At 40.2% G+C, this 57671-nt stretch carries 57 protein-coding genes and 1 other RNA gene (2 of these 58 cut by a window edge); 32 read left to right on the top strand and 26 right to left on the bottom strand.

All coding sequences use genetic code 11. From position 1 onward, the window contains the following. Positions 1–1133, top strand: the 3' portion of a protein-coding gene (gene gapS1, locus FAX86_RS02520; protein ID WP_144391758.1) for a GapS1 family protein. 391 nt of this gene lie to the left of the window's left edge; the window shows 1133 of its 1524 coding nt (coding positions 392–1524); the start codon falls outside the window, past its left edge; the stop codon is at positions 1131–1133. A gap of 360 nt (positions 1134–1493) precedes the next feature. Here gapS1 and FAX86_RS02515 read toward each other — a convergent pair whose 3' ends face one another. The 7 genes from FAX86_RS02515 to ssrA all read right to left on the bottom strand — a co-directional run bounded on the left by FAX86_RS02515 (position 1494) and on the right by ssrA (position 6580). Continuing rightward, positions 1494–2621, bottom strand: a complete 1128-nt coding sequence (locus FAX86_RS02515) for a site-specific integrase (RefSeq protein ID WP_144391757.1) — start codon at positions 2619–2621, stop codon at positions 1494–1496. Beyond that, a complete protein-coding gene (locus FAX86_RS02510) occupies positions 2597–2752 on the bottom strand; it encodes an excisionase (protein WP_205859089.1) in 156 nt (51 codons plus the stop codon). Before FAX86_RS02510 ends, FAX86_RS02515 begins: the two co-directional genes overlap by 25 nt. Positions 2753–2784: 32 nt before the next feature. Next, complete coding sequence (locus FAX86_RS02505) at positions 2785–3363, bottom strand: glyoxalase superfamily protein (protein ID WP_144391755.1); 579 nt, start codon at positions 3361–3363, stop codon at positions 2785–2787. 598 nt (positions 3364–3961) lie between these two features. Next, positions 3962–4240 (bottom strand): hypothetical protein, encoded by a 279-nt coding sequence (locus FAX86_RS02500; RefSeq protein ID WP_144391754.1) that lies wholly within the window; start codon positions 4238–4240, stop codon positions 3962–3964. 12 nt (positions 4241–4252) lie between these two features. Continuing rightward, complete coding sequence (locus tag FAX86_RS02495; protein ID WP_144391753.1) at positions 4253–4525, bottom strand: hypothetical protein; 273 nt, start codon at positions 4523–4525, stop codon at positions 4253–4255. A 45-nt stretch (positions 4526–4570) separates the two neighbouring features. Further along, positions 4571–5878 carry a replication endonuclease gene (locus FAX86_RS02490; RefSeq protein ID WP_246128544.1) on the bottom strand — a complete coding sequence of 436 codons (1308 nt, stop codon included), beginning with the start codon at positions 5876–5878 and terminating at the stop codon, positions 4571–4573. Between the two features lie 356 nt (positions 5879–6234). After that, positions 6235–6580, bottom strand: a transfer-messenger RNA (tmRNA) gene (ssrA, locus tag FAX86_RS02485). Positions 6581–6811: 231 nt separating this feature from the next. Here ssrA and FAX86_RS02480 point away from each other — a divergent pair. From FAX86_RS02480 to FAX86_RS02470, 3 genes are all read left to right on the top strand, one after another. Further along, positions 6812–7615, top strand: coding sequence for a PP2C family protein-serine/threonine phosphatase (locus tag FAX86_RS02480; protein WP_144391751.1), 804 nt, complete (start codon positions 6812–6814; stop codon positions 7613–7615). Positions 7616–7695: 80 nt separating this feature from the next. Beyond that, entirely contained in the window at positions 7696–8211 is a 516-nt protein-coding gene (locus FAX86_RS02475) for an FHA domain-containing protein (RefSeq protein WP_144391750.1), read from the top strand. Between the two features lie 82 nt (positions 8212–8293). Next, a complete protein-coding gene (locus FAX86_RS02470) occupies positions 8294–10123 on the top strand; it encodes a protein kinase domain-containing protein (RefSeq protein WP_164503430.1) in 1830 nt (609 codons plus the stop codon). A 72-nt stretch (positions 10124–10195) separates the two neighbouring features. On the opposite strand, the gene FAX86_RS02465 is transcribed toward FAX86_RS02470, so the two are convergent. Further along, complete coding sequence (locus FAX86_RS02465; RefSeq protein ID WP_144391748.1) at positions 10196–11479, bottom strand: Glu/Leu/Phe/Val family dehydrogenase; 1284 nt, start codon at positions 11477–11479, stop codon at positions 10196–10198. 197 nt (positions 11480–11676) lie between these two features. Between FAX86_RS02465 and FAX86_RS02460 the strand changes: the two genes are divergently transcribed. The 4 genes from FAX86_RS02460 (at position 11677) to FAX86_RS02445 (ending at position 16300) form a co-directional block, all read left to right on the top strand. Then, entirely contained in the window at positions 11677–12246 is a 570-nt protein-coding gene (locus FAX86_RS02460; RefSeq protein ID WP_144391747.1) for a hypothetical protein, read from the top strand. After that, positions 12243–15119, top strand: a complete 2877-nt coding sequence (locus FAX86_RS02455) for a prolyl oligopeptidase family serine peptidase (RefSeq protein WP_144391746.1) — start codon at positions 12243–12245, stop codon at positions 15117–15119. The genes FAX86_RS02460 and FAX86_RS02455 overlap by 4 nt, the downstream gene beginning before the upstream one ends. Before the next feature lie 73 nt (positions 15120–15192). Then, positions 15193–15615 carry a hypothetical protein gene (locus FAX86_RS02450; RefSeq protein WP_144391745.1) on the top strand — a complete coding sequence of 141 codons (423 nt, stop codon included), beginning with the start codon at positions 15193–15195 and terminating at the stop codon, positions 15613–15615. Between the two features lie 7 nt (positions 15616–15622). Beyond that, the gene (locus tag FAX86_RS02445) at positions 15623–16300 is read left to right on the top strand and encodes a tRNA-uridine aminocarboxypropyltransferase (protein ID WP_144391744.1); all 678 of its coding nucleotides are present in this window, start codon (positions 15623–15625) and stop codon (positions 16298–16300) included. Here the strand turns inward: FAX86_RS02445 and FAX86_RS02440 are convergent. From FAX86_RS02440 to ttcA, 3 genes are all read right to left on the bottom strand, one after another. Continuing rightward, positions 16273–16842, bottom strand: a complete 570-nt coding sequence (locus tag FAX86_RS02440; RefSeq protein WP_144391743.1) for a DNA-J related domain-containing protein — start codon at positions 16840–16842, stop codon at positions 16273–16275. The two genes, FAX86_RS02445 and FAX86_RS02440, sit on opposite strands and share 28 nt — an antisense overlap. An 8-nt stretch (positions 16843–16850) precedes the next feature. Further along, positions 16851–17228, bottom strand: coding sequence for a hypothetical protein (locus FAX86_RS02435; protein WP_144391742.1), 378 nt, complete (start codon positions 17226–17228; stop codon positions 16851–16853). Between the two features lie 470 nt (positions 17229–17698). Further along, positions 17699–18652, bottom strand: coding sequence for a tRNA 2-thiocytidine(32) synthetase TtcA (gene ttcA / locus FAX86_RS02430; protein ID WP_425467766.1), 954 nt, complete (start codon positions 18650–18652; stop codon positions 17699–17701). Between the two features lie 129 nt (positions 18653–18781). Here ttcA and FAX86_RS02425 point away from each other — a divergent pair, with 129 nt between their 5' ends. The 4 genes from FAX86_RS02425 to FAX86_RS02410 all read left to right on the top strand — a co-directional run bounded on the left by FAX86_RS02425 (position 18782) and on the right by FAX86_RS02410 (position 21507). Next, positions 18782–19603 carry a DUF6279 family lipoprotein gene (locus tag FAX86_RS02425; protein ID WP_144391741.1) on the top strand — a complete coding sequence of 274 codons (822 nt, stop codon included), beginning with the start codon at positions 18782–18784 and terminating at the stop codon, positions 19601–19603. 390 nt (positions 19604–19993) lie between these two features. Then, on the top strand, positions 19994–20203 hold the full coding sequence (locus tag FAX86_RS02420; protein ID WP_144391740.1) for a cold-shock protein: 210 nt from the start codon (positions 19994–19996) through the stop codon (positions 20201–20203). Between the two features lie 145 nt (positions 20204–20348). Beyond that, entirely contained in the window at positions 20349–20666 is a 318-nt protein-coding gene (locus FAX86_RS02415) for a putative signal transducing protein (RefSeq protein WP_144391739.1), read from the top strand. 91 nt (positions 20667–20757) lie between these two features. Continuing rightward, positions 20758–21507, top strand: a complete 750-nt coding sequence (locus FAX86_RS02410) for an EAL domain-containing protein (RefSeq protein WP_144391738.1) — start codon at positions 20758–20760, stop codon at positions 21505–21507. A 1-nt stretch (position 21508) separates the two neighbouring features. Here FAX86_RS02410 and FAX86_RS02405 read toward each other — a convergent pair whose 3' ends face one another. Both FAX86_RS02405 and FAX86_RS02400 read right to left on the bottom strand, forming a co-directional pair. Next, positions 21509–22117 (bottom strand): HAD family hydrolase, encoded by a 609-nt coding sequence (locus tag FAX86_RS02405; RefSeq protein ID WP_144391737.1) that lies wholly within the window; start codon positions 22115–22117, stop codon positions 21509–21511. Between the two features lie 76 nt (positions 22118–22193). Next, on the bottom strand, positions 22194–22937 hold the full coding sequence (locus FAX86_RS02400) for a glycerophosphodiester phosphodiesterase family protein (RefSeq protein WP_144391736.1): 744 nt from the start codon (positions 22935–22937) through the stop codon (positions 22194–22196). A 175-nt stretch (positions 22938–23112) separates the two neighbouring features. On the opposite strand from FAX86_RS02400, the gene FAX86_RS02395 reads away from it, so the two are divergent. Then, complete coding sequence (locus FAX86_RS02395) at positions 23113–24339, top strand: nucleoside recognition domain-containing protein (protein ID WP_246128485.1); 1227 nt, start codon at positions 23113–23115, stop codon at positions 24337–24339. A gap of 551 nt (positions 24340–24890) precedes the next feature. On the opposite strand, the gene FAX86_RS02390 is transcribed toward FAX86_RS02395, so the two are convergent. Continuing rightward, complete coding sequence (locus FAX86_RS02390) at positions 24891–25514, bottom strand: class I SAM-dependent methyltransferase (protein ID WP_246128484.1); 624 nt, start codon at positions 25512–25514, stop codon at positions 24891–24893. Positions 25515–25649: 135 nt separating this feature from the next. Here FAX86_RS02390 and FAX86_RS02385 point away from each other — a divergent pair, with 135 nt between their 5' ends. From FAX86_RS02385 to tilS, 6 genes are all read left to right on the top strand, one after another. Then, positions 25650–25985, top strand: coding sequence for a DUF1820 family protein (locus FAX86_RS02385; protein WP_144391734.1), 336 nt, complete (start codon positions 25650–25652; stop codon positions 25983–25985). Positions 25986–26011: 26 nt separating this feature from the next. Further along, entirely contained in the window at positions 26012–27124 is a 1113-nt protein-coding gene (gene rlmM, locus FAX86_RS02380) for a 23S rRNA (cytidine(2498)-2'-O)-methyltransferase RlmM (protein ID WP_144391733.1), read from the top strand. Positions 27125–27175: 51 nt separating this feature from the next. Continuing rightward, positions 27176–27991 (top strand): NADPH-dependent 7-cyano-7-deazaguanine reductase QueF, encoded by an 816-nt coding sequence (gene queF, locus FAX86_RS02375; protein WP_144391732.1) that lies wholly within the window; start codon positions 27176–27178, stop codon positions 27989–27991. Positions 27992–28136: 145 nt separating this feature from the next. After that, on the top strand, positions 28137–28508 hold the full coding sequence (locus FAX86_RS02370; protein WP_144391731.1) for an FHA domain-containing protein: 372 nt from the start codon (positions 28137–28139) through the stop codon (positions 28506–28508). A 146-nt stretch (positions 28509–28654) separates the two neighbouring features. Continuing rightward, the gene (accA, locus tag FAX86_RS02365; protein WP_144391730.1) at positions 28655–29614 is read left to right on the top strand and encodes an acetyl-CoA carboxylase carboxyl transferase subunit alpha; all 960 of its coding nucleotides are present in this window, start codon (positions 28655–28657) and stop codon (positions 29612–29614) included. 64 nt (positions 29615–29678) lie between these two features. Next, the gene (gene tilS, locus FAX86_RS02360; protein WP_144391729.1) at positions 29679–31019 is read left to right on the top strand and encodes a tRNA lysidine(34) synthetase TilS; all 1341 of its coding nucleotides are present in this window, start codon (positions 29679–29681) and stop codon (positions 31017–31019) included. Here tilS and FAX86_RS02355 read toward each other — a convergent pair. The 4 genes from FAX86_RS02355 to FAX86_RS02340 all read right to left on the bottom strand — a co-directional run bounded on the left by FAX86_RS02355 (position 31016) and on the right by FAX86_RS02340 (position 37189). Further along, the gene (locus FAX86_RS02355; protein WP_144391728.1) at positions 31016–33679 is read right to left on the bottom strand and encodes a bifunctional diguanylate cyclase/phosphodiesterase; all 2664 of its coding nucleotides are present in this window, start codon (positions 33677–33679) and stop codon (positions 31016–31018) included. The genes tilS and FAX86_RS02355 overlap by 4 nt on opposite strands. Before the next feature lie 69 nt (positions 33680–33748). Beyond that, a complete protein-coding gene (locus FAX86_RS02350) occupies positions 33749–34885 on the bottom strand; it encodes a patatin-like phospholipase family protein (protein ID WP_144391727.1) in 1137 nt (378 codons plus the stop codon). Position 34886: 1 nt separating this feature from the next. Continuing rightward, positions 34887–35411: a lytic transglycosylase domain-containing protein gene (locus tag FAX86_RS02345; RefSeq protein ID WP_246128483.1), complete on the bottom strand. Its 525-nt coding sequence runs from the start codon at positions 35409–35411 to the stop codon at positions 34887–34889. A 56-nt stretch (positions 35412–35467) separates the two neighbouring features. Further along, complete coding sequence (locus FAX86_RS02340) at positions 35468–37189, bottom strand: proline--tRNA ligase (RefSeq protein WP_144391725.1); 1722 nt, start codon at positions 37187–37189, stop codon at positions 35468–35470. 203 nt (positions 37190–37392) lie between these two features. On the opposite strand from FAX86_RS02340, the gene FAX86_RS02335 reads away from it, so the two are divergent. The 11 genes from FAX86_RS02335 to FAX86_RS02290 all read left to right on the top strand — a co-directional run bounded on the left by FAX86_RS02335 (position 37393) and on the right by FAX86_RS02290 (position 48469). Continuing rightward, the gene (locus tag FAX86_RS02335) at positions 37393–37653 is read left to right on the top strand and encodes an FmdB family zinc ribbon protein (protein ID WP_144391724.1); all 261 of its coding nucleotides are present in this window, start codon (positions 37393–37395) and stop codon (positions 37651–37653) included. A 168-nt stretch (positions 37654–37821) separates the two neighbouring features. Beyond that, the gene (locus FAX86_RS02330) at positions 37822–38988 is read left to right on the top strand and encodes an aminotransferase class V-fold PLP-dependent enzyme (protein WP_164503429.1); all 1167 of its coding nucleotides are present in this window, start codon (positions 37822–37824) and stop codon (positions 38986–38988) included. Between the two features lie 211 nt (positions 38989–39199). After that, positions 39200–40900: an NAD-dependent malic enzyme gene (locus tag FAX86_RS02325; RefSeq protein ID WP_144391722.1), complete on the top strand. Its 1701-nt coding sequence runs from the start codon at positions 39200–39202 to the stop codon at positions 40898–40900. Positions 40901–41223: 323 nt separating this feature from the next. Next, the gene (locus FAX86_RS02320; RefSeq protein WP_144391721.1) at positions 41224–41583 is read left to right on the top strand and encodes a hypothetical protein; all 360 of its coding nucleotides are present in this window, start codon (positions 41224–41226) and stop codon (positions 41581–41583) included. Positions 41584–41597: 14 nt separating this feature from the next. Then, on the top strand, positions 41598–43007 hold the full coding sequence (locus FAX86_RS02315) for a sodium:solute symporter family protein (protein ID WP_144391720.1): 1410 nt from the start codon (positions 41598–41600) through the stop codon (positions 43005–43007). 11 nt (positions 43008–43018) lie between these two features. After that, positions 43019–43141 (top strand): hypothetical protein, encoded by a 123-nt coding sequence (locus FAX86_RS22720; protein WP_281286377.1) that lies wholly within the window; start codon positions 43019–43021, stop codon positions 43139–43141. Then, entirely contained in the window at positions 43135–44214 is a 1080-nt protein-coding gene (locus FAX86_RS02310) for an aspartate/ornithine carbamoyltransferase family protein (RefSeq protein WP_144391719.1), read from the top strand. The genes FAX86_RS22720 and FAX86_RS02310 overlap by 7 nt, the downstream gene beginning before the upstream one ends. A gap of 55 nt (positions 44215–44269) precedes the next feature. Then, positions 44270–46279, top strand: coding sequence for an asparagine synthase (glutamine-hydrolyzing) (asnB, locus tag FAX86_RS02305; RefSeq protein WP_144391718.1), 2010 nt, complete (start codon positions 44270–44272; stop codon positions 46277–46279). A gap of 183 nt (positions 46280–46462) precedes the next feature. After that, positions 46463–46933, top strand: a complete 471-nt coding sequence (locus FAX86_RS02300; protein ID WP_144391717.1) for a chemotaxis protein CheW — start codon at positions 46463–46465, stop codon at positions 46931–46933. Between the two features lie 9 nt (positions 46934–46942). Continuing rightward, entirely contained in the window at positions 46943–47185 is a 243-nt protein-coding gene (locus FAX86_RS02295) for a cold shock domain-containing protein (RefSeq protein ID WP_144391716.1), read from the top strand. Between the two features lie 27 nt (positions 47186–47212). After that, a complete protein-coding gene (locus FAX86_RS02290; RefSeq protein WP_144391715.1) occupies positions 47213–48469 on the top strand; it encodes an allantoate amidohydrolase in 1257 nt (418 codons plus the stop codon). Position 48470: 1 nt separating this feature from the next. Here the strand turns inward: FAX86_RS02290 and FAX86_RS02285 are convergent, their stop codons facing one another. The 4 genes from FAX86_RS02285 to FAX86_RS02270 form a co-directional block, all read right to left on the bottom strand. Beyond that, a complete protein-coding gene (locus tag FAX86_RS02285) occupies positions 48471–48944 on the bottom strand; it encodes a MarR family winged helix-turn-helix transcriptional regulator (RefSeq protein WP_144391714.1) in 474 nt (157 codons plus the stop codon). 39 nt (positions 48945–48983) lie between these two features. Further along, positions 48984–49274 carry a DUF1244 domain-containing protein gene (locus tag FAX86_RS02280; protein WP_144391713.1) on the bottom strand — a complete coding sequence of 97 codons (291 nt, stop codon included), beginning with the start codon at positions 49272–49274 and terminating at the stop codon, positions 48984–48986. A gap of 96 nt (positions 49275–49370) precedes the next feature. After that, the gene (locus tag FAX86_RS02275) at positions 49371–49652 is read right to left on the bottom strand and encodes a peptidylprolyl isomerase (protein ID WP_144391712.1); all 282 of its coding nucleotides are present in this window, start codon (positions 49650–49652) and stop codon (positions 49371–49373) included. Between the two features lie 63 nt (positions 49653–49715). Next, complete coding sequence (locus tag FAX86_RS02270; protein ID WP_144391711.1) at positions 49716–51395, bottom strand: amidohydrolase; 1680 nt, start codon at positions 51393–51395, stop codon at positions 49716–49718. 147 nt (positions 51396–51542) lie between these two features. On the opposite strand from FAX86_RS02270, the gene FAX86_RS02265 reads away from it, so the two are divergent. Both FAX86_RS02265 and speD read left to right on the top strand, forming a co-directional pair. After that, complete coding sequence (locus tag FAX86_RS02265) at positions 51543–52391, top strand: fructosamine kinase family protein (RefSeq protein ID WP_144391710.1); 849 nt, start codon at positions 51543–51545, stop codon at positions 52389–52391. Between the two features lie 206 nt (positions 52392–52597). Next, positions 52598–53398, top strand: coding sequence for an adenosylmethionine decarboxylase (gene speD, locus FAX86_RS02260; protein ID WP_144391709.1), 801 nt, complete (start codon positions 52598–52600; stop codon positions 53396–53398). 86 nt (positions 53399–53484) lie between these two features. Here speD and FAX86_RS02255 read toward each other — a convergent pair whose 3' ends face one another. The 4 genes from FAX86_RS02255 to thrB form a co-directional block, all read right to left on the bottom strand. Beyond that, the gene (locus FAX86_RS02255) at positions 53485–54732 is read right to left on the bottom strand and encodes a 5-methylcytosine restriction system specificity protein McrC (protein ID WP_164503428.1); all 1248 of its coding nucleotides are present in this window, start codon (positions 54730–54732) and stop codon (positions 53485–53487) included. 1 nt (position 54733) lies between these two features. Then, complete coding sequence (locus FAX86_RS22715; RefSeq protein ID WP_281286376.1) at positions 54734–56071, bottom strand: McrB family protein; 1338 nt, start codon at positions 56069–56071, stop codon at positions 54734–54736. Between the two features lie 259 nt (positions 56072–56330). Then, positions 56331–56771 (bottom strand): hypothetical protein, encoded by a 441-nt coding sequence (locus tag FAX86_RS02245; RefSeq protein ID WP_144391706.1) that lies wholly within the window; start codon positions 56769–56771, stop codon positions 56331–56333. Positions 56772–56932: 161 nt separating this feature from the next. Then, on the bottom strand, positions 56933–57671 hold the 3' portion of the coding sequence (gene thrB, locus FAX86_RS02240) for a homoserine kinase (protein WP_144391705.1). It continues 203 nt past the right edge of the window; only the last 739 of its 942 coding nucleotides appear in the window; its start codon lies off the right edge, out of view; its stop codon occupies positions 56933–56935.

The raw sequence follows: 57671 nt of genomic DNA, 5'->3' as shown, positions 1-57671 counted from the left end.
AATATATTTTTTTTTGTGATAAACCTAAAAATCACTCAATAAATTGTATGTTTGAAGGTGAATATAAAATAGGCGTAAAAGAATTTACGATGCTGTCCTTATATTTAATGACCTTGATAAATGACAGTAAATCTATAGAAATTTCTAGAGCCCAATTTAAAGAATTTGATAGAAATTTTGGTGGAGAAAAAGTTGATATGTTTTTAGACGCAATAAGCGTACGAATAGAAGACGTGAAACGCAATATATTAAAATATGAAAATACTACGTCAAACAAGTTCTATTCCGAGTATTATGAGGAGTCTCCCTTTCATTATTTCCCGTTAATAAAAATTAGCTCTTATTATTATTGTATTCACAAGTCAATACTTGGGAAGTTATTGGAAAATTTTGTTTATGACTCTTTAACAAAAATATCCAGAGAGGAATTTAATCGGCACTTTACCAAAATATTTGAAAAGTATGTAGAAGATATCTTTGTTGATAATTTTCCTAGTGCATGGACTGAAAGAAAATTAAAAACAGTTGTTAATAACGACTCTAAAGTTGTTGATTTGTTATATTCAAACAAAGACGTGAATATTTTTATTGATGCTAAAGCAGTGGAAATGCCTCACAGAGGCAAGGTTTCCGATAGCTCAAATATTGTTTTAGGACGAGTAAAAAGTAGCGCTCTTAAAGCAATTAAACAAGCATGTGAACTTAACTCCTTTTTGAATTATAACTCGGATTCACAATTGCCTAAGTATAAAAGAGAGTCATATTTATTGGTAATAACTATGAAAGATCTATTTTTGGGCAATGGAGTTTCTTTCTTTGAAAGTGTCGCAGTGGGAAAGTATGAAGAGCTTCATGAAGAGTTCGGAGAGAGTAATTGTATCAAGCCTTCTAATATTTATTTTATTACGATTGATGACTTTGACTTTTTAATGCAATTAAAAAAAGAAGAGTCTTTGGATTTGATAGATATAATTAGGGACGCAACAGTGAGAGATAGTAGATCTCAGACAAGGATGTTTCATTTTACTCAACATTTACATAAGTTGAATTTGAATTCCGGCTTACCACTGCATTTAGATAAGCATTTTGAAAGACTGGTGAGAGAATATAGTAGTACTTTGTTAGGGAAGTGATGATAGTTCAAAATGGTTAAAAAGCGATATAAATCAACTGGTTACAGGCGGCTGGGTTGACATTTTAAGTAGCACATGGTATAGTGCGAAGCCTACGTATGTAGAGAAAAGCCGCTTCGCACTATACCATGTGTAACAAAGTTCTTTTCGCACACGCTCTTCATAGCGATGTACTTTCCGCTTTCTGTCTTATTGGTTTCTTTTTTTCGTGTAGGCATAATACAAAAACTCCTGAGTTATATTAGTGTTGCAGCAATTATTCTAATCACTGCAGAAGGGGAGCTTTTTAGCTCAATAATGAATCTGATTTGTATATTTAGTATACCAAAAATACTAGAAAAAGTCAAGTAAAACATGGGGTTATGATATTTTCTTTGTTAGCTTACTACCCGCGTTAGAATCCATAGAGGAAATCCATCTTGCATATGACTTCAGCGTTGTTGATGGTTTATCGTGGCCCATTTGTTTCGATACCCACATGAGGTTTTCTCCTGCGCTTAGGGCTAATGATGCGTATGTGTGTCTTGTCTGGTATACATTTCGCTTTTCAATACCAGCTCTCTCTAGAGCTGGATACCAAAAAACCTTGCGAATAGCCTCGTCATTCTTCCAAGGCCGACCATGGCGTGGGTCGTGAAATATATAGTCGCAAATATTTCTGGTAAATCGTTCCTGATTTAAAAGAGCATCGCAAGCTCCAGATAGTAGTTTAACTTTTCGGTTACCCGTTTTTGTTTTTGTGCTTTTTTCCTGCCCAAGTACTTTGGCTCGTTTTACATGAATGACGCCTTGCTCGTAATCGATATCTTCCCATTTTAAAGCCAATAGTTCGGACGTGCGTAGTCCTGTCCAAATAGCGAATTGAATATAGTTCTTTACCTGTCCCTCCAACTCATTAAGTATTCTATTTATCTCGTTAGGTGTGAATGGTTGGGGCTCTCTGGTTTGTACTGGCAAGTTCCTGATATGTTTCATGGGGTTTTCGGGTATTACTTTCTGATTTATTGCCTTTTTGTAAATTGCTTTCAGAGGAACAAGAATATTGTTAATTCGCTTATTGGATAGTTGAAGGTCAGAAATCCAGTCTTCCACCATTTGTGTTGTTAACTCATAAAGCTTGCAATGCCCAAAATAGGGTATTAGGTGATGATAGATAATGCTGTTGTAATCTTTTAATGTGCTTTTTTGCACTTTCTTTTGCATGGTTTTTACCCAAGCTTTCAGGGCCATCTCGATAGTTGTTTGGCTATTGTGCTCGGTACCAAAATACTTAGCCGCTTTTGAACGACTGTTGGGAAAGTGCTCGCTAAATTTAAATTTATTACTAGCAATCTCAAAGATTATGGCCTCTCGTTTTCGCGCTGCATAAAGTAGATTTGCTTTTGTTGGCTTTAGTTTGAGGCTCTCGCGACATTGAACCCCTTTAAAGGTAAACGATATTTGAATCGTGCTACCTCTGGCTGTTACGCCTCGATACCCTCTATCCATTTTTCCACCGCATTAATATTGATAAATATTCGACCATTAGGAGCTTTTCGCCAATGAATGCCTTCTCGCCAGTAACCTTTCTTACGATTAGAGTTAATCGCATCAATGGTAATGCCTGAAAGCTCAGACATTTTTTTCACCGTAATCCAATTTAGATACGCACTCATTTTTTACTACCGAACTTTCCATTTTCGATAATTTCATCAATCATCTCTGATGATTCAAGTTGTGCATATTGCATATGTTTTTCGGTTTCCTCTAAGTCCAAGGGGCCTTCAACTTCTATCAATCTAAGTAGATTGAGCCAGGAAAATTTGTTTTGTATGCTAAATACAAACTTTTCTGGGCTTTTAAGTTGATTCCCAAGTTCTTCGCTAATAAAAGCTGAAACATGAAAGAAACCGTGATTGGGCGATGTTTTTTTTATTTGTCTTAGGTGTTCGCAGATAAAGGCTCTAGCTTCTGAAGGCGTGTGTTTATCAACATTAATTACTGATATTCGGGTAGCAATGTTTCCATTAATTATTTCGTTTAAAGCTTTTTCTGTATAGCCTGCTTTCAAGAATAACTGATGGTCCTTCGGAGTATCATTCAGAAGGTGCTTCCAGGAGTTGTAACCGTTTTCTTGAGCGACAAGATTCAATGCCTTGGTATGAGAAATGCCCTTAGATTTTTTTAAACGGTTAGCTTGCGCTTTAAGGCTTTTTATTCCTGATGAAAGCTGTTTTTCGTTAGAAGACATATATTAACCTCATAGATAATATACCGTATTCCCGCAGCCCACGAACAGGCGGTTATCTATAAATTTAATACATGTCTGTATGGGGATATTGCTCTTGGCTTTATGCGTGGGCTGTCGGCGCATATCCAGCACCGTAAGAGAAATATAATAATTCATTTTACCTATGTCAACAGTGAACATTGAATATGCCCAATCTCAGTACCGTATGCACATGGATACTTTGGCCGAAACTCTTGCTTATTTTTACATGACTTACAATTTTTAAAGTACTTTGACTCTATCGCAAGCAACCGTTTGTTAAGTTTATTAAAAGCTTCTGAGTATCGATGTTGCCCTGTTATACCTATTAACTCTTTTATAAATGAAACAACGCGCATGTAATAATTAATATCTTCGTACTCTATGTAATTGCCAATACACCAATTAAGCTGACTAACAATTCGGTCATGTATGATTTGAAAGGTAAGCTCATACTCTCTACTTCTAAAGCTGGTAAACACAGTTTCTTCTCTTATTAAATGAAGAGGGTAAACCTAGTATTGTTTGATTAGCTATCATCGTTATTCGCTTTACTAGACTTACCTTCGATTTTAACTATTCATGCTGTTTTGGATATCGATACAATATCGTTAGATGCTTTGAGTTTATTCTTTTCTTCTTGTAAGGAATCTATTAATTCTTCTGACATTTTTAGAGCCGAAATGGCATCCGATGCAACATCCTCTAACTCTCGCTCAAGAAGCGGTGTTATGTAATCGAACTTGGAATCAGACGCTTCTTCTCTTTGTGAGTGCGAAACTAATGCATGTAGTTGTTTATAGGCGCCGATAACCTGATCGAACTTGTCTTGTATGTTTAAATGCCATTTCTGTTTCATGGTAGTTTCCTCTTAGTCGTCGAGTAATATAAATGAGTCGTTAAACTCCGCTTTGGTGACTTGTTTCATGCCTTGTAAAAACTTAAGCACTATTTCTACTTCTTCATTGATAACCAATAAACCTACGACGATGCCGATTTCTTCAGTACGTAACTTTTTCTTATTACGCTTGCTATTGCATTTCTTTGCGACATGGCAATGCATTAGCTTTACAGCTTCGTCTAGTTCAAATTGATTGTTTTTGTCTAATAATCCAAATGTGCTTATTTCAATATCGTTAGTCATTATGGTTTCTCGTTAAGGTCATAGTTTCAGATGAATAAATTCGGATTAGTCGGGAGGAATAGGAGGGGGTAAATAACTGCCCGTACAGTTATTTACACTAGTCCAAGACGCTGAGCACCCAAACCGCGCCGCTTGCGCGTCACGCCCCGTGTTCTCAGCGTTTAAAACCTTTTCTATACTAGAAATTTTCCACTGAGTAAGCCGAGTTATCTCATGCTCTAACTCAGTGTAAACACCACATATTTTCTTTTTACTTTGTTCATTTCTATATGGAGAAATTTCTTTTTTCAGTAAAAGTTGTAAGGGCCTTTCTGAACGTTTTATATTGGTACCACCCATTAATAAGACGTAAGCGGCCCAGTCTCCCGCATCAGCGGCCTGTCTGAATGGTTCGATACTTTTCGTGCTGACTTTTTTTCGTAGTTTTCGGAGCTCTCGCCAAGCTGTAACACTGGGGCCTCCCATAAATTGGAATTGGCGAATATTCCAAGTGCTGGCCCAAGCATCAATTCGCCTTGCCGTTTCTCGAGCATCATTGCCATAGAAGTCGTCACCAACATGTTCGCCATCAATATTTTTACTGATGTATTTTGCTACATATCCGGTTGCAGATTGATTAGTTATGTCAATTTTCTCGATTTCTAACCGACGTTTTATATGGGACTTTTTAATTAATGGTTTGGATAAGTAAAACTTAAAAATTTTCTTTAATCGATTTACGTTCTTCTTTTCTACGAACATTAAAAGATGCCAATGAGGCGTACCATCGTGATGCGGCTCGACGACTCTCAGTCCATAAGGTCGTATGCCTTTTCTTTCTAACTTAGATCTGATTAAGCTATATTCATGACAGAGAAAGTCATTAACTTCTTTTGGGCTACTTCCATTGTAAGATTTCACCTTTTTACCGCTTTTACTGTAACTGCTGTGCATTTTTGAGGGTGCGGTTATCGTTAAGAATAAGCATGCATGTTCCTTTTGATTCGCAATCATTTCGAATCCTTTAACTCGAACCATCATTTCTGCTCGACGAACTGCTGGGTTAGAAACGTTACTCTTTGCAATATCAAGAAGGCTTAATCGTTCTCCTTTATCGTTTTCTGCAAAATGGGTGTTTAGATATTTTTGATTTCTTGCAAGCTGATTCTTCCTGGCCGTAACGCAGTAGTTGGATGTGTATATTTGTCGGTATCTGTTAACCACTGTTAAATCGCGATTAATTTGATCAACACACTGAAGCTTTTTTTGGCGCAGTTTTTTCAGCCACCATTGACGTGAACTAAATAGACGGAGAAGTTGCTGATATTTTGATTGAGGGTTATTTAGGGAAAAAGGAAGTTGGTATTCGCTTATAAGCTTTGAGCAAAGCCGGTAGGCCTTGAATTCACTCGAGCTATCTAAAGTATATTCGTAGCATTTTTGAGCTTTATGCTCGGCAAACTCTTTAAGCTCTTCTTCTGAAATAGAAAGATCTAAGTCTGAGATTTTAAGCCTGTTATTTAAGGCTTCGACGTCATGATCTGCTTGTAAGGCTAGATGCTTCTGTAAATCGGTAATTAGTTGATGTGCAGAAAATGTGTGGTTTTGGTGTGAATATGGAGGCTTTTGAGGACCTCTGGAGACCAGAGAGGCAAGTGTTAATTGTGATGTAACACTCTGATTTTCAGAGGTTTTAAGTGGCCTGGAGAGGTCTCCAGAGCCACTGTATTTGGTGGAGCCGGCGGGAATTGAACCCGCGTCCGCGAATCCTCTGCTTAAGGATCTACATGCTTAGCCTCGTCTTTAATTTAACCTATTAGTTTCCGACGGACAGGAGCTAATAGGTGAGCTTGTTTAGTTTTAACGGTTGGGCTACAAGCAAGCTTACCCGCGAGTCTCCGTGTATGTCTGTCGATTTCCTACCGGTGACGCTCAGAGTCGACAGTTAGCCTTAAGCGGCTAAAGCGTAGTTATCGTCGTTTGCGACTATAGTTTTCAGCTAGTGGGTACGAGGTTCGCTGACACCTCGGCATGCACCATAAGTTTCGTAATCCACGTCGAAGCCAAGTCGGCCCCAAATCTGTGGAATGACTTATGATCAATCATTTCCAATGATATGTGGGCAATTATCACATAATCAAGGGATTCGCGCTATGATTTATCTATAGAGGCCGGCTATGTTGCCGTCTTGAGGGCTATTTTTGTGTTGATTGTCGCAAAAAGAGATGTGTTGAGTTTGATAAGTTAAACAAAATACGTACACTAAGATGAACAATTACAATGACTTAGATACAGGAACCCGACTGAGTGGCGGAATCTGAAGAGCATCAATGGCAGTTTGAGTTTCGTTCTGATCCCGGTCGAATACGGGAATTGAATGAAGATTCATGTCTGTGCGAACCGAGCATTGCTCTGTGGGTTGTCGCCGATGGAATGGGCGGACATTCTTGTGGGGAGGTTGCTAGCCAAAAGGCGGTAACTTCTATTAAGTCATCTTGTGCCTCAGGAATGGCGTTGCCCGATGCTATTCAACAAGCCCATAATGATATTCTACATGCCGCAGCCGATGGCGAAGGAGCCGATGGTATGGGAACCACTGTCGTCGCCATGCAAAGTAACGGCAGTCAATTCTCGCTTGCCTGGGTGGGTGATAGCCGGGCATACTCTTGGGAGCCTCAAGCTCAAAATCTTTCTTTGTTAACAAGTGATCACTCTCTGGTTGAGCGCTTGCTATCAGCGGGGCTGATTTCGAAAGAAGAGGCGAAAACTCATCCTCAAAGGCATTTGATTACTCAGTGTTTGGGCTCGAAAGAACTCGAAAAACTGAAAGTAGATCAAATTCATTTAAACTGGGAACCGAATCAGGTGTTGATGCTGTGTTCTGATGGTTTAAATGAAGAATTGACCGAGTCGGATATGAAAACTATTTTCACGGCGGAAAAGTCGTTGGATAAGACGGCAGATCGGTTGTTGCGCATGGCTTTGAATAAAGGCGGGCAAGATAATATCTCAATTATATTAATTCGCTCACCGGTGGGTACGCCAAAAGGGCTTTCTGGTATATTGTATAACTTAAAAACCGGCCTTAAAAAGCTGTTTGGGAAACATTAGTGTTTTATGTTGTAACCATTGCCTGGCAAGATGTTGCGGAGGATAGAGTGTCATGAAACAGGGTCTATTGTGGGGTAGGTATGGTCGATAAAAAGAATAAAGTAGGTCCTCAAGGAACTCAGGTATTTGATCTGAACGAGGTGGAAAGTTTGCTGGCTGAACAATTAAAGCAGCAAGCGACGGAAGGCAAAGGGAGTCCGGCTTTAATTGGAATTAGCAAACCGTTTTCAGGCAAGCGGTTCATGCTGAAAGATAAAGTATATCAAGTGGGTCGAAAGCACGACTGCAGTATTCAACTCGATGAACCCAGTGTATCATCGGCTCATGCAAAGTTGGTTTACAGCGATGATCAATGGAAAGTCATCAATTTGCTGTCTTCCAATGGCACTTTCGTTAATGGTGATAAAGTCTCTGAGAGTGATATTTATCCAGGCGATCGTGTGCGCTTTGGTGGCGTGGAGTTTATGTTTTCTTTGGTAGAAGAAGGCCGCGCTGCAAAAAGATCGGGTAAAGGAATGGGGATTGGCGCAAAAGTAGGAATAATAGGAATTATAGTAATCGCAGCACTTGGCGGTGCCGCGTATTACCTGATGTAGACGAGATTCGAGAGTTCGCGCTCTTGATAGCAATAAAATGAGGCGTCTTGTGCAGACTCGTTTTAAAACTTCGCTGGACAATATGAAATCTGAAAATTCGGATAAGGCGTCTCATGACAAATCGGATAACGATTCAAACGCGGTAAGAAACAACCCTTCTTCTCGGCCTGTGGTCGAACCCCCTTCTGAAGAAAATGCCTATGTTCGTCCGCCTTCTCGACCCAAAAATATCGGTCGCTATAAAGTGATCGAAGAGTTGGGACGCGGCGCTATGGCTTATGTTTACAAAGCCTACGACCCAGAAATTGATCGCTTTTTGGCTGTTAAAGTGTTGCGTGAAGAGCTTGCTAACGATGATGATTATCGAGCTGGATTTATTCACGAAGCTAAATTAGCTGGGCAGTTAGCTCACCCTGGCATTGTGACGGTTTACGATGTTGGTGTGGCTGATGATAAGCCTTACATTGCAATGGAGCTACTAGACGGAGTTCCATTGGATGAATTATTGAAAAAACGTCATCGTTTATCCGTTGGTTTTACGGTGTCAATTTTAGTCCAATTAACTCGAGCACTTTACTACGCGCACAAGCAAGGCGTGACTCACCGTGATATTAAACCCGGCAACATTATGTGTTTGTCCGATAATAAAACGGTGAAACTGACCGATTTTGGAATTGCGCAACTCGATGACTCTTTGGCATCGACAGGAAAAGTGCAAGAGAAAGTATTAGGCACACCAGAATTTATGTCGCCGGAACAAGTATTGGGACAGAGTCTTGATGCGCGCTCGGATCTTTATTCTTTGGGTACTTTAATTTATTCCGTGATTACTGGCGCTACTCCATTTCAAGCGGATGATTATGGTGAGTTGTTTCGTCAAATTATTAAAGATAAGCCACCAGCAATGAAAGTTGAGGGAACAAAAATCCCCGATGAATTAGGTGATATTGTTCGCAAGCTGTTGCAGAAGCATCCAGACCGGCGCTATCAAAATGCTGCGCTATTAATGCGTGATATTAAAGAATTACTGGCGGTGATGGAATCGCAAGCAAAAGAGCAATCGCGTCCCGGATTTGTTTCTCTACGTCTTCGCTGGACTTTGGGAATGGCTGGTTTGGTGACCATTACCATGCTGATGGGATTATTGATTGTCTACTATCAGCAATATAATGCCATGCGCAGTTTGGCAATGGACTTTGGTTTTTCTACTTCGCGACTTATTGCTTTTGAAGTGGCCGAACCGGTGCTAATGAAAGACAATGTTGCGCTGGATGCCATTGTGGGTGATATCAAACGAACTCAGGATATTGAGTACATTAGTATTCGCAATCAGTCCGGTGTTGTTATGGCAAGTACTTCGGTGGGCGAAGTGGGTAAGCCAGCAAAGTTATTCAGTAAAGCCGAGCTCGTTGAAACAACAAGCAATGCCGCTATTTACAGTCGGCAAGTAACGGACAGTCACAAAGTCTTTGATGTCGATACGGCAATAACCTTTCAAGATAAAGAAATTGGTCGGGTGATGATTTCTGTTTCGGCCGATAAGTTAGTCCAGTCAGCAAAGTTAACCTTGGTCATTATGATTGCTCTAATGATTGTTACTTTGGTTGCTGTTTTCTCGATGACATTAGCTTTTGCTCGGCAAATTTCGTCACACGCAAAACGTTTAGCCTTAGCATTAGAACGTATTCGACGCGGGCAATTTAATCGTCGATTAAGTGTTGAACGAAACGATGAGTTTGGTCAGGTGAGTTTTACTTTTAATCAAATGGCGGAGTCATTGGAAAAGCGTTTTCACAAAGGCGGTAAGCAAATGTCGGGTGAAACTGAGAATTTGCAAGTTTCGCGACCCGGTGGTGATGTCTTGGAGAGCACCATTGACGATGAGTCAACGGTAGAATTGAAGAAAAAATAAAAGTGATAGATAAGTACCGACGATCTAACTCGCGTCAATAAACGATGGTTCACTTAAACCGTCGGCTTTTAATCATGAATTAAAATAGTCTCTTGTTCCATGCGCTTCGATGGCTTCTCCAATTCGTCGAATGGCACGTGTGTAAGCGGCATCACGTAGACTGCGTTTTTCTTTTTCAGCCAGGTTCCACACATCATCGAAAGCAGATCGCATGATGTGCCCCAAGCGTTCATGAACTTTTTCTAGCGTCCATGCAAAGCCTTGGCGATTTTGTGCCCACTCAAAGTAACTGACCGTAACACCGCCGGCATTTGCGAGTACATCGGGAATGATGATAATTCCTTTATCGTCCAATATTTGATCGGCGTCGCTTTCGACAGGACCATTAGCAACTTCGACAATGTATTTTGCCTGAATATTTTTAGCGTTTTCTTTTGTGATAACGCCTTCCAAGGCGGCGGGAATGAGAATATCAACGTCGAGCTCGAGTAATTCGCTGTTACTTATCGTCTCATGCTCTACAAGTTCGCAGACTGAGTGATCGCAATAAACGGCTTTCAGCTCTTTCGACTTCTGCTTTTCTTTGTAGATACTATCAACATCGAAACCAGCCTTTCGATATATGGCGCCTTTTGAGTCACTGATGGCGACAATTTTGTAACCTTCATTTTGTAATAAGCGAGCAACATGATAGCCGCCATTACCAAAGCCTTGAATGGCGACGGTCGTTTTTTCGGGGGCGAGTTTTTGTTTTTTGGCTAATTCTAAAATGCACAAATAAGCTCCGCGACCAGTTGCGTCGTCACGGCCCAGGCTTCCGCCCAAACGTACCGGTTTACCCGTGATAACGCCTGGGGCTTTAACACGCTTTATCGCCTCGAATTCATCTGCCATCCAACCCATTATTCTGGCGTTGGTATACACGTCAGGAGCTGGAATATCATTTTGCGGGCCAATAAAGTCTGCCATTGCTCGCACGTAAGCCCTGGATAGACGCTCCAATTCCATAGGAGACAACTCTTTCGGGTCGACAATGATCCCTCCTTTCCCACCACCATAAGGCAAGCCCACGACAGCACATTTTATTGTCATCCAAAGTGCAAGAGCCTGGACTTCTTCCAGAGTTACGTCAGGATGGTAACGAATACCACCCTTAGTTGGCCCAAGTACATTGTTGTATTGGCAACGAATTCCAGTGAAGTATTTGGTTGAGCCATCGTCCATCCGCACAGGTAAAGACGCGGTCATAATTGCTTTAGGGTGCATTAAGCCGTCGATTATTTCAGGCGAAACCTTGGCGCTTTTGCCAATCGATTTAACTCGGTTAAACGCATCTTCGAAGACATTTTCTGACATTCAACTATCCTTTATTAGAGTTAGTATGACATGTGTTGATAGATGTCTTCTAAACTAGTTGACATGCGTCTTCGAGTCAAATCATTGAATCAAAGGTATTTTTCTCACGGTTAAACGAGGAGGGTGCGTTGATACCGCAAACATCTCTGAGTACAATTCGCAAAAATTAATTTGCGAAACGGATTTTGGTGTTGTTTATGTATGTAAAAAAACAATTATTTTATTTTCTGTTAGTAATCATTCTCAGCTTATTATCGGCCTGTGTGTCAAATGTTCGATCCATAAAATACGATTCGGATTTAAAGCTCGAAACGACCGAGGGCTATTTATTGCTTGCTGTAGAAACCAATGTCGATCTTAAAAGCATTCATATTCTTGGTGCAAAAAATATTAAATTGAATCGCTCTGATTTATTAAAAGGCAGCAACTACATTTTGGTTGATATGCCTGCAGGTGACTATCGTATTGATAAGATCACAATGTCCAGCTGGTTAGGTTATCAGTATGTAAAGTTGGATGAAGAGTATTGGAGTTTTACGATTCAACCGGGTGTTATAAGTTATGCTGGGCATGTGAATGTTAAAAGCAGTATCTGGAGTGCGACTGGTTATTTTGAGCTGAATAATAAGTCTTCTTATGCACTTGAGTATATGGAGCAAGAGTTTCCTAATATTATGGCTAATCGAACGTTAGTGTATGAAGGACCGGGAGAAGATGGCTTTCTCGATTTTATTGACCAGCGATTTATGGGAGGTAACGTCGAATGAAATTCATAACAGGATTCTTAATTCTTTGTGTTTCTATAGGAACTGCTGCGAAAGTTATCCCTGTCAATGAACTTTTTTTATCACCTAGCGCTTCAAGTTATTTGTTGAATGATGCGGGAAACTTAATTGTTGGCAAGTTTACGGATGAAAATGGACAAGGTTATTTAGAAATTATTGATGTCAAAACTCATCAGTCTTACAAAGCAGTGACTTATTCAAAAAAAGACGATGAGAGTATTCGAAGTTTTTTCTGGATAGACAACAATCATGTTTACCTAATGTTTCGAAAGAAACGAAACGATAAAGGAATGATTGTTCAGATAAAAGACAAGTCGGGAAAGATAGAAACGACCGCTAATACAATAAAGGCATCAGGACTTGTTCTAGGACCAGTTAAAGATGAACAAGATAAAATTTGGCTAATGAGAACAAATCCCGAAGAGGAAGAGCTCACGATTAATGCGGTAAACGTTGACAATCTTCTTAATAATAACTTTTCTGAGACCAGAACGTTTCCGTTTTTGATGGAAGATGCCATTGCCTATATGCCGGATGCTGATGGAAATATACGGTTTGCAATTTCAGTGAATGAGACTGATGTATTGATTTGGTATTTCGACTCTGATAATTCAAAATGGATTGAGTTTTATAGTATTAATAAAAAGAGCGATACCTTTACGCCTTTAGGTACATTAGAAAATGGAAAAATTGCAGTTCTATCGAATGAAATTACCGATAAAGTTGCAGTCATGGAATTTGATATTAACACACAGCGCTATGGTGAAGTTTTATTTGAACATGAAAAATATGATTTGATATCGGCGGCGCTTGATAGTGAAGGTGAGTTATCACAAGTTAGTTACTTTGATCACGGCCAATGGAAGACTCAATATTTTAGTGATCAGGGCATAGAGTTTTCGTCAATCTTTTCAAATAAGTACCCGCAGTTACAGCACGCACTGACATCACAAAGTCCGCGATATGCAGTAGCTCTGGCGTTCTCTTCGAATGATCCAGGCGCCTTTTACTTGATCGATAAACATAAAAAGAAAGTCAAAGAACTTAAACGTTTGTATCCCAATATTAATCCTGCTGAAATGATTCGATCAAAATCATTTCGAATAAAAAGTCGCAATCAAGATGACCTGGAAATCATATTCACACCAGGTAATAAAAAATATCATAATCAAACTCTTATTGTTATGCCACATGGAGGTCCTGTTGGTGCGAGAGATCTCGCGGTGTTTGACCAGCAAACACAGTTTTTAGCAAATCGTGGGTACAGTGTTCTGAAAGTTAATTTTTCTGGCTCGTCAGGTTTCGGTAAACGCCATTTGGATAAAGGAGTGGCGCAGTTTGGTCGGCGAATTGAACAAGATTTAACAGATGCCGTTCAGTTTATTGAATCGAAATACAACTTTAAGTATAAATGTGCAGCAGGAGCGAGCTACGGTGGTTACTCTGCAGTAATGTTAATTGCAACGCATCCCGAAGAATATGACTGCGCTGTTGCAGCGTTCGGTATCTATGATTTACCCATGTTATTTAACGCCAGTAATTGGAAAATATTAGAGGAATACCGAGCAACGGTTGAAGCGGTCGTTGGTAAAGAATCTAAAGATCTATTAGCATACTCGCCAGTTTACTTTGCGAACAAAATTCAAGATCCTATATTGCTTCTCGCTGGTGAAGAAGATGATCGTGCACCAATCGAACATTCAAATAGAATGAAATATGTGCTGAAAAAACTTAACAAGCCATTTGAGTATTTGTTTTACGAGAAAACCGGACATGGCCATCCAAATTGGTATGGCGATTGGCATGAAGCTCTTTTAACGGATGATTTTTTAAGACGTACTTTAAAAATACCACCAATAGAAGGTAATAATTTAGACAATTACATTGATGAAATTATGTTGTTAGCGGATTCCTTTTCATTTGAAGATAATGTAAAAAATGATGATAAAAAATCTATCTATTATTTAAGAATAGCTGCTGAACGACGACATCCGCGAGCTTTGTTTAATTTGGGAGCTCACTATCACCGTGGTGACGGCGTTAAAAAAGACATTAATCAAGCGATACGATATTATAAACAGGCTTCTGATGAGAGCTATTCGAAAGCAAGTTATCGTATTTATGAAATCTATTCTGAAGGAAAGTATGTTGAAAAAAATGTTGAGCAAGCGCATAAGTATTTAAAAATAGCAGGTATGCAAGGACATAAAGAAGCTCTGGATCTAGCATGGGAACGATCCTGCAGTGCTAAAACTAATTTTTTTGATTTGCAATCTTGCTTTCAACTCACCAAAAAACTTGATACTAAAAAATATGAAGTGAAAATTAGGCTAATGGTAGCGGGGTTGATTGAACCTGAGCAGCTGTCAAAGAGTCAACGGAAGGAACTCTTCCGCTTCCTGAAAGATACTATGAATGTGAAATTAGAAAGAGACGTTCAGGTGTTTGTCGTTGGAGAGGGCATCCAGATAAATGATAACTACCAGTCTTACCTTAGTAGTCAAGCAATACCAGATGTCGCAATGGATAAGGATAACGCATATATCATTGAGTTTCGTATACTCGATAATGAACAGAAGAAAGGTAGCGCTTCGAAAGACGTCAAGGGTCAGGAGTGGCATCATCCTGTTATCGTTTCTTGGAATATTTTAGATGAGAATGAAACCATAAGTAACGATAGAAGAATTTCTAACACAAAGTTATATATTGGTAATGATGATATTAAACTAAAGTATGTTTTAACCAGTGAAAAAGATTTTGTGCCGGGAAAGTATGAATTAAAAGTTGAATCTTTAAGTGGGAAAGTATTACTGACTAAGCAATTTAAGTTGAGTGAGCTTCCTGAAAGTAGCTAATTCTTTGGTCTTTTAGAAGTATCAGGGCTGTACAATTATCTTTATACACGTTGGCATGGTGAGGCTATAAATTATGACAATAAAAACTAACATCAAAAATAATATGTTGTCGCTTATAAGTTTGACCGTTGCCCTAACGGCTCTTTTTTATAATACATGGCGCAATGAGAAAACAGAGCTGAATCGTAACTACCGCGAATCAGGTTTTGAAATTATTCGAGAGGTAGCCCAACTTCAATTACTGGTTGATAATATCCACTATACAAAAGGGACTTCCGAAAGAGAGCCAATTACCGGATGGACTCGAGTGAATTTCATCCTGTCGTTAAGTCAAATCATGCCATCCACGGTTGCTCGAGAGTCCAGAGAATTAAAGGAAGTATGGGCTGAGCATTGGGATACGTTAGAGCAAGATAAAAATTCGAATAAACTGATCACTCAAGCTAACAAAGAGCTTGAGCTGGCGGTGTTAGATGTTCTTAAAGCGTTAGATTGAGTTTGAAATGAAACGGCCTATCTGTCAGCAATGTTTGTTTCCGGTCAAGACTTGTCTGTGTTCCTACGTAAGTCCTCTTAATAGTGAGTTTAATATTTATATTTTACAACATCCTCTTGAGAGTAGAGTCAGCAAGAATACGGCACGATTGATTCAGCTTTGTCACCATCGAACTCATATTTTCGTCGGTGAAAACGCAGATGATTTTAATGAGGTTAAAACTCGGCTAGATAACTCTATCGCTGACATTTGCTTAGTCTATCCAGATAAAAACTCTGTAGTAATTAAAGCACCGCCAAATAATCTGCACACATCATTGTCTGGGAACGCTTCATCTATCGTCGAAGGCAACTTAAAACGTTTGCAGGTTCAACGCGCGCCCCGAGTACTATTGTTTATTGATGCGACATGGCGCAAAGCAAAAAAGATGTATGAGTTAAACCCCTGGTTAAAACGATTTAAAGCGATACGAATTGAAGGCGGAAAACCCAGCTATACCATACGTAAAGTACCTGATGATCAGAGTTATTCAACGATAGAAGCTGTGATATACGCTATTCGGGCTTTTTCAAATGAATCGACAAAACCTTTAGTTGATTTGTTCTTCAAAATGCAGGAAATGCAAATGAAGCATATGTCTTCTGAAGTAAAAGAGCGTTATTCTAAAAGAAGCTTGAGTTCTTGATATGAAGACTTGATTTTATTAAAAGCTTCGGTGCAGCCACCTTTGTCCGGATGATGTTTTTGCGCAAGTTTTTGGTACTGTTTTTTTACCTTGCTTAATGAAAGAGGAGAAACACCGGTGAGTTGCAATGTTTTAATCGCTTCCGACTTTTTCTCTAGCGCTAGAAATTTTTCCCAGAATACTTTTTGCATTACTGCAACTTCAGCTTCTGATAAAAACAGGTTCTTTTTATCGAGATAGAAACCGGCAAGCCCATCATGTTGAGTTATTGAATGGTGTCCGTTTTCCACAGTCGTTTCGTCGAGTAGTTCAATCGATAATGCAGAAATGCTTAATAAAAGGTTTTTCTTTTGAAATTCTGGCTTTAATTGGTGGAGGTAGTGAAATAACAAAAAGTGCTTTTGGTATAAGCGTTCGCTGCCATTGAGTTCATCAAAAAAATCGGGACGTTCTTTCTCAATTGTTTTTATTAATTGATATTCACTGATTCCCTGCTTTTCATTTTCCAACTTTTCCTTTAGGTAAGATAAGTGGTCGACCATAATCAAACCTAGTGAGTTTCATGTGAGCCAATTCGGATTATTTTTTCGCTGTTCTTTATTGAGCGAAAAACGCCTCGAACTGAAGGTACTGCAGTAAGGTCTATTTCAATAGCATAAAACTCGAGTTTTGGATCTTGAATAAGCTTTTGTAATTTCGCTGATTTAAATAGACTAATTAGCATAAACTTTACGAGCTTTTTGTCACCCGCTTCTGCAATAAGCTTTTCTTGCTCATTGGGGGAGATATCTCTTACATATTTAAATCGTGGCATTAACTTGGGGGCAACACCGATTTCTACTTGAACTTCTTCGACTTCAAATCCTGCTTTTTCAAACAGAGAGAAAGAGGCGGTTACTTCGTCAATGACCGCTTTAAGTTTTTCCATACCCATATTCGTGAAATCCTTGGGCTGCTCATGAGAGGCGGAATCTGTAGTTTCATTTGAAGATGCGCTAGCACGTTGTGAGAAATTTTTGAAAAAATTGAGAAAAGACACAAGAAAACTCTCTGATTATCAACGACTTTATAGTATTGGTTATTTAGGCTGTGATTACAAGTGATAGCTATCGATATGCTGAGACACAGGTAAGAGTTTGGTAATTATTATTTGAATTGTTGAGTGATTTGGGTGAGTTATTCTCGGATTTTAAAAGCAATAGTATCGTGGATTGTTGTGAACTCATGTCAGTAACAAAATTACCGATGTTCGACGGGCGGCATAAGCCTTATTCTGATTTGAATTTCAGCTAAGCTCAACGCGATAGCAATGGCAGTGACAAGAATGTACTGCCAAGCTCGAATTCGATTGAAATGTTATTCTATAAAATAAACGGTTTGGGAACGAGTTTGTAAGTTCTAAATCGCCTTAAAAGAAATTAGTGCAGGCATTTCTTCGAGATCGTCTGGATCCGGTTTTGGCTCTGGTAGTACCTCAGTGTCAAATGCAGTATCGCCCTCAGAAAATGGCGTTGATTGCCTTGAGAATTCGGTGAAGTTATACAAAGATGGATCAAGCAGATGTGATGGCGCAATATTGCGAGTGGCATTGAATATCGATTCAATTCGGCCTGGGTGTTTTCTATCCCAGTCACGTAACATTTCCTTAATAACTTTACGTTGCAAGTTTTCTTGTGATCCACATAGATTACAAGGAATGATAGGAAACTCACGAAGCTGAGAATATTTTGTAATGTCTTTTTCTCTACAATAGGCTAATGGACGTATAACAATATGCTGACCATCGTCACTCAGTAGTTTTGGTGGCATCGATTTCATTTTTCCGCCAAAAAACATATTGAGGAAAAGTGTTTCGACAATGTCATCTCGATGATGACCAAGAGCGATTTTGGTAATGCCGTTTTTGGCCGCCCAGCTATAGATTATGCCACGTCTAAGTCGAGAGCAAAGGGCGCAAGTTGTTTTGCCCTCAGGTACTTTTTCTTTGACAACAGAATAAGTATCCTCTTCGATGATGTGATAAGGCACTTCAATGCTTTCGAGGTAGTTGGGCAGCAAATGTTCCGGAAACCCAGGTTGTTTTTGATCAAGATTAACCGCGATTAAATCGAAACTAATCGGAGCGTGCTTTTTTAGATTGAGCAGTATGTCCAGCATGGTGTAGGAGTCTTTGCCGCCGGAAAGGCAAACCATGACTTTGTCGCCATCTTCAATCATATTGAAGTCTGCGATAGCTTGGCCGGTATTTCGGCGAAGCTTTTTTTGCAACTTGTTGAGGTTTGTCTTGTCTTTTTTAGAGAAAGCCTGCATGGCAATTACCTGGTACAACTGAACAAAAATTGGGCGGCACATTATACTGGTGTCCGGTGAACGAGAAAAGCCATCAGTCCAATTTTAATTGAGAAACATGATTTTAATGAAAAAAGTCATAAAAAACAAAGTTTTGGAGATATGATGACCTTGAAAAAATGCTGTCTGATAATGGTAATCGCGCTGTTTTTGCAAGGATGTGGCCTAAAGTTTTGGTATAACCGGTTGGATTGGGTTGTTCCTTGGTATGTTGATGACTTCGTTGAGCTGACGTCATCGCAAGAAGAGCAGCTTGAACAACTCATGGTATCTAAGACTCGTTGGCATCGTACGAGTGAGTTGCCGAAATACATAGAGTGGGTCGATAAACTTGCCTCAGATATTGAGTCCGAGACTGTTGAACAGAATTATGATCTACATAGAAAGCAAATCCAAGGCTTCTTTAGCACCCTGTTAAATGAGGTGGGTATCGATGTCGTCATGATGATGACAGAGCTTACCGATTCGCAAGTTACAGAGCTAATCGATACTCTGGAAGAGGAAGATGCGGATTACATGGAGGAATATAAAGATGAGAGTGAAGAAGAGCGAGTTGACCAACGTAAAGAGAATTTGAAAGATAGCTTGGAAGAATGGGTGGGACGCTTGTCAAAAGAGCAGCGAGCGATTGTGAGGGAATGGGCGAAAAATATAAAAGGTACGACAGAAGCGCGGATGGCCTATCGTGAAAGTTGGCGAGCAGAGCTGAAACGCATACTGGCTTACCGAGAGACTGAAGACGGAAAGAAGCAGTTACAAGACTTGTTTAAAAACTTTGATCAATATCGCACGCCCGAACTTCGCGCATTGTACGAACACAATAATGCGTTAACTCGAGAAAATTTAATTCGTTTATCGAAGACGATGTCGGAAAAGCAAAAGAAAAAAATGATTGAACGACTGAATAACTATAAAGAGGATTTTTCTGATTTACTGGCTGATGCAGAGGAGTAGTGTGAGCATAATTGTTTTATTAATGTTGTGAAACTGAGATTTGAAATAAGTGTTTTAAAGTTAATGAAACTTGCCTCAATATGACGCAGCGCATTCAAAAAAAGAGATATCGATACACGCCTTTGGTGCTTTATATATGCGTGATTCAGCGATTTTTGTCATGAGCGTGTAACAAAAAAAATTTATCTTTACTTCGTCTTTCAGTTGATTATACTGAAGATGCTGTGAAACGACAGCGAGTATTTATGTTTTGGCAAGATCGAAGACCTTTCTGTTGTACCTCGTTTTGTTTAATCGTAAGTAATTCCTGGACTTTCACTCAACCTTGAAGCGTATGCTCGCATTCATAGGATTCAAAGTTTAATTTAGATATATCTCAGGAGTAATACAATGTCAGTAACTACTGGTCAGGTAAAGTGGTTTAACGAAACTAAAGGGTTTGGCTTTTTAGAGCAAGAAAATGGTCCTGATGTTTTTGTTCATTTCAGTTCAATTAAAGCCGACGGTTTCAAAACTTTAGCTGAAGGCCAAAAGGTACAGTTTGAAATTCAAGACGGTCAGAAAGGTCCTCAAGCAGCAAACGTTGAAGTGATTGCATAAATCACGACACGACTGTTTGGCAAAGCCGTGATTCGCTCGCGGCTTTTTAGTTTTTACCTCCTCTTTTTATAGTCAAATCAATATTTTGCCTATTTGACACTCTCCCATTAAACTAACACGCACTTATTTTTAAATTGTTTAAGATATGACTTTCCGAAGACTCTGCTTTAGCCACAATTATTTAGAGGCGAACACCATAAAATCGATGCTTGAATTTGAAGGCGTTGAAGTTCATTTATCCGGTGAGGCATTGACTGGTGCAATGGGAGAATTGCCCGCCACGGTGACGCAAATTGAAATAAAAGTAAAAGAAGAGCACTTTGAAACCGCTCAGTCTCTGTTATCGGATTATCATCGTACACCCTCAAATCCAAATTCACACTGGGTATGTTCTTCTTGTGGGGAAGAGAATGCTTCGAGCTTTGAAATCTGTTGGCAATGTGGCGCTGAGCCTAAAGGATAATATCAACGCCCTTAGAAAGTGATTATTTCAGCAGTTGAGCTATCTTTAACTTACGATGACTTAAATTTGAGAGAGTTCTATTTGGAGACGCATGGCAAATCACAAATGCACTTGTAGAAAACCGTTAGATTTTGATATTCAAATGGCCTTTCATCCCATAGTTGATATACAGAAAAAGGAAGTTTTTTCATATGAAGCTTTAGTTCGAGGGATGAATGGAGAGGGGGCGGGCGAGATTTTATCGCGAGTCAACGAAGAGAATATCTACTCATTTGATCAAAAATGTCGAACAACAGCAATACAACAAATAGCGAGTTTGGATAAGACCGCCGTGGTCAATATCAATTTCCTGCCAGGGGCCATTTATGATCCTGAAACTTGTTTACGTCGAACTTTAGAGGTTGCTGAGGAGTATGATTTTCCACGTCACAGAATCGTGTTTGAGGTTACGGAGCACGAAAAGGTGGAAAATCATGAACTCTTGCGTGACATATTCAAGGTTTACAAATCGAAAGGGCTTAGAACTGCGATAGATGACTTTGGTGAAGGATTTGCAGGATTGAACTTATTGGCGGACTTTCAGCCTGATTTTTTGAAAGTCGATATGAAATTAGTCATAGGAATTTCAGATAATCCGGTAAAACAAGCGATTTTGTCAGGAATTATAAAAACAGCTGAATCCTTGAATATTGATCTTATTGCAGAGGGAATCGAGACCTATGACGATTACTTGTTTTTAGAACAGTCAGGAATTCGTTACATGCAAGGATTTTTCTTTGCCAAGCCAGAAATCAATCATCTACCAGATATTGACTGGTCAGTTCTGGAAAATAACCACTAAGTCATACGCTCTCGGGTTGCAGGCCTCTTGAATTAGGAAGTTGTTTGAGTAAATGATGCCAACAGCTGAATGATAAATCAGCTTGGTGTGCGTAGTCTGGCTCAGAATCCGAGTAATATAACAAAGCTTTCATATTGGCGCGTCGAGCGGCTTGAATGTCGTATATGTAATCGCCAATGTAAGCAAGATTTTCACTTCTAATTTGCCATTGCTTCGCCAGTAAAACCAGTGATTCTGGATTGGGTTTTGGCGCGGCATCGTGTCGGGTAATGATTTGGGTGACGGGCAGCTTGGTATTGTTAACTTTTATTTGTGCTGCTTCCGTTGAATTGCGGGTCACAATGGCCGTGGGCACTTTCATCTCAACTAAGTAGGTTAAGAATTCGCGAGCACCAGGAATTAATTGAGCGTTTCTGGCATCTTCCAGCTCGTATTGCTCAATGAGTTTAGTTGCTTTGTGCTTGTCTGTGCTGGGTAATGATTCAACATACTCTAAAATGTCTTGATCGGGTGGACAATCAAGTTCCTGTTTGATTGTTTTAAAGTTCAGCGACGAACTCACCAGTGTTCCGTCTAAATCGAATATAAAACCACAAATTGATTGAAGCATGTTTTTCCGTCGACTCGAATTGTTCGTTTTTCTTGATGAATACGCCAGGTTAATAGTTGGTTGTTTTAGATGATGCTTACGAAATCAATCCAGTATCGGAAAAGATGCTGACACATCCTGCCTGCCAACATTTTTCGGCCAGTGCGTGATCGTTGACAGTAAAGCACATAATGTCGAAGGGTGCATAGTGACATTGGGCAATAAAGTTGGAATAGATAAGCTGATGATTGATGTGCAATGAGGAGCACCCCAGAGCTTCTGTTTGAGCGATAGTTGCCATTTCATCCATCAATTCAAAGTCATCAACAACCAGCGCTCTGGGAATTCTAGGGAGGTATTCCTGACACAGTCTGAGGCTGTCAATGCAATAGCTCGAAAACAATATTTTGGGGTTATGTGCTCTTTCTTGAATCAGTAAAGCGATTTGTTCGGCTGTAATTTGCTCTTCACCCAGATTGGGTTTGATCTCTAAGTTTAATCCGATATTTCTCTCTAAGCCTAAATCTAAAAGTTCGTCCAGACTGGGAATTTGTTCGCCCATAAATTCATCGCTGAACCACTTTCCTGCGTCCAACAGTTTTAGTTGCTCGAAGGTGAAGTCATTGAATGTGCCTGAGCCATTAGTGGTTCTAGGAAGTACTGCATCATGAAATAGCATGGGAATCTGATCTTTAGAGAGGCGCACATCGGTTTCCACCCATTGAATCGAATGGTCTGCTGCAAGATGGAAAGCCGCAAGCGTGTTTTCTGGCGCTTTAGCGCTCAGACCACGATGGGCAATGATTTTAGGAAAATCTGTAAAGTGGAGCTTTAGCGCCATAACTTCATGACTTTTCGACTGTTTCTATCAGACTAGTTGTTTGATGGCATCTGCGCAACATCAAGATATCGGACTAAGAGCAATCTTGATGGTGCGCCACTCCTAAGGTTGTTGCATTGTATAAAATGGGCGATAGTGGCGGCACAAAAGCAGAATAAAGGATTAACAAATAATAATGAACAAACTTTGGGGCGGATTTTTTCTGGTCGCATTTGTCGGTGCGATGTGGCAATGGCTAGGAATGGGTAACCTTGATGTTTTTAGTAAGATGATGACGGCCATATTTGATATGGCAAAGCTTAGTATTGAAATTGCACTGGGTTTGGTCGGGCTCTTGTGTTTTTGGATGGGAATGTTGAAGTTGGCCGAGAGTTCGGGTCTGCTCGACGGTTTATCTCGTCTGTTCTTACCTCTTTTCCATCGACTCATGCCTGACTTGCCCAGACATCATCCCGCGTTTGGTCATATAACAATGAATATGGCGGCAAATTTATTTGGCCTAGATAATGCTGCAACACCTGCTGGCATTAAAGCGATGGAATCGATGCAAGAGGTGAATCCAAAAAAGGACGAAGCTTCAAATGCGCAAATATTATTCTTAGTCATTAACACTTCTTCTGTGACTTTATTCCCTGTCACCATTTTAATGTATCGAGCGCAATTGGGGGCGGCTCAGCCTGCAGATGTGTTCGTTCCTATTTTATTAGCAACTTCTGCGTCTACACTGGTGGGCTTGGGCGTTGTCGCCTTGGTACAAAAAATTAATATCTTTAATCGTGTAGTAATGTCTTATGCTGCGATTGCTTTGGCATGTCTCGCGGGAATTATTGGCTTATTTCATTCGCTGTCACCTGAAGAAATGACACAACTATCTTCAGCCATAGGCAATGGCGTGCTTTTACTGGCGGTAACTTCTTTTGTTGGTTTAGCGATGGTCAAACGGGTTCCTGTTTATGATGAGTTTATTGCTGGCGCAAAACATGGATTTGAGTTGGCAGTAAAAATAATGCCGTATCTTGTCGCTATGCTTGTGGCGATTGGCTTATTGCGCGCCAGTGGCGTTTTGGAGCTAGTGTTGCATGGAGTTGGCTCGATATTTGGTTTAATGGGAGCAGACTTGCGTTTTATCGATGCTTTACCCACTGGAATTATGAATCCATTTTCGGGTAGCGGTGCGCGCGCTTTGATGCTCGAAACGATGAATACTCACGGTGTTGATTCATTTGCTGGACGATTAGCGGCAGTTTTTCAGGGAAGTACCGAAACAACTTTTTATGTTTTGGCGGTTTATTTTGGTGCGGTTAATATTCGGCGACTTCGTCATGCCATTGGGTGTGGTTTAGCGGCAGATTTGGCAGGGATTGTTGCTGCCATTGTTGTGAGCTATTGGTTTTTTAGTTAGATAATTTATTCTTTATGACAAAAATATTTTTTGTTTTAAAAATTTTTCCGGTCATTGAGTTTCATCTTTTAATGAGTTTAAAGTGCTTCAATTTGGCGCAGAAAAATGATCAAAAAAACTGTTTTTAGGTATTGACTTGCGAATAAAATTAGTGAGATTTTTCGTCAAGTTTTTATGCAGTTAGTAGTTACTTTGTCTTAACGAATTATGTGAATAGAGTTGTGTGAATTTTGCACACAAGTCAGTTTGGTGAAACTTCGACAAACGAGTATGTGAAAAGGAAAGTCAAGATTAATCCACAACTTTTTTTTCTATCATATTTGTTGTTAGGATATCCCTTATACAAAGTGATTATTTCTTAAACTTCCTTGTTCTGTTTTGTAACCTATTGAAAAATAAAGAGAAAAATATATTGGTTAAAAAACAATCAATTTGAGTTTGCTCTTGAGTTTATGGGGCTTTAGAGCGCTTTTATAAAACTTTTCCCCATAGTTATCCACAGTATTTGTGGAAACATTATTACAGCCCAATGACAATGCGAAGAATGCCTTTTATGGCAGTTTTATTGCACTCGCAACCGTATAGTTTTTGCCCTGTTTGTGTTTCTTATAATTCCCAAAAACTTCATTGAAATTTCGTTTCATGAATTGACGAAGTCCATTAATGGTAACGACGTAAAAACGACCACCGGGATTTAAATGCTCTAATGCATCGTGTAAAAAAAGTGTCAGCATTTCGTTACCAACTTTTGCCGGAATATTCGAGACGATGACGTCAAACTTTTCATCAGTCAATTGTTCAAGTCCATTGCTCAGGATCGCTTTTGCATTGGTGGCACGATTGGTTTTTGCATTTTTATTGGCGTAATCTACGGCAACAAAATCTTTATCAGCCATGATGGTTGTGCCTTCGGGGGCCATTTTGGCGAGAGTAATGCCGAGAACGCCATAGCCACATCCGAGATCAAAACAATTGGCCGTTTTATCAACTTCGATATGGTCAAGTAATAATCGACTGCCTTCATCGACTTCTCTTGGGGAAAAGATACCCCAGGTCGATTCGAACTGAAGCGGAAAGCCTTTGAGTTCTGTGGTGAATTTTAATGGTTCTCTGAGCTTATCGGTCAATGGTGTTTTGGCGGGCATAATATGAGCTCTCTCTGAAATTTGGCGCATTATATCGCCGAATTAATCGAATGGCACATTTTAGGTTTAGTGGGTATCAGAATAAAACTATCCCTTGCTGCGTTGGCGCATCAGGTAAGGTAAAATGCGAGCCTGGCGTGATATTGGATTAGGAAAAGTAGTGTTATGAGTCAATCACAGATTTTTAAAGTGATGTTCGTAAATAACAACCAAACATACGAAGTGTATGCCCGTGATGTTTATTCCAGCGATTTATACGGTTTTATTGAAATCGAAGAACTGGTGTTCGGTGAGCGGACTCAGGTTGTGGTGGATCCAGCGGAAGAAAAGTTAAAGGCGGAGTTTGAAGGTGTGAAGCGAAGCTTTGTTCCGATGCATTCGGTCATTCGAATTGACGAAGTTGAGAAGCAAGGTGTCGCCAAAATTTCCGATGTTTCAAGTAACAGCGTCGTGAAAAACTTTCCTATGCCGGCAGGCAAGCCTCCTCGTTCAGACGTTTAAGTTAGAGCCGATTATTAAGATTGAGCATGCATTCAACCAACACAAATGACCAACGCGATGCCTATTTAAGCCAAGTCGAAGCAACTCATGCTAAAGATTTGCTGGTGCTCTGTCGTTGTGGCTTTGAATCAGAGGCGGCACAAGAATTACAAGATGTTGCTCAGGAATTAGGTATTTATGGTTACGTTCAAGCCGTGTCGGGTGATGGTTTTGCTCTTTTTCGCTGCTATGACCCCGAGTCGGCTCAAAATCTGTTGTGTCATATTGACGTCAATAAGTTGATATTTTCGCGTGATTTAATGCTTACTCTGGAACCGATTGATGGCCTTGATCCCGACGATCGGGTGACGGGGATGATTGAAGCTTTGAATGAATCTCCATCTGTTCGACAAATCAATCCCTGGTTTACTGACACTAATCAAGGTAAGTCTTTGGCTAAGTTAGCCAAGAAAATTGTTTCACCAGTTAAACAATCGCTTAAAGTTGCCGGAGTATTCGACGACAAGTCAGATTGGTGCTTGAATCTTTTATTTATTGAGAGCACCAAGGTGTGGCTGGGGTGGTCTTTATTTAACAACCAACCAAAGTGGGCTTGCGGCATAGCCCATTTGAAAATGCCCGGTGACGCGCCAAGTCGATCGACACTAAAACTCGATGAAGCCATTTTGCATTTTCTTGATGCTAAAGAGAGAAATTCCTTATTTGGCCTTGGGAAGACGGCGGTTGATTTGGGGGCTTGCCCAGGCGGTTGGACTTATCAGTTGGTTCGCCGAGAGCTGCAAGTTATGGCCATCGATAATGGTGATATGGCTGATTCCTTAATGAGCAGTGGTCAAGTTGAACATATTAAAGCGGATGGCTTTGTTTATCGTCCTCCTTATCCGGTAAACTGGTTAGTTTGTGATATGGTTGAAAAGCCATCACGTATTGCGGGGTTGATGGCCGACTGGATTAAAGACGGCGCTTCTGAGCGCGCAATTTTTAATCTAAAGTTGCCCATGAAAAAGCGGTACGCCATGGTCAAAGAGTGTTTTGAAATAATCCGGGAAAAGCTGGAAGAATTACCTTATTCGATTCAAGCAAAGCAGCTCTATCACGACCGTGAAGAAATCACGGTGTATCTATCCTTGTCTAATTAATCTAGATTTGAGTTATAGCAACGATAATCTTCTAACTAGAGTTAATCAGGTATGACAAAAAAAATTCCACTCGGTCAAGCGACAGAATATCCTGAAGTTTATGATCCGACACTTTTGTTTCCTGTTGAACGCAAAGAAAAGCGTATTGAGATAGGGATCGATCAACCCCTACCTTTTTATGGTGTCGATTTGTGGACGGCTTACGAGTTATCCTGGCTTGATAAGAAAGGTAAACCGGAAGTAGCGATTGCTGAATTTCGATTTCCCTGTGAGTCCAGTCATATCATCGAGTCGAAATCGTTTAAACTTTATTTAAATTCGTTCAATCAAGAGCGCATTGACAGAGATGAATTACATCGAACTTTAAAAGAAGACTTATCGGAGGCGGCAAATTGCGATGTTGATATCACCTTATATTCACTGGATGAATATCAACATTTAGGATTTGGCACGATTGAAGGACAACTGATCGACATGTTAGAGGTTGAGTGTGAGACCTTTGACTATCAACCTGACTTACTCGAATGCAGTGAGCAAGATGATAACGTTGAAGAAACACTGTATTCGCATTTATTAAAAAGTAATTGCTTGATTACTTCGCAACCCGACTGGGCAACTTTAATTGTGCGTTATCAAGGAAAAGCGATCAATAAAAGCCAATTACTTAAGTACATAGTGTCATTTCGCAATCACAATGAATTTCATGAGCAGTGTGTCGAACGCATCTATCAAGATATTATGCGAATTTGTCGGCCTAATAAATTGTCCGTTTATGCCCGATACACACGACGCGGTGGTTTAGACATCAATCCATGGCGCAGTAATTTTGAAAGTTGTATACCGTTTTTGAGAACCGCTCGTCAATAATAGAAGGGCTAAAGCTGGCGGTTCGGTAAATTGTGATTGCTTACTCGAAAAGTGGGCAGGATAATGTGACGAAACGCAACGAAACTGTTTATTTATCAGTCTATTCTTACTGCCCATACTGATAGTCGATATAGAGGAGCCAAATATGGCCTACTTGGTGTTAATTTCGGATGGTGAGACTGGACCGCGATTTACTCTTGATAAAGAGTGTTTGTCTATTGGTCGCTCATCCGACTGCGATATTCACCTTGAAGATCCATCTGTGAGCTTTGAGCATGCGCAGTTGAACATCAAACAGGGGTTTGGTGAAGTATGGATTGAAGACGCAAACAGTACCAACGGTACCTTCGTCAATAACAAGAAAGTACAATCCAGTCCTTTAAGACACAACGATAATATTAATATTGGATTATCCAACTTCCGTTTCGTCAGCGACGAAGAAAGTTTACTCGAGTCGACACAGGAAATTAAAAAGTCCTGGATTCCTGGAATTTTTTATTTAAAAGATAAGTCTTAATTGTCATCTCTTTGAAAAATGATTGGGCAAGGACGTCTGCTATAATCAAACTTGTCCGATTTCTTATAGATTGAATATATTGGCAAAGTCGTTAGAATAGCTTTCCCATACCGTCTCCGGTAGAAACGATTAGAGTAATATGGATTATGAGCATGCATTTTTTAGACTTTGAGCAGCCCATCGCTGAATTAGAAGCACAGATAGAAGAACTTCGTTTGGTGGGCAGTGATGCAGAAATCAATATTTCTGAGGAAATCGCTCGTCTGCAGAAGAAAAGCACTGAGCTAACGGAACAAATTTTTAAAGATTTAGATGCCTGGCAAATTGCTCAACTTGCTCGACATCCTCAACGTCCTTATACCCAAGATTATCTTGATCTTATTTTCACCGATTTTGAAGAACTCTGTGGCGATCGTGCATTTTCCAATGATTGGGCCATTGTTGGTGGGGTTGCTCGGTTGAATGATGAACCTGTTATGGTGATTGGCCATCAAAAAGGACGTGATACGAAAGAGAAAATTAAGCGTAATTTCGGAATGCCACGACCTGAGGGGTATCGAAAAGCTTTACGCTTAATGCACATGGCAGAAAAATTTAAAATGCCAATCGTTACCTTCATTGATACGCCCGGAGCATACCCAGGTGTCGGCGCTGAAGAGCGTGGTCAGAGCGAAGCGATTGCGCGCAACTTGAAAGAAATGGCGACGCTTAAAACCCCTATCGTTTGTACCGTTATTGGCGAGGGTGGATCGGGTGGCGCCTTGGCGATTGGTGTTGGTGATCGAGTTAATATGTTGCAAAACTCAACTTACTCGGTCATTTCTCCAGAAGGTTGTGCTTCGATTTTATGGAAAAGTGCTGAAAAAGCAAAAGAAGCTGCGCAAGCCATGGGAATTACTGCTCGCCGTTTGAAAAGTCTTGAACTCATCGATGCGATAGTCGAAGAACCACTCGGAGGAGCGCATCGCGATCCTTCGGTAACAGCTGTGCAACTCAAGCAACGAATTGTGGAAGATTTGAGTGCGCTTAAAGAGTTGTCGATCGAAGAGCTGTTAGATTTACGTTATCAACGCCTGATGTCTTTTGGTGTCTACGAAGAAAATTAATGGTTTTGTATTCGCCAGTGTTTTTAGCGGCTCGATGATCATGCTGTCATGATACTGGTGAAACATGGCTGAATCTGAACAACTTATTGAGTCTTTAGAGCAATTTCTTAGCTGTAATACTTTGCCAAATATTTGGTGGATCGGATACAGCGGAGGAATGGACTCAACCGTTTTGTTATATGCGCTCAAGCAGATTTCTCGTCATTATCCTTCAGTACAATTAAGAGCCATTCATGTAAATCATGGAATTGCTGAGCAAGCCGATGAATGGGAAGAGCATTGTCGTGACTTCTGTCACTGGCTCAATGTAAAGTTTCACAGCGAAAAAGTCACTTTATCAAATCAAACACGGCAAGGGTTGGAGCAATTAGCACGTAAAGAACGTTGGCGTGTTTTTCAAAATAAAATTTCTAAAAATGATGTTCTATGGTTAGCTCATCATAAAGATGATCAAGTTGAGACTATTTTTCTTAACTTGCTTCGTGGCAGTGGGGTTGCTGGTGTTAGAGGAATGCAAGCAGACTCACAAAGATATGATATTCAGGTGTTAAGACCATTTTTAAATTCTTGCCGATCTCAACTTGCCGAGTTTGCGAACACACATCAGTTAAATTGGATTGATGATCCTTCAAATTTTGAGTCGGATCAACGGCGTAATTTTTTAAGAAACGACATTCTTCCTGTGATTGAGAAGCAGTGGTCTGGTTACCGCGACCCCGTCGTTCGTTTTGGTAAACATATGGAATCCACGCAAAGGCTGTTGGATGAGTTCGCTGAATCCGATTTCAGGCAAGTGTACAAGGAAGAGCAAGATGGATTATCGATTGCAGATCTTAAGGTACTATCTTGGGATAGGTTGATAAACCTCCTGCGCTACTGGATTGTTCAATTCGAACTTATGGCTCCCAGCTCATCCAAGCTCGAAGAATTTGTGCGTCAATTGCAAGAGAGTACTATTGATAGTCAAATAACTCTTGCGACAGGGGAATATTGTTTAAAACAATCAGGCCAATGCTTATACATGATTCCAGAGGCTTTAACCCAACCAGTCGATTATGAATACCATTGGGCAAATTTTCCTGAAACAATTGTATTACCCAAAATAAATCGGCAACTGACGGCGAGTACTAACAGTAAACGCGGTATCCGAGCTCCTGACAAGTCGGTCCGGGTTACTGTTCGCTCGAGAAAAGGAGGCGAGCGATGTTGGCCTCATACTCGGAGTAAGGCAACAACATTAAAAAAATTCTTTAATGAGTCAGGTGTTCCAGGGTGGGAAAGGGATAAAATTCCATTAGTTTTTTACGATGAGCAATTGGTTGCTGCCGTTGGGTATTTTTACGACTACTCTTTTTTTGCCGAGCCAGGAAGTGCGATTGAATTTAAGCTTGAAGAAAAAAGTTAGTTGTTCGTTTTTGAATTAAATTCTTTTATGAGTTCTGCTGCCTCATCGGCAGGTACAGGTTTGCTAAAGTGATAACCTTGCGCATGACGAATACCATGACTTTTTAAAATATCAATGTGCTTTTTCGACTCGATACCCTCAGCAATTAAGCCTAAATTTAAATCTTGGCACATAAATGCAATCGCTTTAACAATGGTCAAATGTTCTTTACTGGTATCCATCTTATCGATAAACGAACGGTCAATTTTTATCGTGTGCAAAGTAAACTTATGTAAATAACTTAAGGACGAGTATCCGGTACCGAAATCATCGAGCAATACTTCAATATTAATTTCAGATAATGACTTTAGGAGTTTTTGTGCGAGTTGCGCACTGCGAATCAACAAACTTTCTGTAATCTCTACTTTTAAGTGTTTTGATGAAAGCTTGTTATCATCCAATGCTTGTTTTATTTCTTCTAATAGGTCGTGATGTTCAATTTGTTTCGATGAAAAGTTGACGCTAACGGATATGTCGTTAGCTGACTGGCTACGTGATTGCCAATGCTTTAATGTCCTTAAAGATTGGTTTAGTACATAAGATCCGATTTCATGAATCATACCTGTTTCTTCAGCAATTGGTATAAACTCATCCGGTGGTATGAATCCCATATCATCATGAATCCATCGGGCTAATGCTTCAAACGACACGATTCGTCCCGTTTCTAATTCAATAATAGGTTGGTAAAAAACTTTAATCTGTTGTTTTTCTAAGGCGTGCCGTAAATCACTCTCAATGCGTAATCGCTTCATTGCGGTAGAGTACATGTCATTGTCAAACATAGAATAACGAGCTTTACCGCTGGCTTTTGCGTGATACATGGCAGCATCCGCGTCTCTTAAAACATCTTCTGGACTGCTGTAATCATCTGTACAAATCGCAATACCAATACTGGTGGAGGTGAAAATTTTATGTTCATCAAGTTGAAAAGGAGTGGAAATTGAGGCGATAATTCGGTCGGCGATGATTGCTGCATCACGAGGCATATTGATATCCCGAAGTAGCACGCAAAACTCATCACCACCCAGTCGAGCGACGGTATCATTTGGACGAATGCAGTCTTCCAGGCGGCCGGCAACTTCTTGTAAAAGTTTGTCACCCATGATGTGGCCCAAACTATCGTTAATCACTTTGAAACGATCGAGATCAAGAAATAAAACGGTAAAGGAAATTTCTCTATTTCTTAGTCTTTGTTGAATGATTTGGTTTAGACGGTCAGTGAATAATGCGCGATTTGGAAGTCCGGTTAAGCTGTCATGAAAAGCTTCAAACGCGAGTTTTTTTTGCATCTTATTACGTTCGTCGAGCATTTTTTTCAAAGTAGAGTTAGTTATTGATAGTTCTTGTGTTCGTTCAGCAACTCGCTTTTCTAGTTGGTCATTTACTTTCTTTAATTCGTCATGCGCATATTTCAATGAGTCGGCATTTTTTTTTCGATAAATGGCTGTTGATACATGATGAGCAACAAACATTAAAATTTCTTTATCAAGCTGAGTGTATGACTTTCCTTTTAAATAACTTTGAACGGCTAACACGCCTCTGACTTTTGACTTTTGTATTAAAGGAACTCCTAGCCAGGTCGTTGGTGTTGTACCCACAATAACATTTCGTTTTTTCCAATGCTCGATATTGCTTTTATTGATTAGCAGGGGTTCACCTTTCTTCAGGACCCATTCTGTTGGTGAGTATTCATTTTCGGGTTTGTTTTCGTCAAGTACTCGGCTTTGTGCTTGAGAATCATACTCGTCAACAATGTAGGGAAATGAAACTTTTTGCTCTGATTTTTTATAAGTACAAATATAGAAATTTTTAGAGGGCATAACTTGATTGATGGTATGGTGTAACTCACTGTAAAACTCATCCAGGTTATGACTCGTATTTGATAACTCTGAAATTTTAAACAGTGCTGCTTGAAGCGCTTCATTGCGCTCCCGCTCTTCAATTTCTTTTTCCAGATCTTGATTAATTTTTTCCAGCATGGCGGTGCGTTGAGCGACTTTGATTTCTAGTCTTTCATTGTATGAACGAAGTTGCTCTTCATATTGCTTGTGTTCTAATACACTGGCGATATGTTGCGAGACAAATATTAATAGCTCTTTATCGTGTTCCGTTAATTCGAGTTCTTGTTTGTAGGTTTGAATGACCATGACGCCAATGGTTTCATCAATCACCTTTAATGGAACACCCATCCAATGAGCGGGAGGTTCGCCTCGCATACTAATTTCATCATGGGAAATTAATGATTGAAGTGCATTATAATCCGCAAGAAGTGCTTCACTCGTTCTAATAATGTAACCGGATAATGTCTTTTTAAATTCTTCTATAGGTTCTGGTGGCCATTGCGTGGGATCAAAGCTTTCGTCTTCGGCTTCATCGCAAAAATAAACGAAACGAATGTGTGAACGATCATCTGTTTTAAGAGCAATATAAAAGTTATTTGCGCTCATAAGGGTATTCACTATCTCATGCAGGTCCTTATAAAAATCAGAGAGATTTTTTACCTGACTGGACAGTGAAGCTATTTGCAGAAGCGCATGTTGAACCGTATCTTCGTTATTGCTTTTTTGACGGCCTTGTTCATCGTTCTTGCGAGTACCTTCGAACTTTTGATTTTTTTGCAAGTTATTGATTAACCTCGGGTTAATTCCCTCAGTGAAAGAATAGTCAATATTGCATGGTTTACCAGTGAATCAGGACTTTAAGTTGTAAAAGCTGAGAATTTCTTCTTCTTTGGCCATAGTATCTTTGTGGCCTAGCTCTATCAGTTCGCGAGTGAAGGATTTTTCGAAAAGTAAATAACTCAGTACCGCATCGCCACTTTCTCCATCAATGCCAATACGACGAAGAAAAAAGCGTAATGCGGCAGGCATTGCCTTAAAGTGTTCCCGAGCAATAAAGCTGATGTCTTGACTGGGGTGGATCGTCAGTGTTTCTATACTTCGTAAATTGAGCTCTTTGCTTTTCTTTTTCGGAAGCTTTTCAAGTGTTCGATTAATGCGGTGTAATCGTTCTAAATCACTTTCCAAACTGTCAATGAATACACTATCCAGAACATGTCCGCCAATTTCAGCAATTGTCGGGTATCCTTCGGGATGGCTTTGCTCATCGGTACTGATCTGAAACGGATCAACACTGATAACAATGATTTTATCAGCACCTAAATGAACTGCCGGGCTGAGAGGAGAAAGAAAACGCATATTGCCATCACCAAAATATTGTTTGCCCACCTTTACGGCGGGAAATACGATGGGTATTGCTGCTGATGCCAAAAGGTGATCACTGTTTATGATCGCTGGGTGGCCTCGTCGGTTGTGACGTCGCCAAATTTCGGTATTGGGTCGAGCTTGAAAGAAGCTAATGGATTCACCCGTCGTGTAACTCGATGCAGTAACGCAAAGTGCTTTGAGGGCGCCTTGCGAAATCGCCTTGTGGATTAGAGGATAAGGAATGACTTTGTCCAGAAGTTCACTTAGTGGTGTATTGTCGAGTAAGCCAAAACTCATGTGTTGCCGACCACCGAGAAGTAACTTTAACCAACGAAATGAATTGGCTGATAACTTGGTAAACTCGGTATGAAATACATGCTGACAATGAAAATTTCCCCAAACGTTTTCCAGTCGTTTCATTCCCAACTTAAAGTGTTGCGAATAGGCTGCAACGACGGTCGCATTAATTCCACCTGCGGACGTTCCGGTGATGATGGGGAAAGGATTGTTGTGGGTGGCAAAAGGTAATATTTCTGAAAGGGCTTTAAGTGCACCGACTTGATAAGCGGCTCTTGCGCCTCCGCCGGAGAGAACGAGTCCGATGGGGCTTTCCGCATTCATTTTACGCTTTCCAACGTTTGCGTAGCGCTTTGTACACCTTCATCGGATATTTCATTCTGCCATAACTTCCGTTATATCGAGCAAGCGCATTGGTGATGTTTTTCTTTTCTTTCTTAATGTACAAACTGAGAATGGCACAGCCATAGCGAATATTGGTTTCGATATCCATTAAGTTGTCATCGGGTTTGCCAATGACTTCTTTCCAAAACGGCATAATTTGCATTAAACCTCGAGCTCCGACGCTGGAAATTGCAAAGCGATCGAAGTTTGATTCAACCTCAATAACGGCAAGTACCAGTTGCGGATCAAGTTTGTAAGACTTGGCGTATTTATGGGCAAGTTTTAATGTCTCGAATCGTTCGTCTTGAGGAATGTGCGGCGCGCGTTTCGCAAGCCGCTTTGACATATCTTTAAGCCAGACTTCTGCTTCAAAGCGATCGGTGAAGGAGTGTTCTTCGGTCAATAAGGTTTTAAGCTCCTGACGAAATGCCTGATCAGGAACTTTTTGATTGGCCTGTAACGGCACAATGAAGCATATGAATAAAACTAAAAACAGGGTTGTGTGTCTGGCCACCATAGTAATTAAGTACTCAGCTTATCCATTATAAAGTCTAGAACATTATCTTGTGATATATCGAGTTTTTCGTTGTCACGTCGATGTTTGTATTCGAAAGTGCCTTGATCGATACCTTTATCTGAAATAACAATTCGGTGCGGAACGCCCATTAACTCGATGTCGGCAAACATGACGCCCGGACGCTCTTTGCGATCGTCCAGAATAACTTCTACGCCGCGATCTAAAAGCTCCTGGTACAGAGTTTCGGCAGCTTCTTTTACGCGGGTTGAGCGTTTCATGTTCATGGGGACTATCGCAACGGTAAATGGTGCAATATTTTGCGGCCAAATAATGCCATAGTCGTCATGATTTTGTTCAATGGCAGCAGCAACGATTCGGCTCACGCCAATTCCGTAGCAGCCCATTTCTAGAGTCACGGCTTTACCTTGCTCATTAAGAACATTGGCATTCATTGCCTTGCTGTATTTTGAGCCTAACTGGAAAATGTGACCGACTTCGATACCGCGCTTAATAGTTAATTGACCTTTGCCATCGGGGGCCCGATCGCCTTCGACGACATTTCGAATATCCATCACTTCGGTAATTTGTGCATCTCTCTCCCAGTTGACGCCTTTTAAGTGGTGTTCGTTAGTATTTGCGCCGCAAGTAAAGTCGGACAAAATACTGGCATCGCGATCAACTATAACAGGCGCGTTCAGTTTTACAGGGCCCAGATAGCCGGCCTCGCAATCGACTAAGTCTTGAATCTCTTCATCCGTGGCCATTGTTAGTGGAGCACTCACTAAATCGTGTTTCTCGGCTTTTAATTCGTTTAATGTGTGATCGCCACGTAAGCACAGAGCGACGACAGGATGTTCTTCAGTTGCGCCTTTGACTAACAAGGTTTTGACAAACTGCTCTGTTGGGAGTGATAACTGGTCAGCTAATTGCTCCATTGTTTTGCAATTTGGTGTATTGATACTCTCTACTGTCTCAGTAGGAGCTGGGCGCTCATTTTGTGGAGCTTGTGCTTCTGCTTTTTCTACATTCGCCGCGTATTCACTGCCGTCACTAAATGCAATGGCGTCTTCGCCAGATTCTGCCAACACATGAAATTCATGCGAAGCGCTTCCACCAATGGCTCCGGTATCAGCAATAACGGCTCGGTATTCCAGTCCAAGACGGTCAAAAATATTGGAGTAGGCTTGATACATTTTTTGATAAGTTTCTTCGAGACTTTCGGCACAATCGTGAAATGAATAAGCATCTTTCATTAGAAATTCACGAGCACGCATTACACCAAATCGAGGCCGTCTCTCATCACGAAATTTTGTTTGTATTTGATAAAAGCATGAAGGTAATTGTTTGTAGGATCGAACTTCGTCTCGAATAATTGCAGTTATGACTTCTTCGTGGGTTGGACCGAGGCAAAACTCTCGATTGTGCCGATCGTGCAGCCGTAATAGTTCTGGTCCAAATTGGCTCCATCGTCCTGACTCTTCCCACAGGTCGGCTGGTTGAACCATTGGCATGAGCACTTCTTGTGCGCCCACTTTATTCATTTCTTCTCGAACAATCGACTCAACCTTTCTTAATACTCTCAGGCCTGTTGGCAGCCAGCTATATAGTCCGGCTGATGCAGCCAGTTTTCTTATTAAGCCTGCTCTTAGCATAAGTTGATGGCTTACTAATTCGGCATCTGAAGGGGTTTCTCTTAAAGTTGCGACTAAATAATTACTGGTACGCATTGGAGTTCCGTCGTTTTTATTCTGAATTTTTAAAATTAAGAGGTCTATTTTAGCAGCGTTCACAGCGTCGCTAAATGGTTGATTTTAGGTATTAACGCATAAAATTTAATCTTGCCACTTTATTTTTTGAAAAAAGGCCTTATATTGCCCTGTATGAGCCGCTTTGAGCGGTATTTGAGTTTGTGCGCAGTGAGGAATTAGCCATGCCTATTTATGAGTATCAGTGCGGTGCTTGTGATCATCAATTCGAAAAGCTTCAGAAAATGAGTGATTCCCCGTTAGTGGAATGTCCAGAGTGTGACAAGCCCGAGCTTAAAAAGCTTGTTTCGGCTGCCGGTTTTCAATTGAAAGGTTCGGGGTGGTATGAAACTGATTTTAAGAACTCTGGCGCTAAGGCTAAAAAGACAGAAACGAAATCTGATGCTTCAAGCAGCACCAGTAAGAAAACGGAGTCTGCTGCCTAACACTTTTTCCACCTTGCAAGATTCTTCATGTAACCGATTAATGCCTCATTACAGCGATGAGGCATTTTTTTTGAGTAGAGACAAATAGAGAGTGGTTATTAGCTCATTTGTTATCGTATTTCTTTCCCGGCATACTTAACGTTCATAAAATCAATGGATTTTAATCCCGTGACGTCGTTAATTCATTTTAATGCTGCTGGGGCAAGTATTTGTGCTGATAATGTGGTGGAAGCACAAATCAATTACCTGCGAGAAGAACAACAGTTGGGTGGCTATCTATGCGCTTCTAATCACAGCGAAGATTGGCAAAAACTCTATCAAAGAATCGCTTCGTTAATTTTGGCTCAAGAGCACCAAATTGCTTTGCAAGAAAGCGCGACCCGAGCCATGGTCTCCGCTCTATTATCAATTCCTTGGGAATCGGGTGACGAAGTTATCATTACTGAATTTGAGTATGGTGCAAATTTTGTTGCGATTCATCAGTTGGCCGAAAAATACGAGCTGGTCATTAAAGTAGTGTCCTTGAGAGAAGGAAACATCAATGTTGAAGATGTCTTGCATACGGTTTCGGATAAAACAAAAGCTTTAATTATCACCTGGGTTCCCTCTCACATTGGAACGCGAGTTCCGGCAGAAGAAGTTGGTCGTGCAATCAAAGATCATCATTTATATTATGTGGTTGATGCCTGTCAGGTCGCAGGGCAATTACCTATAGATGTCACGAAACTTCATTGTGATTTCTTATGTGCAACAGGAAGAAAGTTTTTGCGAGCGCCACGAGGAACTGGGTTTCTATATGCATCGGATCGTGTGATTAATGATGCCTTACTTCCTATTATTACCGATCACTTCGCGACAGAGTTAAAGCCTTCAGGCGATTTTTCATTACGCAAAGATGCAAGACGATTTGAGTTATGGGAAGGGAATTGGTCAGCAAGACTGGGTTTGAGTGTTGCGATTGATAACTTACTTTCGAATCAAACTAACATTTATAAAAGTATTGAGACGACGGCAAAGTCTGTCAGAGAAAAGTTAAATGAGATACCTCATCTGACCACTTATGAAAATGAGATGAATGCCTCGGGGATCATTACTTTCAACTTAGCTCAGTGGAAAGCCAGCGAGCTTAATAAATATTTATTAGACCATTCAATTGTTACTAGTGTGAGCTATTTTGATTCTGGGCCAATACAAATGCAGCAAAGATCGAATACAGAGGTGAATCGTATATCCGTTCATTCTTATAATTCATTGGATGACATTAATATATTAGCGGAAGTTTTAATGAGGGCTGCAACGTCACCATTAAGTAGCGAATCAAAAAAGGTTTATTAAATTCTGTTGAAGCCTATAATGGAGGCGTTCTTGTTTGCATGATGCAAGTAAAAGCTATTTTTGAAATTCATCAAACAAAAGTTAATTCCGCATAAAGTTGTCATAACAAAAAATTATAAAGTGCATTGAGCGGTAATTTTTAATCGGTACTCATTAAACGGTAAAGTGAGACTGTTATCATTTATAGAAAAGAGAGCGAGACAACATAATTATGACGAAAAATAAGTCGAAGGGTGAAAAGCGTCCTCTATACATCCCTTATGCGGGTCCCATTCTTTTAGAGACTCCACTTTTAAATAAAGGCAGTGCATTTTCTGAGATTGAACGCCAAACATTTAATCTTGAAGGGCTATTACCCCAGAATATTGAGTCGATTGAGGAGCAGTCGGCAAGATGCTATCAACAATTGCAAGGATTTAAAGGCGATTTGGACAAGCACGTTTATTTAAGAAATATTCAAGATACAAACGAAACGTTATTTTTTAAACTCATTGTCGATCATATCGATGAAGTTATGCCACTGATCTATACACCGACTGTTGGCCGAGCCTGTCAGGAATTTTCTAAAATTTATCGTCGTAAACGCGGGTTGTTTATCTCTTATCCCGATCGGGATCGTATTGATGACATGCTTCAGAATGCCACTAAGCATAACGTTAAAGTGATTGTCGTAACTGACGGAGAGCGCATTTTAGGTTTGGGTGATCAGGGTATTGGCGGTATGGGAATCCCTATCGGTAAACTTGCCTTGTATACTGCTTGTGGCGGAATAAGTCCGGCCTACACCCAACCGATTGTTCTCGATGTTGGTTGTAACAATGAAGAACTATTAAATGATCCCATGTACATGGGTTGGCGTCACGAACGAATTACCGGTGACGATTATTACGAATTTGTTGATTTGTTCATCCAGTCGGTTAAACGACGATGGCCCGATGCCTTGTTGCAGTTCGAAGACTTTGCAGCAACCAACGCGACACCATTGCTTGAAAAGTATCGTGATGAACTGTGTAGTTTTAATGATGATATTCAAGGGACTGCTGCAGTAACTGTGGGAACTTTGTTAGCGGGCTGTAAAAAGCTCGGCCAACAATTAAAAGATCAACGCTTGGTATTTTTGGGTGCCGGTTCTGCAGGGTGTGGAATAGCTGAGCAAGTGATTGCACAGATGAAACGGGAAGGACTTTCCGATGAACAGGCACGCGAACGGATCTTTTTAATTGATAGCCGAGGTTTATTAACTGATGACCTCGAATATCTCAAGTCATTTCAAAAACCGGTGGCGCAAAAATCGGATATTACGAGTGATTGGGTAAAAAATGAAAACGGGCGTGTTGATTTTTTTAATACGGTAAAATTTGCAAAACCAACGGTGTTAGTTGGGGTTTCTGGTCAACCTGATGTGTTTACCAACGACATTGTGCAAATGATGCTATCAAGCACTGACCATCCCATTATTTTGCCACTGTCGAACCCAACATCAAAAAGCGAAGCAAAGCCAGAAAACTTAATAGAGTGGTCACAAGGAAAAGCGATTGTGGCAACCGGTAGCCCATTTGAGCCAGTCAACTTTGAGGGAGAGTCTTATCCGATTGCTCAATGTAATAATGCTTATATTTTTCCTGGTATCGGGCTAGGGGTTTTGGCTGCGAAGGCAAGTCGAGTTACGAATAATATGTTGATGGCAGCAAGTGAAGCGTTAGCGCAATATTCCATTGAATGTTCATCGGGCGCATTGTTGCCACCTTTAAAAGACATTCGTCAAGTCAGTTATTCAATTGCTCGCGCAGTCGCTCGACAAGCGATGGATGATAATGTTGCGATTACAATTTCAGATGAAGCGTTAAGTGAAAAGTTAGAAAGAAACTTTTGGACTCCTCAATATCGTACCTATCGCCGAACATCATTTTAGTTCTTCCTAAACTGGCCTTACCAGCTTAAGGCCAGTTCCAGAATTTTCATTTCTCTAACTGTTTTAACTTGCTAATGAAATTTAGCGAGGAGTCCCTTTCGAATAAAGCGCCCCTAAAAAAATAGATTAGGTCAGTAAGTTTCGGGAATAAGCCATTAAAAGTGGTCAAACTAGCCGGATTTGAGATGATTTGACCTCAAAGTATATTTATACTAGGATGGATTTTCTTAATTTTTGAGACTTTTCATTCAATGAGAACCTTCAAAATAAAGCTTATCTTACTTGTCTCATCTTTATTCCTCTGTTCTTTTTCGTTCGCTGAAATGAAATTGAAGTCGGGTGTCGATGATGTTAGTAAGGAAGGATACTTTTCACTCAGCTGGGAAGGCGAGGTTGCTGAATCCGTTCGTCTGGAAATGGCAAGCTCCGAAAATTTCGAAGCCATCGAGCGCAAGTATATGATTAATCGAGACGGGAAAATCACATTGAGTGGTTACGGTGATGGAACGTTTTATTTTCGTCTGCGCGATTCTAAATCGAACGAAGTGAGTAATTTTGTTGTTGTTAATGTGGAGCATTGGCCACTTGATAAGGCAGTTACTTTTTTCTTTGTCGGGCTTACGTTATTTGTTTGCTTAATTTCCACGCTTCTTGTTTGTACTCGAATAAAAAAAACCGATTAACGGGAATCTAGTTTATGAACGCTGTCGTGCTATCTACGGAATGGGCAATTGCTATTGTTATAGTTTTTGGTGTTTTATGGGTTGCATTCGGTTGGTGGCTAGGAAGAAACAATCGAACACTCGACGATTTCATGCTTGCTGGTAGAAATGTGGGATTTGCATTTGCTTCAGCGACGGCAATGGCAACCTGGATTACCAGTAATACAACCTTACTAGCGCCACAATTAACCTACGAGTTAGGTGTCTGGGGTATGTTAGGTTATTCCATGGCTGCGCTAGGTTTAATTTTATTCGCCCCCTTAGCAAAACGCATTAAAGCTTTAATGCCTCATGGGTATACCTGCGGTGATTTTATTCGTCGGCGGTACGGCCGCGTGGCCTGGTATGTTTTTCTTATCGTTGCCCTTGCTTATTCATTTGGTTGGCTGGTTTCTTTGGGCATGGGAGGCGGTATATTAATTTCAACATTGAGTGGTTTAGATTATCGAGTAGGAATGAGCGCCATTTTATTTATTTGTGTTTGCTATACGCTTCTCGGCGGATTAAAAGCGGTTATTGCAACAGACTTTGTGCAAACCATTATTATTTTAATTGGCGTCATTTTAATTGCTTATGTGGGTATCAGTAAATTGGGACTGGAAGAAATTCACACGGCGGTTGAAGCAAAAAGCCCGCAACTACTTAATTTGCTATTTCCAGCGGCGCTGATGTTTTTATTTAATAATATCTTTTTTGGTATCGGTGAGATATTTCACTCGAATGTGTGGTGGTCTCGAGCTTTTGCATTTAAAGATAAAATCGGTAAGAAAGCCTTTCTACTTGCCGGTGTATTATGGTTACCGATACCAATTGTTACTGGGTTTATTGCTCTTGCCGCGCCTGCTTTAGGTTTGTATCCAGCAAGTTCTGACATGGTCGGACCTTTGATTGCGGCAAAAATTCTGGGTGGTGTTGGCGCTTTTTTTGTTTTTATTGTGGTTTTTTCTGCAATGGCATCCAGTCTTGATTCATTATTGGCTGCTACGAGTGATCTTATTACTAAAGATATTTACGGCGGAATTATTAATAAAAATGCCGATAAAGAAAAACTGCTAAAAGTTAGTAAGGTTTCCATCGTGATCTTGGGTGTCATTACGTGGGCTTTATGTTTTCCAAGAATTGATACTCTTGCAGCAATATTAATGATAACCGGTGCCTTTGTTGCGAGCACCATTTGGCCAATAGTTTTTGGTCTGTATTTTCGGCGCTTAAATGGCACTGTTGCTGCTCTTGCTATGGCAGGTGGGTCGGCAGTAGGGCTGACGTTATATTTTCAAGTAGGCTATTATGTTTCTGCATTGAGTTCCTGTGTAGTTTCGCTATTCGTTTGTCTTATTGGTCTTATGGCATACGATGAAAAATTTGATTGGAAACGACTCCAATAGGAGAGATACAAATGTTAGTAACTTATGAATGGTTCGAGGTATTAGTTTGGACTGCTCTGGGTTTATCAACCTTGGCACCCCTTGTTTTGCTGGTACTCGCTTTAATAGACTGGAAAAAGGAACAGTTATGGTAGATCAAGTGAACAGTGAGCAGATGCACTTTTCACGAGAAAAGTTAGATGTGTATGGCGACGCTCACCCAAAAGCATTGCTTAAAGCAATTGTCGAAGAAGGTTATTATTTAAAAAATCTGCCACAACATCACATTGTGTCATCAGACCAATTTGGGCGAAATGAAGTACTTCAACTGTTTCGGCTATCAGCAAAGTTTGAAGGAAATCCCGAGCGTTTTCATTCGCCTTTAAGTGGAAAAATATTAATTAGCGCTTTTTACGAGCCAAGTACACGCACGCGATTATCTTTTGAAAGTGCTTGGCATCGATTAGGTGGCGATATTATGTCGATAACCGATCGTTCGACAACGGGAATTGCAAAAGGTGAGTCGTTGCAAGATGTTGGCGAAATGTTTAATAACTACGGTGACTGTGTAGTTCTGCGTGATAGCAACGAAGATTCTGTTCATCACATGATGGAAAGTTTACGTATTCCGATTATTAACGCTGGTAATGGAGTTGATGAACATCCCACGCAGGCGCTTTCGGATTTATACACGATTTTTAAATGGCGCCCGGGTTTAATTTCTGATCCGGAAAATACGCCGAAAGTAAAAATGGGGATCGTAGGAATTCCCAATAAAATGAGAACGGTACGCAGTCTACTTAAGTTATTGGCAATTTTTCCCGAAATGTTCGACGAGGTAGTCATTATTCATGATGGTTCGAATCAGTCTGTTTTTGATGAAGGGCAGCTTGAGCAATTAAAAGAAAAAGGTCTTAACGTTATTGTTTCGACTGATTTAAAAAGTTATTTGCCAGAGCTTGATATTGTTTACATTAATGCGATTGCCTGGGTTGGCAATACTTTTGAATCTTTCGGCGATAAATTTGTACTCGATAAAAATTCTCCTCTAAAGAAAGACGCGATTGTAATGCATCCATTGGCTCGAGGAGAAGAGCTTGATAAGAGTTTAGATTCAACGAGTCATAACTGGTACTTTTCGCAGGCAAGAGGGGCTGTATTTGTCCGCATGGCATTGTTAACTTGCATGTGTGAGCGAACCGAACGTGTCATGGATATCGTCGAGTAAAGAGGTAAGTTTTGCTTAACTTGCATAATGATTTAAATATTTAGGAGTTTGTTTTATGTGTGGAATTGCGGGAGTTTTTCATCGCGATCCAAGCCGTCCGGTTGAGCCTCAGTTATTGGTAAACATGGCGGCCATTCAACATCATCGAGGTCCGGACGGATTTGGGTATGAAGTTATTGATGAAAAAGGCATCGGCTTTAGTCATGCTAGATTATCGATTATTGATTTAAATGAATCTCGAGCCCGACAACCGTTTGTTACTAATGATGGCCGGTTAATGTTAACAATGAACGGTGAGTTATACGATTACCAGCGTATTCGTGCCCAATTAACCGCTGATGGTGCCTTTTTTAATACCAAGTCTGATTCAGAAATTATTTTACATCTTTTTCCACGGTACGGACTGGAGAAAACTCTAGAGCAATTACGCGGCGAGTTTGCTTTTGCGTTATTCGATAAGAACGAAGATTGTTTATACCTTGTGCGTGATCGGTTTGGTATAAAGCCGTTATATTGGACGCAAACGGACAACGGTATTGTGTTTGGTTCGGAACTTAAAGTTTTGTTTGCACACCATGAAGTTGAAAGAGAAATTGATGAGGAAGGATTGTTTCATCAGTTGATTCAAACCATGGTTCCAGGTACCACCGCTTTTAAAGGTGTGCATCAAGTTAAACCGGGATATGTTGTTAAAGTTAAAAGAACACGTCACGGTCTGCAAATTGAAGAGCACAAGTACTGGGATATTTCGTTTCCTCAAGCTGACGAGCACGATATTAATCCAAATGAAGATTATTACATCGAAGCGGTTCGCGAAAAATTATTAGAAGCAGTTCAACATCGATTGACCGCCGATGTTCCTGTGGGCGCTTATTTGTCTGGTGGGATAGATTCTTGTTCAATATTGGGATTGTCGCAAGCGGTAAGTCAGGAGCCGGTCAAAGCATTTACAATTGGATTTGATGATAAAGACTATGATGAAACGCCAATTGCAAAAGAAATGGCCGATCGGTGTGGTGCTGATCAGCATGTGCTAAGTCTTTCGGCTGAGCATTTGTACGATAATTTTGAACGCACCATCTGGCACACTGAACGCACGATTTACAATACGTTAGGTGTTGCAAAGATGTTGATGAGTCAAGAAGTGAATCGTGTTAATTATAAAGTCGTGTTAACGGGTGAAGGTTCCGATGAGTTATTCGCCGGATACCCATCTTTCAGAAACGACATGTTTTTGTATGGTTTATCTGACTTAGATTCTCAGCAACGGAATATTTGGAAGTCGTCACTCGAACAGAATAATGCTTTGTTTCGCGGTGCGATGTTGCCAAAAGAAGAATACAACTCCAAAGCCATTTCGAGCTTTGTTGGGTTTACGCCAACGTGTTTACAGCCTTGGTTGCATTGCGACTCAATCGCGATGAGTCTATTAACAAAAGATCGACAGGAAGCTTTGCAAGATTACGATCCTGGCGCGGCGATAGCAGATACGCTCGACTTATCCATGTTGCAAGGGCGTCACCCATTAGATAAAGCGCAATACGTTTGGATAAAAACCATGTTAGAAGGGCAAATTCTGACTTGGGGAGGTGATCGTGTCGATATGGCAAATTCAATGGAAGCACGGCCAGCTTTTCTTGACCATCATTTGGCTGAGTTTGCGACTCGAGTACCGCCTCAACTGCGAATTAAAGGTCCGGTCGAAAAATACGTATTAAAAGAAGCAATGAAGGGGCTTTTACCTGAAACCTTATACAAACGCCAAAAGTTTGCGTTTATGGCGCCGCCAGCACATCGTGATGAAAAAAAATGGAGTGCTCTTATGTCTCTGGTCAATGAGTACGCTTCCGATGAGCAAATTAATCAGGCTGGTTTACTGGATGCGAAAGCAGTCTCAGAGCTGTTGCAAAAGCAGGGTGATGGTGAGCATCATGATCGGGTGCAAATGGATGCCGTCATTAATCATGTCATTGGTGTGCAGATTATGCATCAAAAATTTGTTCAAACCGATGTTCCTAAGCAAGCTGCAGAGCGAGCTGCAGCACTCGGTTGGGCCGCGAGTTGATATAATTATTTAAAGTGAGTACAAACTCACATTGCTTCTAGTATTTCAGCTTTTGAAAATGCGCTACAATAGTAAGGGCAACAAATTCGAACTGACATTTGTTGCCCATTATCAGGGAGGGAGATCTTCCTGAAATATAAGAAACGGCGATCATCGGACAAGTCAACTGACTGAGGAAGCCCCGTGAGTAATGAACAGCGTGACGAAAATCGAGAAAGTGAAGTTTTATCGCAACCACAGGAATGGCAGTGGATTAGTTTTCAGTTAGACAAAACCCACTATTGTCATCCAATTCGAGATATCGAAGAGATTTTTCATTACACCGAGCCGACTCCAGTTCCTGGTGCTCCAGCAGGTATTTTGGGCATTTTAAATATCCGAGGAAGTATCGCTACCATTTATTCCGGCCGACAATTATTTAATTTACCGGCTGCCGAGCCAAGTCCAGATTGGCGGATTATTACGCTGTCGATTGAAGATAATTTAATTGGCGTTAACGTTGATTGCGTTGAGGAAATTATCCATTTCGATCCGGATAACATCGATCGAAATACAGAAGTATCTGATAGCGACTCCTTAATTAAAGGAACAATTTACGCGAATGAAAAACTTTACTCGGTGCTGGACTTCTATCGGCTTATAGAAGACTTATAGGAAAACACCATGTTTTTAGCATTAGCTCGATTTTTAAAACTAAACCTCTCTGGCAAAGTAGAGTGGTTTAATAGAAAGAAAGGTTTTGGATTTATCACATTAAACAAAGATACTAGCGTTTTTGTTCATTGTTCAAACATCAAGACGAGAGGTTATCAATATTTAAAACCGAATCAGGATGTGAATTTTAAAGTGACAAAAACCGAACGCGGTATCCAGGCGATCGACGTAGAAGTTCAAAAACGAGGTTAGTGATCGCAAGACAATAGGAGTCGTGTTATCAACGCCTATCAATCGCGGGTCAATATTGATCGAATCGAAAAAGACTTATACGAACTTTCTAAATTTGGTTTTAACCCTGACGACAAAGGTATTTATCGTCAGGGATTAACGCCAATCGATATGGAAGCTCGGCAATGGGTTAAACAACAATTTGAAGCAGCTGGAATGGAAGCGTCTTTGGATGGCGTGGGAAATGTATGCGGTCGTTACGTTCCCAAGCCGGAACTTGAAGATGTTCCTGCTGTTTTAATTGCCTCTCATCTGGATTCTGTTCCTGCCGGTGGTATGTTCGACGGCACATTGGGCGTTATGGCGGGGCTCGAATGCATTCGTCTGATCCAAGAAAACAATATTACTGTTAATCGTCCCATCGAAATTATTGGAACCAGCGAAGAAGAAGGACGTTTTGGTGGTATGCTCGGCGCTCAGGCTCTTTCTGGCAATTTAACATTAGAGTGGTTAAATACGGCCAAAGATCCTGCCGGAGAATATTTAAAAGATGCTTTGGAGCAATGTGGCTTTAGTCCACAAGAAGCGTTACACGCCCGCCGAGATCCTGCCGATATTCGAGCTTTTCTCGAATTACATATCGAGCAAGGTCCTGTCTTGGAAATGAACAACAAACCGGTTGGTGTTGTTGATGGCATTTCCGGTGTTTTTAAATGGTTAATAAAACTGGTTGGAAAGCCCGATCATGCTGGAACAGCTCCAATGAACATGCGTAGTGATGCGTTCATGGGCGTTGCTGACTTTGCGCACGAACTCAGCCGTATTATTGATGAAGAGGGAAGCGAATATACTCGACTAACGATTGGTCGCGTAGAGTTAAAGCCTGGTTTTGCGCATACCATTCCTGGTGAAGCTCACTTCACACTTGTCGGACGAGATATGGATAATGAGGTTATGCATCAGGTGTCTATGTCATGCCAAAAGGTACTCGGAGCTATCGCGCGAAAGCATAACCTTAAATTTGAGTACGACCAATTAAGCTGGATTCCACCGCGGCATTTTTCTGATGATTTGGTTGATACGGTTGAAAAAAACGCTCAGGAGTTAGCTTTAGACTATATGCGAATGCCAAGTGGAGCAGGGCATGACTGCCAGTTTTTTGCCGACCTGGTACCAACAGCCCTTATTTTTGTGAAAAGTGTTGGCGGGATCAGTCATGCTCCCGATGAGTGGTCACATTGGGATGATGTCCAAAAAGGGTGTGATCTACTTTATAAAACTTTATTAGATTTGTGTAACGAGTAGTTTATTTTTTGTCTATTTGACCAATTTCAAGCATGGGTGCTGCGTCAAGTTCGCTTGCATCCATCATGGTCGCCACTTGAGCAAATGCGTCCAGTAGAACCTCTTGCCTGTCGTTGGGTAACTTTTTAAACCGTTCGATAAAGTGTGCTTGTAAAGGTTTAGGAGCTTTTAACAAGAGTGATTTACCCTGCTCTGTTAGGTTCAAGCGAACACTACGACGATCAGTTTCACTTCTCACTCGTTGAATTAGTGTGCGACCTTCCAGTCGATCGAGAATGGTTGTGATGGTACCTTGGCTCAAGTTGACTTTCTCGGCAAGCGCTTTGGCAGTTGTGCCTTCATTTTTGCAGATTACCTGAAGAACAACGAGTTGTGGACCAGTCATTCCAGCTGACTTGTTTAAGTCTTTTGAGTGTAAATCGATTGAGCGAATAATTTTTCGCAAAGATATTAAAAGTTCTTCGTAATTTTCCATGACTCAACCGTGGTCTGAATTTTTTCCAAGCTATTAAGCCTAGTTGCCATTGTTTTTAGCTTCAAAAGCAGCTATTTGTTCAGGCGTCGCTTTTCTTTGGTATAGCTTTTTCCATTCTGAATAGGGCATTCCGTAAATTTTTTCACGAGCTTGTTCGTAATCGAGTGGAACGTCATTTTCTTCCGCTGCAGTAACCATCCATTTTGCTAAGCAATTTCGACAAAAATCAGCGAGATTCATAAGATCAATATTTTGTACATCTTTATGGTCGTCAAGATGCTTTAATAATCGTCGAAAAACAGCGGCTTCTATCTCTGTTTGCTTATCCATAATTGGGTATCCGATAAATGATGGGAAGTTCCGACAAAATCACAATTAATGTATTTTGCCGGAATATTGAAATAATAAATGATTCTGGCCGATTATTTATTCTGTACGGCCAGTGACTTCAAGCAAGTGAAAACCGAACTGTGTTTTTACCGGGCCTTGAACCGTGTTAACAGGGGCAGAAAAAACCACTTCATCAAATTCTTTAACCATCTGTCCGCGACCAAATTCACCTAAGTCTCCGCCGTTGCGGCTTGAGGGACAGCTGGAGTGTTCTTTTGCCATTTCAGCGAAATCAGCACCATTTTCAATTTTTTCTTTGATTTCGTTGCATTTGTCTTCGCTATCGACCAGTAAGTGACGAGCTGTTGCACGTACCATGGGAATCTCCTTTAAATCTGCAATGTTTATGTATGCCCATTGGACACACAACGTCAAAATTGATTATAACGCTTTTTCAAACACTTGTTGACCGGCGATCCAGGTTTGCTCTACTTGAATATTCCACAAATTTTCTGGCGGAATATTGAAAGGATTTTGATCGACAATGATAAAGTCGGCCCATTTACCAGGCTCTAAAGAGCCAATTTCCTTTTCTTGGTGGGCAGCATAGGCTGCATCGAGCGTAAAACTTCGCAATGCTTCCTTTAGGGTCATTTTTTGCTCAGGCTTCCAACCGCTTTCAGGTTGATTATTATGATTTTGACGCGTGACCGCTGCATGAATGCCATGAAATGGATTGGCCAGTTCAACTGGAAAATCGGAGCCCGAGGCTATGATCGTTCCTTGATCTAACAATGTTCGCCAGGCGTAAGCGCCTTTGATGCGTTCAGCACCAACCCGATCTTCAGCCATATTCATATCACTGGTGGCATGGGTTGGTTGCATGGAAGCAATAAGATTAAGTTCTTTAAACCGTTTTAAATCACTGAGCGCAACGATTTGTGCATGCTCAATTCGATGACGTAATTTTGTACCAAAGTTTTGTTTAAGGGCTGACTCTAATGCATCAAGTACAATGCGATTTCCTCGGTCGCCAATCGCGTGAATGTTGGCTTGAAAACCAGCTTTTAATACTAGTTCAACACGATTATCTAATATATCTGGTTGAGTTACCAACAACCCTTTGTGGTCAGGGAGATCGGAATAGGGTTTTATTAATGCCGCACCTCGACTTCCCAATGCGCCATCGGAGTATAGTTTGACGCTTCGAATTAATAGTTTATCTTCTTTGTCTTTGATAATTCCATTTTCCAGCCAACGACTTAAATTATCGGAGCTGCCATCCAGCATGGCGTAAATTCTCAGAGGTAAAGTATTCTGCTCTGCACGCTGCTGATAAATTTCGTAAACGGGTTGCTTAATGCCAGCGTCATGGACACTGGTTAATCCTAGTTTTATTAGATGATTGAATGCTTTATCGAGAGCGAAATTTATCTCTATTTGTGTCGGCACTGGAATTTTATTGGAGACCAAATATTCTGCTGTATCAATTAAAACACCGGTCGCTTCACCGGAACTATCTCGTAAAATTTGGCCGCCATCGGGATCTTTTGTTTGCTTATTTATTTTCGCGATCGCTAATGCTTTAGAGTTAACCCATGCTGCATGCCCATCAATCCGGCTTAAAAAAATTGGTCGATTCAACTTGAGCTGATCTAAGCTTTTTTTACTGGGAAACTTTTTATCAGGCCAGAGAACCTGATTCCAGCCTCGACCAATAATCCACTTTTGCTTTGGGTTTTCTTTAGCGTACTGAATTATTCGTTCAATGGCTTCTTGTTCCGATTGTGTACCTCGTAAATCAACAGTTGATAACCCTTGTCCGAGTCCCAAAACATGCCCATGAGCATCGATAAGACCAGGCAGTAAAGTTTTCTTATTACCATTTATTGTTATTGCATTGGAAAATTTTTTCTTGGCATCATTTAATTCACCGATAAATAAAACTTTTCCATCTTCAAAAACTAAGGTGTCAAATGAAAAAAGTTCGGACTTTGGGCCAGGTTGGCCAACAAAGGTGAAACCGTTAATGTTATGAATCAATGTTGGTTGTGCATTAATTTTCGCAATAAACAACAATGGGATGATGAGAAGTAAGATAAAACGTAAAGTTATTTTCATGAGCCTTATTTCTTATTATTTGATCGAATTCTGTCAAATTAACTGGATGATATACTAAATGCAGCGTAAGCACTTTAGTGAGTGTATCGAGTTTACTTTTTACTGTCATCATGAACAAATGCTAGAAATCAGTAAGGGACATTATCGATGAGCCTATCGACTTCAATGAAAGCCTGGATACAGGGGCATGTACCTGCCTCTATAGCAAACATCTCGTCTGTCTCTGGTGGATGTATTAACGATGCATATCAAATTGAGTTAACCAACGGGAAGAACTTCTTTCTTAAATGCCATTCGGGAGTCTCCATGTTCGGAGCAGAGGCTCGAGGATTGGCTGCTATTAATGATAGAGTGGTTGGATTTGCTCCTGAAGTCATCGCATTTGAAGAACATGGGCTTTTGTTGGAGTACCGATCGCCGACGGCACCCGATAATAATTACTGGCAAGAATTAGGCGAAAAACTAGCGTTGTTGCACGAGACTCCAGAACCTAGCTTTGGCTTTTCTGAAGACAATTACTGTGGTGAAACTCGACAAGTAAACACTCCTAAAGAATCGGGTATTGAGTTTTTTAGAGAGCATCGCTTAGGTTATCAGGCTGACATAGCGCTTAATAATGGGCTTCTGGATCAAGCTCTTCACAGAAGTATTCTGGAGTTGGCCGATAGATTGGAGCGCTGGATTCCAGAGCTACCAGCAGTATTGATTCATGGTGATTTATGGTCTGGCAATGCCATGAACACGACGCAGGGAGCAACTGTTATTGATCCTGCTTGTTATTTCGGATGGGCCGAGGCCGATTTAGCAATGACGACCTTATTCGGAGGTTTTCACGGTGCCTTTTACGAGGCATACGCGGCAAATGCAAAGCAGTATGAGCCTTCTTGGCGCGAGCGAGCGCCGATATACAATCTCTATCATCTACTAAACCATTTAAATCTATTTGGTGGACACTACTTGTCCTCGATAAAGCAAGTTGTCGCTAAATTCGGTTAAATGGGCAGTAAAAAATCTGTGATAATTCCCGCTTCTAAGAAATATGCAATCAAGGTTACGTTATTTGACAATAAGTTATTGAAATTAAATAATAATTTTGGGGTTGGCGCAACATTAAAGATTTTTCTAAAAACGTATAAAAATGATTGAATCTGAATTAAAATGTGCGGTTCAATTGAAGCAATATAATCCGAGTTTTGTTATTGATGGATAAAAAGTTAAAACTGCACGGGTTTAACAACCTGACTAAATCCCTGAGCTTTAATATTTACGACATTAGCTATGCTCAGAGCGCCGAGCACCGTAAAGAATATATTGAGTATATTGATGATCAGTACAATGCTGAACGGTTGACGAAGATACTGACGAACGTAACGGAAATTATCGGTGCACACGTTTTAAATGTTGCGCGTCAAGATTACGATCCGCATGGCGCTTCGGTCACCATGTTAATTGCTGAACATGAAATAGAACCAAAGAAAGAACAGATCGATGAAGGACCAGGTCCTCTTCCTGAGTCGGTTGTTGCTCATCTCGATAAAAGTCATATCACGGTCCATACTTACCCTGAAAGTCATCCTGATGGTGGTATTAGTACATTCCGAGCAGATATCGATGTTTCGACTTGCGGCGTAATATCACCTTTAAAAGCGCTCAACTATTTAATACACAGCTTTGATTCTGATATTGTCATTGTGGATTATCGAGTGCGTGGTTTCACGCGGGATGTTGATGGCACAAAACATTATATTGATCACGAAATTAATTCCATTCAAAACTACCTTTCGGAAGATACTCAAGATTTATATCAAATGATTGATGTTAATGTGTTCCAAGAAAATACATTTCATACCAAAATGATTCGAAAGCAAGTCGAAATGGATGACTATTTATTTGGCTCAGGTGAAGAGCATTTTAGTGATGACGAGTTACGTTCAATTAAGCGACGGCTCGAAAAAGAAATGTATGAAATTTTTTATTCGAAGAATATGCCAGAGCAAAAATAAGTTTTTTTAAGCTTCAATAGCTGGTGATAAGTTATTGAAGCAACTACTCCTTTCAGAAAAATTTTCTTGAATTAAAAAGCCCGCAGTTAGTCAAGTTGAATTGGTACTAATGTGATATCTAAAACTTGATCCATCTGTAAAGATATTGGAATTTCAAATTCGTCATTCAATGGACATAATATTATCACTGATTGTAACGGCTTTTCATTTACTGGAAGCTGGGTTAAATACTTAAGCTGATATAAGAAATTTAGATCGAGCCCATAATAACTTTTTCGTTGTTTGACTGATATGATTTGCCATTCTGCCAATATCCATGAGCGTTTACCTGATTGATGTTCCGCTACATGCGGCTTTAGTTGACGAGCGGGTAGTTGTATAGATTTGTCTCTCGTTAGGTGCTTTGAAATAAATGGCTTTATTCGTTTTAAATCGACATTGATTTGTTGTGGAAGTCGGAAGACTCTATTCATCGCGTATTGTTTGAACAGATCATTTATAGATAATACGAAGCTGTAATGATTACTTTTTCCTTGCCATGAAATAGGCTGAAGTCGCTTTAATATAAGTTTGCAAGTACGCATAGCTCCTTTGTAATAGCTCATGGAACGATCTAATCTTACACGATTAAAGTCCTGTTCAATATCAATGCTTGTTGGTAGATTTCCAAAATAAGGAAGTATTTCTTGAGCCAACTTTTGAATCGCTAAAGATTTGCTGGTTCTTAAACAGGTTTCGATCGCTCGTTTTAATAATCGGTTCTCAGATCGATCCGTTGTATATTCATCATATTCAATAAAAGTTTTGTGTTGTTGTACTAGATTATGCTTGATCTGTTGACTTACCAACAGTCGACCTTTAAAAAAATGACTGTTAGTCTGAGTAATTTTATAATCCGATTTGATACCTCGTTTAATAACCCAGTTTACTTCTTCTAAAAACTGTAGTAAAAATCGTTCGAAGATAGGCATGCTATTTTCAATTGCATTCGATCTTACGTTTAAAAAATCAGAAGAGTCGATACATGCATTTAGCATCTCAAAGACTAAATTTATTTCTTGTTGTGATGAACCTTTGAAAAATCCACGAGGCCATTTAGGTAGAAAGTTAATTTGAAATCCACTGGGTAGATACAAAAAACCGACATAGTGCTTAACACTAAAGTGATTGACTTTACGACCCGGTGTTAATTCCAATAGTTTTCTAAAATCATCATTCTGCCAATAAATATTAATCAACTCTCTAAATCGGTTGTCGGGTATTACATGTTGGTTTTGAGCATTTGCTGCAGTTAGTTGGGTGATATTGTCACCTTGTCTAACAACAAGTTGCATTTTATTTCTCATAGGTTCTGATGAACGATTCTGGATATAAAAAGGCTTTTTGGTTTAATCGATATTCTAGAGGCGGCTCTGGAAAAAGTTCGAATCCCTCATCACCAAGAAGCTTTGCAAGCCTTTCCTCACTTTGTTCCTGAATAACAAACTGAAATCGACTCTCCTGCTTTTGATTATCTCCAAGAACTAGTCGAATTTTATTCCAGTCCTCGAAAAAATATTCTTCGAGTAGGGGAAAAACTTTATTTTTGAATGCCAGTTGTAGTTGAGTAAAGGCTTTATCTTCGTCACTTGCTAACTTTATGCCAATAAAAATAGCATGTCCCAGTGTATGATCTCGATCAAACAGTAGCGCAATTCTCTCATTAAGTGTATCAATTAATTTTTTTATATCGATACCGTTAACGTACATTCCTTCGAAAATCGAGCTGTCTGGCATCATTTCTATAAAATCGAATCGACGTCTAAGAGCCGTATCCATCATAGACAAAGATCGATCCGCGGTATTCATCGTGCCAATAATATAGAGGTTATCGGGTACAGAGAATTTTTCTTTCGAATAAGGCAATAAGGTACTTAAAGACTCACTTTGTCCGGAACGCTTACTGTCTTCGATTAAAGTAATGAGTTCACCAAAGATACTTGAGATGTTTCCGCGATTAATCTCATCGATAATTAACACATAAGGCACGCGAAACTTTTCTTGTTCTATCAGCTCATCATATTCCTTTAACCCCAGCTCTTCTTGCATGAAACTAAGTAAGAACTTTTCGAATGAGTTTATCGTTCTATCGGTTTTTTCTCCTTTGGTATAAATATCTTTTACATTTTTTAATGAGGTTTCAAAGTCAGGCTCGTTGGAAGATTGGTTATTGTATTCGGATTCCTTAGTAAAAACTTTAAAAGTATCGTCGCCATGATATTCGATGGTGTATTTTCTTCCTCGAACAGTATCGAGTATGAGACGTCCATCAGAGTTGTCGAACATTTTTTGCAGTCGCTTTACGGTTGCATCAAACACCTTACGCCGTTCTGCTCTGCCTGACTCTGCTCTTTCACAAATCTTTTTAAAAATGCCTGCAGTAACCTTATAGTTAATTTGTCCATCTTGAGTCTCCGCTCGAATACCTTCAATAAAATCTTCGTAAGTATAACTTTGATGAAAAGTGACTAACGAAACACGCTTTTCACTGACATACTTATCAAAGCGCTGCTTCATTGATTGTCGATCGCCTTTAAATTTAGGGTCTAAAATATTTAATGCGTATTCAATTGTGTTGTAAGTTTTCCCTGTTCCAGGCGGACCATAGAGTATTATATTCTTTGCTAACTTCATCATCTCTTCCTTTTTGAAAACCACCCTTTATTTCTATGGGTGAGCAATCTTTGCAAATTCAATAAAATGATGTGTGAAGTATTAACTAATATTTGGGTTTCACCAGTATTAACTTGAGATTCCTATTTATTTATCTCAATATGACTTGTTTTTTGGTAACACAAGATAGCTGATTCTTAGTGCATAGGCTGGGTAACCATAGGGTTACCCAGCTTTTTAATGGAGAAAAATTAGATCCAGTAAAGTGTGTGCTTATGGATTAATTAACTGTGCATGTATATTCTTGCCACTGTGGATCAGAATTTGATGGCCACAAAGTATGAGTGCGACCTGAGCACCGCCGAATGTCAAACGTCCAGGTGGTGATTGCTCGTCCTCCATCGGCTGTGGTGATATAGTTGCCGCGGTAGTCTTTTTTCCAAAAGTTGTGCGCACCCCAATGCAAACTTTTTCCTTCCAGTTTAGGCATCAGGTGATCACAGGCACCAGGATCGTCCGGGTTATTTCTAATACATCGCATGTATTCATGAAAGTTCCCGGTTCGTTCAGCGATAACATGACCTGGTTGTGTTGAGGTGAAAATATTTCCTTCACTGGAGCGACAAACTAAAGTCCAATTTGAGTCACATACGTCAACTGCAAAAGATGCTGTTGATGCGGAGAGTGTCAGTAGCGCAAGTGATAACCGTTTTATAAACATAATAACTCCTTTAATAATTGATAATAGTGTGCCAGCTGGTATGAGTTATTATGCGTAAAATAATTTAAAACGGAATTGCCAGGGTGTTTAATTTCTCTTTAATTAAAACTCAGAAAATAATATTTGAATGTTTTAACATCAATGAATGTGAAAATAACTCTTTATAATAAACGAGCACCTTGGACATCGAGCGTAGCTACGCAATGAAAAGCATGTTCTCCGCGTGACAAAACGTTTAAGATTTTTTCTGAGACATCTCGAGCCGTTTGTTCATCTCGGCATATTGCAAAACAAGTAGGGCCTGAGCCAGAAAGGCAAAATGTGAGAGCGCCATTTTCTCGAGCTAGCACTTCCGCTTTATCATAGTCGGGAATGAGTTGCTTTCGTTTAGGAGTAATCGTGTCATCTTTCAGTAAATCGAGCGCTCGACTTTTATTTTTTTGAAAGCAGCTAGCAATAAAGCCAGCAAGCCTTCCTTGCATCGTTATGGTATCTATCAAATTAATGGTGTCAGGTAATATCGCTCGTGCACTTTTTGTAGTAATTTCAATATCAGGAAAACAAATTGCAAAATATAAATCATTGAAGAACGGAATGGGTTGGCAAGGGTCTTCTAGCTCACTATTGATCAGCTGTAATCCACCGAGCAGGCAGGGAGCGACATTGTCGTAGTGAATACTGCCGGAATTACTACCTTCGATTTGCGCACTCCATAACAGTAATTGCTGTTGAGTAAACGGTGATTCATACCATTGATTTAAACCATATAAAGTGGCGACGATGGATGATGAACTGGACCCAAGTCCACTACCAATCGGCAGGTTTTTGAAAAGCGTAAAATTCAATTTTATAGGTTGCTGTTTTTTAATATCGACGAGTTTTCGATTAAAAAACTCTGCC

The organism is Pleionea sediminis (assembly GCF_007570825.1).
GTDB classification, from domain to species: Bacteria; Pseudomonadota; Gammaproteobacteria; order Enterobacterales; family Kangiellaceae; genus Pleionea; species Pleionea sediminis.
Note: the sequence above shows the minus strand (reverse complement) of the source record. Positions and strands in the feature narration are given on the sequence as shown.

Excerpts from the sequence above, each read along its gene's own strand:
- FAX86_RS02505 (WP_144391755.1), bottom strand. The coding sequence starts at position 3,363 with ATGTCTTCTAACGAAAAACAGCTTTCATCAGGAATAAAAAGCCTTAAA.
- FAX86_RS02295 (WP_144391716.1), top strand. The coding sequence starts at position 46,943 with ATGTTTTTAGCATTAGCTCGATTTTTAAAACTAAACCTCTCTGGCAAA.
- FAX86_RS02440 (WP_144391743.1), bottom strand. The coding sequence starts at position 16,842 with ATGGTCGACCACTTATCTTACCTAAAGGAAAAGTTGGAAAATGAAAAG.
- rlmM (WP_144391733.1), top strand. The coding sequence starts at position 26,012 with ATGCATTCAACCAACACAAATGACCAACGCGATGCCTATTTAAGCCAA.
- FAX86_RS02245 (WP_144391706.1), bottom strand. The coding sequence starts at position 56,771 with ATGTTTATAAAACGGTTATCACTTGCGCTACTGACACTCTCCGCATCA.
- FAX86_RS02395 (WP_246128485.1), top strand. The coding sequence starts at position 23,113 with ATGAACAAACTTTGGGGCGGATTTTTTCTGGTCGCATTTGTCGGTGCG.
- FAX86_RS02350 (WP_144391727.1), bottom strand. The coding sequence starts at position 34,885 with ATGAATGCGGAAAGCCCCATCGGACTCGTTCTCTCCGGCGGAGGCGCA.
- FAX86_RS02315 (WP_144391720.1), top strand. The coding sequence starts at position 41,598 with ATGAACGCTGTCGTGCTATCTACGGAATGGGCAATTGCTATTGTTATA.
- FAX86_RS02370 (WP_144391731.1), top strand. The coding sequence starts at position 28,137 with ATGGCCTACTTGGTGTTAATTTCGGATGGTGAGACTGGACCGCGATTT.
- FAX86_RS02310 (WP_144391719.1), top strand. The coding sequence starts at position 43,135 with ATGGTAGATCAAGTGAACAGTGAGCAGATGCACTTTTCACGAGAAAAG.
- FAX86_RS02425 (WP_144391741.1), top strand. The coding sequence starts at position 18,782 with ATGGTAATCGCGCTGTTTTTGCAAGGATGTGGCCTAAAGTTTTGGTAT.
- FAX86_RS02420 (WP_144391740.1), top strand. The coding sequence starts at position 19,994 with ATGTCAGTAACTACTGGTCAGGTAAAGTGGTTTAACGAAACTAAAGGG.
- accA (WP_144391730.1), top strand. The coding sequence starts at position 28,655 with ATGAGCATGCATTTTTTAGACTTTGAGCAGCCCATCGCTGAATTAGAA.
- FAX86_RS02495 (WP_144391753.1), bottom strand. The coding sequence starts at position 4,525 with ATGACTAACGATATTGAAATAAGCACATTTGGATTATTAGACAAAAAC.
- FAX86_RS02280 (WP_144391713.1), bottom strand. The coding sequence starts at position 49,274 with ATGGATAAGCAAACAGAGATAGAAGCCGCTGTTTTTCGACGATTATTA.
- FAX86_RS02405 (WP_144391737.1), bottom strand. The coding sequence starts at position 22,117 with ATGCTTCAATCAATTTGTGGTTTTATATTCGATTTAGACGGAACACTG.
- FAX86_RS02285 (WP_144391714.1), bottom strand. The coding sequence starts at position 48,944 with ATGGAAAATTACGAAGAACTTTTAATATCTTTGCGAAAAATTATTCGC.
- FAX86_RS02325 (WP_144391722.1), top strand. The coding sequence starts at position 39,200 with ATGACGAAAAATAAGTCGAAGGGTGAAAAGCGTCCTCTATACATCCCT.
- FAX86_RS02270 (WP_144391711.1), bottom strand. The coding sequence starts at position 51,395 with ATGAAAATAACTTTACGTTTTATCTTACTTCTCATCATCCCATTGTTG.
- speD (WP_144391709.1), top strand. The coding sequence starts at position 52,598 with ATGGATAAAAAGTTAAAACTGCACGGGTTTAACAACCTGACTAAATCC.
- asnB (WP_144391718.1), top strand. The coding sequence starts at position 44,270 with ATGTGTGGAATTGCGGGAGTTTTTCATCGCGATCCAAGCCGTCCGGTT.
- FAX86_RS02320 (WP_144391721.1), top strand. The coding sequence starts at position 41,224 with ATGAAATTGAAGTCGGGTGTCGATGATGTTAGTAAGGAAGGATACTTT.
- FAX86_RS02340 (WP_144391725.1), bottom strand. The coding sequence starts at position 37,189 with ATGCGTACCAGTAATTATTTAGTCGCAACTTTAAGAGAAACCCCTTCA.
- FAX86_RS02335 (WP_144391724.1), top strand. The coding sequence starts at position 37,393 with ATGCCTATTTATGAGTATCAGTGCGGTGCTTGTGATCATCAATTCGAA.
- FAX86_RS02475 (WP_144391750.1), top strand. The coding sequence starts at position 7,696 with ATGGTCGATAAAAAGAATAAAGTAGGTCCTCAAGGAACTCAGGTATTT.
- FAX86_RS02450 (WP_144391745.1), top strand. The coding sequence starts at position 15,193 with ATGACAATAAAAACTAACATCAAAAATAATATGTTGTCGCTTATAAGT.
- FAX86_RS22720 (WP_281286377.1), top strand. The coding sequence starts at position 43,019 with ATGTTAGTAACTTATGAATGGTTCGAGGTATTAGTTTGGACTGCTCTG.
- FAX86_RS02415 (WP_144391739.1), top strand. The coding sequence starts at position 20,349 with ATGACTTTCCGAAGACTCTGCTTTAGCCACAATTATTTAGAGGCGAAC.
- queF (WP_144391732.1), top strand. The coding sequence starts at position 27,176 with ATGACAAAAAAAATTCCACTCGGTCAAGCGACAGAATATCCTGAAGTT.
- FAX86_RS02410 (WP_144391738.1), top strand. The coding sequence starts at position 20,758 with ATGGCAAATCACAAATGCACTTGTAGAAAACCGTTAGATTTTGATATT.
- ttcA (WP_425467766.1), bottom strand. The coding sequence starts at position 18,652 with ATGTGCCGCCCAATTTTTGTTCAGTTGTACCAGGTAATTGCCATGCAG.
- FAX86_RS02470 (WP_164503430.1), top strand. The coding sequence starts at position 8,294 with ATGAAATCTGAAAATTCGGATAAGGCGTCTCATGACAAATCGGATAAC.
- FAX86_RS02255 (WP_164503428.1), bottom strand. The coding sequence starts at position 54,732 with ATGCAACTTGTTGTTAGACAAGGTGACAATATCACCCAACTAACTGCA.
- FAX86_RS22715 (WP_281286376.1), bottom strand. The coding sequence starts at position 56,071 with ATGAAGTTAGCAAAGAATATAATACTCTATGGTCCGCCTGGAACAGGG.
- tilS (WP_144391729.1), top strand. The coding sequence starts at position 29,679 with ATGGCTGAATCTGAACAACTTATTGAGTCTTTAGAGCAATTTCTTAGC.
- FAX86_RS02400 (WP_144391736.1), bottom strand. The coding sequence starts at position 22,937 with ATGGCGCTAAAGCTCCACTTTACAGATTTTCCTAAAATCATTGCCCAT.
- FAX86_RS02465 (WP_144391748.1), bottom strand. The coding sequence starts at position 11,479 with ATGTCAGAAAATGTCTTCGAAGATGCGTTTAACCGAGTTAAATCGATT.
- FAX86_RS02390 (WP_246128484.1), bottom strand. The coding sequence starts at position 25,514 with ATGCGCCAAATTTCAGAGAGAGCTCATATTATGCCCGCCAAAACACCA.
- FAX86_RS02455 (WP_144391746.1), top strand. The coding sequence starts at position 12,243 with ATGAAATTCATAACAGGATTCTTAATTCTTTGTGTTTCTATAGGAACT.
- FAX86_RS02510 (WP_205859089.1), bottom strand. The coding sequence starts at position 2,752 with ATGTCTGAGCTTTCAGGCATTACCATTGATGCGATTAACTCTAATCGT.
- FAX86_RS02385 (WP_144391734.1), top strand. The coding sequence starts at position 25,650 with ATGAGTCAATCACAGATTTTTAAAGTGATGTTCGTAAATAACAACCAA.
- FAX86_RS02460 (WP_144391747.1), top strand. The coding sequence starts at position 11,677 with ATGTATGTAAAAAAACAATTATTTTATTTTCTGTTAGTAATCATTCTC.
- FAX86_RS02515 (WP_144391757.1), bottom strand. The coding sequence starts at position 2,621 with ATGGATAGAGGGTATCGAGGCGTAACAGCCAGAGGTAGCACGATTCAA.
- FAX86_RS02500 (WP_144391754.1), bottom strand. The coding sequence starts at position 4,240 with ATGAAACAGAAATGGCATTTAAACATACAAGACAAGTTCGATCAGGTT.
- FAX86_RS02265 (WP_144391710.1), top strand. The coding sequence starts at position 51,543 with ATGAGCCTATCGACTTCAATGAAAGCCTGGATACAGGGGCATGTACCT.
- FAX86_RS02435 (WP_144391742.1), bottom strand. The coding sequence starts at position 17,228 with ATGGAAAAACTTAAAGCGGTCATTGACGAAGTAACCGCCTCTTTCTCT.
- FAX86_RS02445 (WP_144391744.1), top strand. The coding sequence starts at position 15,623 with ATGAAACGGCCTATCTGTCAGCAATGTTTGTTTCCGGTCAAGACTTGT.
- FAX86_RS02275 (WP_144391712.1), bottom strand. The coding sequence starts at position 49,652 with ATGGTACGTGCAACAGCTCGTCACTTACTGGTCGATAGCGAAGACAAA.